We start from the raw sequence: 56,183 nt of genomic DNA on the forward strand, positions 1-56,183 counted from the left end.
CGTCGAGCGGCTCCCGCTCCGCCACCGCCTCGGCGTAGCGCTTGGCGAACTCCGCCACCGGCGCCTCCCACTCGGCGGCCGGGGTGTCCTCCGGCAGGTCCCAGACCGGCGCCAGCCGTCCGTGTGCCCGGAACATGCCAGCGAACTTCGTGTCGTCGCCGAGTGTCAGCGCGCCCGCCGCGGCGAGCCGGGACAGCGCGTCCAGCGCGGCGTCCTCGTCCTCCGGCAGGACCAGGCGCACGTGGGCCTTCTCCGGCACCTGGCACCAGTACGCGGCCCGCGCGGCGGCCAGCTTGACCGTCGGGTAGATCGCCGAGTTGGCCCGCTCCAGGGACGCCTGCACGTTCGGGTCGTCGGCGGCGCCCGGGTCGAGCCAGAAGTCGAACCCGTCGTGCATGGTGATCTCCAGCGGGCCGTCCACCAGGATGTCCTGGAGGCGGGGGCCCGGCCCGGGCAGCGGTGGCACGCTCACCTGGCCGCCCGGCTCGGTACGCAGCGCGGAGATCAGCGCGTCGGCCAGGTCGCGGGAGACGTCGCCGGACTGCTGGTGCCGCTGCAGGCCGATGAAGACCCGCCCGTCCGGCTTGGTCATCGCCGGGGCGGCCATCGGCAGCACGGTGGCCAGCGTGACCGGCCGGTCGCCGTACTCCTCGATCAGTTCCGGGGTCAGCCGCAGCGGCGCGGACGCGGCCGGGACCAGCTCGCGCAGGGCGATCCACTCCGGCTCGTCGGCCAGGCCCTCGAACGGCCGGGGCACGAAGACGTCGCGCACCTTCTCCCGCTTCGGGGTGGCCTCGACGGCCCGCTGGTTCTTCCGACGCTTGCTCATGCGCCCGCTCCGCTCCGCTCGCCCATGGCGAGACAGCCTAGATGCCGGGCCCCGGCGGTGGGGGCCGGACCCGGCTGTCGCGCCGGTCAGCCCGCGGCGACCAGGTCCGTCCGATGCGCCGGGACCGGGTCGAACCGGGCCCACACGCTCTGGCCCAGACCGTCGCGCTCCACCCCCCAGCCGCTGGCGAGCCCGGCGACGATGTGCAGCCCACGCCCGTCGGCCGCGTCCGGCGAGGCGGTACGCATGCACGGGCCGGCACCGGCACCGCCGTCGGTGACCCGCAGCTCGATGCTCGGCCCCTGCTCGGTCGGGCGCAGCCGCCAGGCGACCCGCACCACGCCGCCGGGCAGGGCGTCGGCGTGCCGGACCGCGTTGCCGACCAGTTCGGCGAGGACCGCGACCAGGTCGGCCATCAGGACCGGGGGTACGACGCCGGTCAGCTCGTCGGCGAGGCGGTGCCGGGCCAGGCGCGCGCCGGTGGCGTCGTGGGGCACCACCACGCACCACGACCGTTCGGCCGGACCAGTCGACACGTCGTTCCTTCCCCGCCCGTGAGCGCCCCGGGTCAGCCCCGGGGCAGCCGCACCTCTGCGACCGTACCGCCACCGGCTCTGGGCCGGAGGGATACCCATCCATTCTGCTGTTCAACGATCTGGCGGACGAGATAGAGGCCGAGCCCGGCGCCGGGATAGCGGCGGCGGTCGCCGGACTCCCCCTGCCAGAACCGTTCGAAGGCCCGCTCCACGTGTTCCGGGCGGATGCCGATGCCCCGGTCGGCCACCCGGAACGAGACGGTCCGCTCGTTCGCCTCGGCGGTGATCTCGATCGGCGTGTCCGGCAGCGAGTACTTCCCGGCGTTGGTGCCCAGTTCGGTGAGCACAGTGGCGAGGCTGTGCCGGTCGCCGAGCGCCTTCGGCAGGTCGGCGGGCAGGTCGAGCACGACCCGGTGCCGGACGTCGGCCGGCAGGTCGGTCACCGCCGCGCGCAGCGCGTCGACCAGGTCGAACGGCGCGGCCGGCTCACCGCCGGGACGGTTCTCGGTGGCGGCGGTCAGCAGCCGGTCGACCAGGCGGGCCAGCTCGTTCGCGCGCTGGCCGATGATCCGGGCGGCCTGCCTGCGGTCGCCGTCGCTCAGCGAGTCCCAGTGGTCCGTGAGCGTGTCCGCGTACCCCTTGATGACGGTGACCGGGGTACGCAGCTCGTGGCTGGTCACCGCGACGAACAGGTCCCGGTCGTGGTCGCGCCGCTGCTGGTCGGTGGTGTCGCGGAAGGTGACCACGCGCAGCGCGTTCGGGCCGGGCAGCTCGCCGGAGGTGATCCGCAGCCAGCGGCCGTCCGGCAGCCGGTGGTCGAGCACCTGGCCGGGCGGCGGCAGCGGGAACGGCAGCGGGCGGCTCAGCGCCTCGTCCGCCGGCCGGCCGGTCACCTCGACCGCGGCCGGGTTCCAGAGCCGGACCCGGCCGTCCCGGTCCACCACCGCGAGGCCGTCGGCGAGCGCCGCCACGACCGGGCCGTCCCCGTGTACGGGCAGGCCGGTCTGGTCGCCGTACATGTGGGCGACGCAGGCGGCGATGTAGCCGATGACGGCGCGTTGCGAGGGTTGCAGCGGTTCGCCCAGCGGGTAGAGCGCGTGCAGGCTGCCGACGGTGAGCCCGCCGATCTCGGCGCGCGCCACGATCATCCGGCAGAGGCCCCGGCCGGCGACCTCGTCGGCGAGCGCACCGGGGATCGCGTCGACCCGGACCTCCCGTACCGGCGGGCCGGCGAGCAGGCAGACGGTGGCCGGGTCGGTGGCGGGCAGCGGGCGGCCGAGGACGAACTCGGCGCTGCCGGTCGCGGCGACGACCCGTCCGCCGGCCGGGGTGAACTCCACGAAGACCAGGCCGGCCGCGCCGACCGCCGGCTGGACCTCGCCGAGGAGTCGGGTGAGCACGGCGAGACCGGACTCGCCGGAGTTGATCATATTGATCACTGCGGTGTGGCCGGCGATGAAGGCGGGGTAGTCGGTTCGCTCCGGCATGTCCCGAGTGTGCCGCGCCGTCCGCGTCCGGGACACCCCCGGCCGGTCGACCGTCCCCCGTACCGATCGACGGGACTCACCGGCCCAACCGGGCCAGCGCGCGGGCCGGCCGGTCCGTGATCACCCCGTCCACGCCCGCTTCCAGCACGAGTTCCAGGTCCTCCGGCTCGTTGACGGTCCAGACGTAGACCGAATTGCCGGCGGCGCGCAGCGCGGGGACCAGGCGCGGGCGGGCCCGGACGAGATCCACGCCGGGACCGGCGATCCGGGCGCCGAACGGCAGCCGGCCCAGCGGCAGCAGGCGGGGCAGGACCTCCAGCAGCAGCACCGTGGGCAGCGCCGGCGCGAGTTCCCGGACCCGGCGTACGGCGAGCGGCGAGAACGACATCACGGTCACCTGGACCGGATCGTCCGGGCGGGGCTCGGCCAGCCCGTACCGGCGCAGCATCTCGACCAGGCGCCGCTCCACGTCGCCCCGGTAGCGCGACGGGTGCTTGGTCTCGACCAGCAGCCGGACCGGCCGCCCGGCGGCCAGCACCGCGTCGAGCAGCCGTTCCAGCGTGAGCAGCCGGGTGTGCGACTCGTCCAGCCGCACGTCGTCCTCGGCGAGCGTCGCGGCGCGGTGCCAGGAGCCGAAGTCGAGCGCCTCCAGCTCGGCGAGCGTACGCGCGCTGACCAGCCCACGGCCGTTGCTGGTGCGGTCCAGTCGGCGGTCGTGGACGCAGACCAGGTGCCCGTCGCGGGTCAGCCGGACGTCGCACTCCAGCCCGTCCGCGCCCTCGTCGAGGGCGCGCAGGTAGGCGGCGAGCGTGTGCTCCGGCAGGTCGTACGAGGCGCCGCGATGGGCGAAGACCAGGGGGGCGGTCACGGACGCGTCACCGACTTCAGGCGACCCGGCCCGGCTGCCCGTCGTCGGTTACCACCGGACGGCCGGCGGCGGCCCAGTCGCCCATCCCTCCGTCGACGTTGCGCACCTGGTCCCAGCCGTTGCGCATGAGGTAACCGACCACCTGGGCGGACCGTCCGCCCGAGCGGCAGATCACCGCCACGTCGCGGTCCTGCGGGATCTCGGCGATCCGGGCGGGCAGCTCGGTCATCGGCAGGTGATGGGCGGCCGGCGCGTGGCCGGCGGCCCATTCGTCGTCCTCCCGGACGTCGAGCAGGTAGACGTCGTCGGGCACGGCCGACGCGGGGACGCTGGGTAGTGAGGCTCCGAACACGGTAACCAAGCCTAGTCGCCCGAGCCGCTCACAGCCGGTTGACCCAGCGCGGATTCGCGCCGGCCCACTGCGGCACCCGCGTGTCGCGCAGCGCGGCGAACAGCCCGGCGCCACCGTCGTCGAGCACCACGTACGAGACGCCGTCGATGGTCTGCGGGTAGGAGGGCACCTGGACCCCGCGCAGGGCGTCCGCGGGCAGGCCGCGCAGCGCGAACAGCAGCTCGCCGAGGGGTACGCCGTTGGTGTCCACGGTCAGCGCCCCGCCCGCCGCGCGCAGCACCCGGTCCAGCTTGACCGGGTCGTCGCGCAGCCGCGTCTGGCCGGCCCGGTCGACCATCGCCCGCAGCATCTGCTGCTGGTGCCGCTGCCTGTCGTAGTCGCCGCCGGGCAGGTCGTAGCGCTGCCGTACGTAGTCCAGCGTCCGCGCGCCGTCCATCTGCTGGCAGCCGGCGTCGAACTGGTGCTGGGTGTGGATCGAGCGCACCGGCGTGTCCACACACATCCGGATGCCGCCGAGCTGGTCGATCACCTGCTTGAAGCCGGAGAAGTCGACGAGCGCCGCGCCGTCGAAGCGGATCCCGGTGAGCCGGCTCAGGGTGGTGCTGAGCAGCCGCGCGCCGCCCTCACCGCCGCCGCCGTGCTCGTACGCGGCGTTCACCTTGTCCTGGCCGCCGGGGAATCCGGGCGCGGCGGGGAGCGCCACCAGCAGGTCGCGCGGCACGGAGATCAGGTACGCCTGCCGCATCCCGGCCGGTACGTGCACGATCAGGATGCTGTCGGAGCGCTGGTCCTCCGGGCTCGCGCCGGGCCGGTGGTCCGAGCCGATCAGCAGGTAGTTGAGTGCGCCGTCCAGGTCTGTCCGCTTCTTCCGGGCGGCCGGGTCGAGCAGTTGCTCCTTGGCGACGGTGCGGTCGTAGCGCGAGGTGAGCCAGTGCAGACCGGCGACGCCGAGCGTGGCCAGCAGTACCAGGGCGAGCCCGGCGCCGAGCAGGAACCGGGCCCGGCGGGCGGGTCCACCCCGCCCGCGTCGGTTCCGTGCTGGCCTGGACGTGACGATCCCCCCGTAGCCGCGACATGAGACCCGCTCACGTCAGGCTACGGGGGGATCGGCCGACCGGTATCGCTTTCGCGCAGGTCAGAGCGTCATTTACGGGTGGAGAGGACGTCCGGGTTGTTCACCACGAACTCGGCCAGCTTGTCGTCCTTGACCGCCTGGAACATGTCCATGCTGAGCTGGTTGAGCACCTCGCGGTTGTTGCCGTTGCCGTTGAAGGTGCCGCCGTTGGTCCGCAGGGTGACGAGGTCGTTGCCGGTCACACCCTTCATCGTGAAGATGAAGTCCTCGATCGACACGCCGCCGGTGTCCAGCACGAACGCCTTGCCGGCCGCCTTGATGAGCCCGTTCAGCTTGATCGGGTTGGTCAGCGTGCCGCTCTCGGAGGCCTTCTTGGCCATCGCCTTGATCAGCTGCTGCTGGTTCTGCTGGCGGTCGTAGTCGCCGTTGCGAAGGGTCTTGCGCTGCCGGGAGTAGTCCAGCGCCTGCCAGCCCTCCATCTCCTGGCAACCCTTCTTGTACGTCACCGGCTTGCGCGCCTTGCCGGTCTTCTTGGCGTCCGCGTTCCACATCGGCTTGCCGTCGACGTACGACATGTGCAGGGAGGAGACCTCCTCGGTCACGCAGATCCGCACCGTGCCGAGCTCGTCGATGACGTTCTTGAAGCCGCCGAAGTTGATGATCGCGGCGCCGTCGAAGCTGATCCCGGTCATCCCCTTGATGGTCTTGGCCATCATCTGGGCGCCGCCCTCCCAGCCGCCGCCGTTGCGCGCGCCGATCTGGAAGGCGGCGTTGATCTTGTCGGTGCCGCCCTTGAAGCCGTTGCTGGACGCCGGGATGTGCGCCTCGGTGTCACGCGGAATCGAGATCAGGTACGCCTGGTCGTGGCTGGCCGGGATGTGCAGCACGATGATCGTGTCGGCCCGGACGTCGTCGGCGGCCCAGCGGGCCCGCGCGTCCACGCCGAGCAGCAGCATGTCGATCGGGCCTTCGAGGTTGTTGCCACCCTCGGCCTCGGTCTTGCCCGCCTCGCCGAGCAGGTTGCGCTGGGCGATGTTGTTGGTGGCCTGGCCGATGACCGCCTTGCTGCCGACGATCGCCACGCCGCTCGTCACCATCAGCACGGCGCCGAGCACGAGCGTGAGCTTCGCCCAGAGCGGGTCCTTGCGCTTCGTGCGCTTCTTCTTGCCACCGCCGGGACCGCGACCGCCGGAACCGGGCTGTGTGGGGATGACCGGAGGAACCCGCCCGGATGACCCGGGTGCCGGTGAGTGGGTGCGACGGCTGGTCTGGACCGACATGCGTGCTCCAGCTCGGGGATCGGGGGCGGGACCACTTTACGTACTGGTTCTCGTTTCTGCGACCTCGTCGGGCGGCAATTCCCGTCAATCCCGGCCAACATCCTCGGGGTGTGGCCGAACGGGCAGGAGTAAGGAGCCGGTCGGCGGTTGGCCTCCGTGGTGGCGAGGATCCAGCACGCGACACAGGTCGTGCCGTGCCGGCGTCAGCCGCCCGCGCTGTCGCCCGAACCCTTCTGGTTGGCCTGCATCCACTCGGCCATCCGGTCCGCGGCGATCGCCTTGTACATCGCCAGCGCCTTCTCCCGATCGGACACCACCACCGACTGGCCGTCGATGGTCTGGCCGCCCAGGTGCGGGCTGGTGACGAACGTCAGGTTCTCGCCCCGCAGGCTGCGGAACTGCACTGCCATGTCGGTCAACGAGAATCCCTGGTCGACCGTGACGGCGGCGGTCACCGCCTTGAGGAAGTCGTTCAGCTTCTTCGGGTTGGTGAGCGTCCCGGTGCTCGCCGCCTTGTCCATCAGCGCCTTCAGGAACTCCTGCTGGTGCCGCATCCGGGCGAAGTCGCCGTCCGGGAACTGCTTGCGCTGCCGGACCCAGTCCAGCGCCTCGGCGCCGTTCATGTGGTTCACGCCCTTGGTGAACGTCCGGTACGGCTTGTGGATCGAGGTGATGGTCCGCTCCACCTTGAGGTCGACCCCGCCCAGCGCGTCGGTGACCTCCTTGAAGCCGCCGAAGTCGATGGCCATGACGTGGTCGATGCGTACGTCGGTGAAGCACTCCACGGTCTTCACCGCCAGCGGCAGGCCGCCGAACGCGAACGCCGCGTTGATCTTGTTGCGTGAGCCGGAGTCGCAGGACGCGCCGGCGCTCTCCGGGATCGGCACGTACAGGTCGCGCGGCACCGAGACCAGGTAGGCGCTCTTGTGGTCGGCCGGGATGTGCATGACGATCACGGTGTCCGCGCGCCACTTGCCCGAGCCGTCGACAGGGGCGTCCGGGTCCCGCGAGTCGCTGCCCACGAGCAGGATGTTGAACGCGCCCTCGACCTGCTTGGCCGGCCGTCCCCCGGTGATCCCGGCGAACGGGTCGGTACGCGCCAGGTCGTCGTCCAGGTTGCGGGCGTAGAACCAGGCGCCGAGGCCGCCGAGCAGCGCCAGCACCAGCACCGCCACGCCGGCCACCAGGCCGATGCGCCCCCAGCGCGGCCGGGGACCACGGCGGCCGGACCCACCCGGACCGCCGCCGCCCGGACCACCGGGACCGGCCGGGCCCGCCGGGCCGCCGGGACCGCCGGAGCGGGGCGCCTCGTCGTGCGCGGGGTACCACCTGGTTTCCGAGGGCCGGGCACGCCCGGTGGCGGCCCGGCCGGAGCCGGGAACCGGGGCGCGGCCCGCGCCCCGGTTCAGGTGTCGGGGGAGCGGGGCGCCGGCAGACGAGGTCGCTGACATGTAACCGAGGGTAGGTCGGCCGGGCCACCGACGCCCTCGTACGCGCGCCGATGTCAGCCGCGTCCTCGGCGGGTTCAGTACCCGAGACGCTCGCGGAAGTACTCGATGGTGCGTCGGAGGCCGTCTTCGGGCGTGACGCTCGGCTCGTATCCGAGCAGTTCGCGGGCGAGGGTCAGGTCCGGGCGGCGCATCTCCGGGTCATCGGAAGCACGAGTGATGTAGCTCACCTCGGACGTGCTTCCGGTGAGTGACACGATCGTCTCGGCCAGTTGCCGCATCGACATCTCGTGCTCGGTGCCGCAGTTGATCGGCCCGGTCTCGGTCGAGTCCAGCAGCAGCAGGATGCCGCGCACCAGATCGTCGACGTAGCAGATCGACCGGGTCTGGTTGCCGGTGCCGTGCACCGTGATCGGCTCCCCGCGCAGCGCCTGGGAGACGAACGTCGGGATGGCCCGGCCGTCGTCCGGGCGCATCCGCGGGCCGTACGTGTTGAAGATCCGCACGATCGCCGTGTCGGTGCCCCGGCTGCGGTGGTAGGCCATGGTGGCCGCCTCGGAGAACCGCTTCGCCTCGTCGTAGACGCTCCGGATGCCGATCGGGTTGACGTTGCCCCAGTACGTCTCGCGCTGCGGGTGCTCCTTCGGGTCGCCGTACGCCTCGGAGGTGGAGGCCATCAGGAACCGCGCGCCGTCGTCGGTGGCCCGCTCCAGCAGCGCCAGCGTGGCTACCGAGCCGACCCGGAGGATCTCCACCGGCAGCTTCTCGAAGTCGGTGGGGCTGGCCGGGGACGCCATGTGCAGGATGGCGTCGAACCGCTCGGCCATCGCCGGGTGCTGCGGCAGGCCTTCGGAGATGTCCGCCTCGACGAGGGTGAAGGTCGGCTTGTCCAGCAGGTGGGCCACGTTGTCCTTGGACCCGGTGACGAAGTTGTCCAGCACCACGACGGTGCAGCCGCGCTCGACGAGCCGGTCGACCAGGTGTGACGGGACGAAACCGGCGCCGCCGGTGACGAGGATGCGGTGTCCGGTACCGAAGCGGGGAGCGACCTTCATGGCGGTCAGCCTATACACGCGAGGCGGGGCCCCCGCGTAAGGCAGGGACCCCGCTCGACGGTGGTGATCAGTGCGCGCCGGCTCCGGTGAGCGAGCGCACCTCCAGCTCCGCGTACTTCTCCTCGTCGCTCTCCTTCGACAGGATCGTGCCGAGCCAGCCGCACAGGAAGCCGAACGGGATCGAGATGATGCCCGGGTTCGACAGCGGGAACCAGTGCCAGTCGTGGTCGGGGAACATCGCCGTCGGCACGCCGGAGACGACCGGCGAGAAGAAGACGAGCACCACGGCGGCGAGCAGGCCGCCGTAGATCGCCCAGACCGCGCCCGAGGTGTTGAACCGCTTCCAGAACAGGCTGTAGAGGATCGCCGGCAGGTTGCCCGACGCGGCGACCGCGAACGCCAGCGCGACCAGGAACGCCACGTTCAGGTTCTGCGCGTAGATCGACAGCACGATCGAGACCGCGCCGATCACCAGCGCGGAGACCCGGGCGACAGTCACCTCCTGCCGTTCCGACGCCTGCCCGTTCTTCATCACGTTGGCGTAGAAGTCGTGCGCCAGGCTGGACGACGACGCCAGGGTCAGCCCGGCGACCACCGCGAGGATCGTGGCGAACGCGACCGCCGCGATGATCGCCAGCAGTGTCGCGCCGCCCAGGTCTCCGCCGAGGAACTGCTCGCCCAGCTTCTCGGCGAGCTGTGGCGCCGCGGTGTTGCCCGCCTTGTCCTGCGCGGTGATCTCCGACCCGCCGACGATCGCCGCCGCGCCGAAGCCGAGCGCCAGGGTGAGCAGGTAGAAGGTGCCGATGATGCCGATCGCCCAGAGCACGCTCTTGCGGGCCGCCCGCGCGGTCGGCACGGTGTAGAAGCGGATCAGGATGTGCGGCAGGCCGGCCGTGCCGAGGACCAGCGCGATGCCCAGCGAGAGCAGGTCCATCTTGCTGTAGAACGTCTTCAGCGCGTCGCCGGGTGTCTCCACGCCGTAGCGCAGCCCGGGTTCGAGGAACGCCGCTCCCTTGCCCGAGGCGCTGGCCGCGTCGCCGAGCAGCGAGGACAGGTTGAACTTGTACTTGGCGAGCACCAGCAGCGTCATCGCCAGCGCGCCGCCCATCAGCAGGAACGCCTTGACGATCTGTACGTACGTGGTGCCCTTCATGCCGCCGACCGTCACGTAGATGATCATCAGGGCACCGACCATGATGATGGTGGCGACCTTGGCGGTGTCGGCGTCCATGCCGAGGAACGTGGTGTCCGGCTTGATGCCGAGCAGCAGGGCGACGAGCGCGCCCGCGCCGACCATCTGGGCCAGCAGGTAGAAGATCGACACGGTGATGGTGGAGACCGCCGCCGCCGTCCGCACCGGCCGCTGCCGCATCCGGAACGCGAGTACGTCAGCCATCGTGTACCGGCCGGAGTTGCGCAGCAGTTCGGCCACGAGCAGCAGCGCCACCAGCCAGGCGACCAGGAAGCCGATCGAGTAGAGGAAGCCGTCGTAGCCGTAGAGCGCGATGATGCCGGCGATGCCGAGGAACGACGCGGCCGACATGTAGTCGCCGCCGATCGCCATGCCGTTCTGGAAGCCGGAGAAGGACCGGCCGCCGGCGTAGAAGTCGGTGGCGGTCTTGGTCTGCCGGCTGGCCCAGACGGTGATCGCCAGCGTGATGGCCACGAAGACCAGGAACAGCGTGATGGTGAGGTTCCGGGCGGTGGTGCTGCCCGCCTCAGCCGCGAGGACCGTGTTCATGGGTCACCTCCCCCATCTCGTCGCGGATCCGGTCGGCGACCGGATCGATCCGGCGGTTGGCGAACCGCGAGTAGAACCAGGCGATGAGGAACGTGGAGACGAACTGGAGCAGGCCGAAGACCAGGGCGACGTTGATGTTGCCGATCAGCTTCGTGCCCATGAATCCCCGCGCGTACGCGGAGAGGATGACGTAGAGCGCGTACCACAGGAAGAACGCGACGGTCATCGGGAAGACGAAGCCGCGCAGCGTGCGCCGCAACCCGGCGAACTCGTCCGACCGCTGGACGGCGAGGTACCGTTCCGCCGCCGACTCGGCGGGTGCGGACGCGGGTGTGTCCGTGGACATCTGTGGATCACCACCTTCGCAAGGCGTGGGGAGTTTCGCGCACCGTAGAGAGCGCGCTCCCGGCCCCGGAAGGCTCCGCCGCCCGGCGGCGAACGGTTGCGCCGAACGGCACCCCCACTGCGCCCAGTGACCCACATCACTCCGCTAACCGGTCACCCCCACCCGGCCGATCATGAGGTTGACGGCGACAAATCGGACGCCGAGCGCCGTCAACTTCATGATCGACGGAGCTGGGGGGTCAGCCGGGGAGGTCGTGGTAGCGGCCTCGGTAGTGGAGCAACGGAGGGGTGTCCCGGGGCAGATCCACCGATTCGATGGTCGCCTCGATCAGCAGGCTCCAGCCGTACTCCCGGGCGGTGTCGAGGCGGCAGCCCGCCCACCCGCCGGCGTCGGCCGGCACCGGGCCGTACGGCGTCTCGGTCCAGGCGTCCAGCGCGAACAGGCCGCCGGGGGACGGGAACAGCCCGGCGAAGCGGTCGGCGAGCTGCCGGTGCCGCGGGCCCAGCGCGGCCACCGCGAACCGCCCGGCGTCCTCGACCGCCGCCCACAGGTCCGACTCCGGATCGATCAACCCGAGCAGCCGGTCCGGCTCGCCCTCGGCGACGAGCGTGGACGAGACGGTCAGCCCGGCCGGGCCGGGCGCGGTCCAGAGCGTCACCGGGGCGGCCAGCCGCCCGCGCAGCCGGCGTACCGGTGAACGTTGCGCGGCCGGCGCCGCGAACGGGTCGGTGGAATGGATCTGCGCGCCCGGCTCTGGATTCACGTGAAACATTGTGCCGCCCGGTCCGGCCCGGGCGCGGCTCGACGCCGGCGCCTACCCTGCCGGGCATGTCGCTGATCCCCCCGCACCAGATCGCCCAGGAACGGACGGTCGACGCCGACGCCGTCCTCGGCGGCCAGGTCGATCTCCGGGCCTATCCGTACCGGCACCTGATGATCGTCACCCGGCACAGGTGGGGCAGAAGCGGCTTACCGCTGCTCCTGGCGGCGGTCGAGCACCTGTCGAACTACGGCTGGGATCTGGTGAACGTGCTCGCCCTCTCCGAGGGTCCCGCCGTCTACGCGGTGATGCGCCGCACCGCCTGACGGCGGCCGGGGGCGCGGATCAGTCGTCGGCGAGCAGCCGGCGGGCGGCGGCCAGCACCTCCGGGTCGGCGCAGCCGGCCGCGTACCCGGCGATCCGGCGGCGGATGTCGCGTCCGAGCAACCACTGCCCGATCCGCTCGGCGACCGGGCGCAGGAACGCGGGGCGGCAGCGGAAGTTGTACCGCCACGTCGCGAGCGTGGTGCCGGGCTCCGGGCCGGGCGCGAAGCGCCAGCCGCCGCCGAAGCGCTCGAAGAACCACGGTCCGCGCACCATCTTCATGCCGACGTTCGTCGGTGGTGACCAGGAGACGTACTCGCTGACCATGACCAGTCCGTGCCGGGAGCGGGTGTACGTGCGCACGCCCCGGCCGGGCCGCGTCGCGCCGTCGACGAAGTGCTGCTCGCGGACGAACGGATCCCAGCGGTACCGCACCGGGGCGGTGGTCTGGGAGACGGCGAACGCCAGCTCCGGGGGAACCGGGACCGTGGTGACCGCTTCGACGACAGGCATCAGCGCCTCGGGGTGACAGCGGCCAGCAGCTCCGGCTGCCGGTGATCGAGTGTGTCCCCCGCCAGGTACGCCCCGAGCAGCGCCGCGCCCCCGCCGTACGCCAGGCCGACCGGCAGCGCCAGCCAGAGCCACACGTCGCCGAGCAGCGCGGCGGCCACCACGAACGGCACCGCCGCCACCGCCGAGACGACCATGGAGACCAGGGTGAGCAGGCCCTTGGTGAAACCCGCACCACTGTTCATGGCGAACGGGTTGCTCGACTCGGGCAGCGAGTAGGCGCCGAACACCGAGACGTACGCGTTGATCGCGAGCCCGCAGCCGTACGAGGCGATCAACGCGCCACCCATGACGCCGAGCCATCCGGGCCGGCCGAGGATGACGGCCAGCGCGATCGCGATCGCGACGAGCATCGGCAGCACGTAGATCGAGAACGCGGCCATCCGGGCCCGCAGCTCCACCCGGCCGGGCACCCCGGCGACCAGGTTCGCGGCGTACGCGCTGCCGTCGAAGCCGAACTGGTTGGCCAGCGTCAACGACGCGAGCGCCCCGACGAAGATCATGGAAAGGCTGACCAGCGCCGGGGAGGAATCACCGCCACCGAACTCCGCCCCGCCCTCGGTGGTGAACGACACGCCGCCGAGGTTGACCATCAGCGGCACGAACACGCCGACCACCGCCACGGTGATCAGGTTGGCCCGCCGCCGGGCGTCCCGCCACCAGTAGCGGCACTCGCGGGCGACGAGCGCGCCGAACCGGTCCCGCCGGGCCCAGCCCACCGCGCGGGGGAAGAGTTGCGTGACCGCGCCGCCGGTCACGCCGCGGGGCGTCCGCGCGGGGCCGCTGCTCGCCGTGCCCACCATCGCCGACTCCAGCGACCGCGACCACCAGAACAGGAGTACGCCGAGCGTCGTGCACGCGATCAGCAGCTTCGCCACCGCCGCGACGGCCCGGCCCTCGGCCACGTCCACCCCGACGGTCCACGGTGCGCCGAACGGCGTCCAGCCGACCACCCGGGCCACACCGTCCAGCCGGCCCCAGTCGGTCTGCCGTACCGCCGCGAGCACCAGCAACTGCAGCGGCCCGAGCAGTGCGGCCAGCACGGCCAGCAGCACGGCGGCCAGGTCGCGTACCCGGCGGGAGCGCAGCATGGTGGCGAACGCGCTCGTCAGCGCGCGGGCGCCGGCCAGGCAGACGAGCAGCCCGACGACCACGCCGAGCGCGCCGGCCAGGGCGGCCGCCCAGCCGCCGAGCGCGCCGGCGGTGACCACCAGCCCGGCCGCCGTGATCGCCGTCGCCAGGGCCGGCACGCTGACCAGGGCGGCGGCGAGCAGGCCGGTGACCAGGGTGCGGCGCGGCAGCGGCAGCAGCGCGAACCGGGCCGGGTCGAGCGTCTCGTCAACGCCGAAGAAGACGAGCGGCAGGAGCAGCCAGCCGAGCGTCAGCAGGCCACCACCGAGGGCGGAGACCATCAGCGCGTAGCGGGACTCGTCGGCCAGCCCTGGCGCGGCGAGCAGGAAGAACCCGACGGCGGCGAACCAGAGCCCGAACAGCAGGCCGAGGACGAACAGTGCGATCCGCCAGGTCTGACCCCGGAAGTTGTTGCCGAGCACCCGCAGCTTGAGCCGGACGAAGTGCCAGGGTGACACGCGCCGGGCCGCCCGCTCGGGGACGGTCACCGGGACAGCCACGACAGCTCCTCGCCGGTCGCGGTCCGGCCGCCGACCACCTCCACGAAGACGTCTTCCAGCGAGCGGTCGCCGCGCACCTCGGCCAGCGTGCCCACCTGCTTGATCCGGCCCTCGGCCAGGATCGCGACGTGGGAGCAGAGCCGCTCGACCACCTCCATCACGTGGCTGGAGAAGATCACCGTGCCGCCACCGCTGACGTACCGGTGCAGGATGTCGCGGATCAGCGCCGCCGAGACCGGGTCGACCGCCTCGAACGGCTCGTCCAGCACGAGCAGGCGCGGACCGTGCAGCAGCGCGCAGGCCAGCCCGATCTTCTTCTTCATGCCCGCCGAGTAGTCGACCACGAGCGTGCGGCCGGCGTCGGAGAGCGCCAGCACGTCGAGCAGCTCCGCCGCCCGCTGGTCGACCACCGCCGGGTCCATGCCACGCAGCAGACCGTGGTACGCCAGCAGCTCCGCCCCGCTGAGCCGGTCGAAGAGGCGTACGCCGTCCGGCATCACACCGAGCAGGCTCTTGGCGCGCACCGGGTCGGCCCAGACGTCGTACCCGAGCACCCGCGCCTCACCCGCGTCGGGCCGCAGCAGGCCGACGGCCATGGAGAGGGTGGTGGTCTTGCCAGCGCCGTTCGGGCCGAGCAGGCCGTAGAACGAGCCGGTCGGCACGGCGAGGTCGACGCCCGCCACCGCGACCTTGGTGTCGAAGCGCTTGGCCAGACCGCGAAGGGAGAGCGCCGCGTGCTGATCGGTCATGGTCCGACCGTATCGGGCTCCGGCCAGCGGCTGCTCGGGCGGCAGGATGATCTCGCGTCATCCCTGAGAGGTACGGCGCGGATCACAGGCGCAGCGACTCCGGGGTGTGCAGGCGGAGCATGGTGGCGCCGACGTCGCGGGGAAGACGCCGCCGGCTCGCCATCGACACCACCACCATCACCGTGAACGCCAGCGGCACCGTCCACGCGGCGGGCTGGGTGGTCAGCGTGGCCGGCCACCCGGTCAGCGGCGGGCCGAGCACGGTGAGCAGCACCGCCCCGACCGCCGCGCCGCCGCCGACCAGCACCCCGGCGGCGGCGCCCAGGTCGGTCAGGCCACGCCACCAGATGCCGAGCACCAGCAGCGGGCAGAAACTCGACGCTGCCACCGCGAACGCCAGCCCGACCACCTGCGACACGTCGAGCCCGGAGACGTTCAGGGAGAGCACCGCGGGCACCGCCCCGGCGATCACAGTGGCGAGCCGGAAGCCGCGTACCGAGCCGCGCCCCAGCACGTCCGTGGAGATCACCCCGGCCACGCTGGTGAGCAGGCCGGACGAGGTGGAGAGGAACGCCGCGAACGCGCCGGCCGCGACGAGCGCGGCGAGCAGCCGGCCGGTGGTGCCGTCGCCGAGCGCCGCACCGGGCAGCAGCACCACCACCGCGTCGGTCTGGCCGCTCACCAGCAGTTGCGGGGTGTAGACGCGGCCCAGCACGCCGTAGACGGTGGGCAACAGGTAGAAGACGCCGACGAGCGCCAGCACCACGAGCGTGGTGCGGCGGGCGGCGGCGCCGTCGGGGTTGGTGTAGAAGCGGACCAGTACGTGCGGCAGGCCCATGGTGCCGAGGAACGTGGCCAGGATCAGCGAGTACGTGGCGAACAGCCCGCGGTCGTCCTCGCCGGCCGTGTCCGGCAGCAGCCATTCGGTGGCGCCGTTGGCCGCGCCGGACACCTCCGGCACCGGGTCACCGGCGGCGAATTCGATGCGGTCGCCGGGGCGTACCTCCCGGATGTCGCCGTCGGGCAGGGTGAGGGTCGCGCGGTGCTCGACCACCACTGTGGTCGCGGTCCGGAACGTCGGCCCGTCGGGCGGGGTCACCGCCGGGCGGGCGTCGGCCTGCCACTGCAACGCCAGGAAGATCGCGGGTACGGCGAGGGCGGTGAGCTTCAGCCAGTACTGGAACGCCTGCACGAACGTGATCGCCCGCATGCCGCCCAGCGCCACGTTCGCGGTCACCACGACGGCGACGAGCAGCGCACCGAGCGGGTACGGCGAGCCGGTGAGCGTGGCGAGCGTCAGCCCGGCGCCCTGCAACTGCGGCACCAGGTAGAGCCACCCGATGAAGATCACGAAGACGGTGGCGAGCGTCCGCAGCCGGCGCGAGCCGAGCCGCACCTCGCAGAAGTCGGGCAGCGTGAACGCGCCGGAGCGGCGCAGCGGCGCGGCCACGAACAGCAGCAACGCCAGGTATCCGGCGGCGAAGCCGACGGGGTACCAGAGCACGTCCACGCCGTACTTCAGGATCAGCCCGGCGACGCCGAGGAAGCTCGCCGCCGACAGGTACTCCCCGCCGATCGCGGCGGCGTTCCAGGTGGGGCTCACCGCCCGGGAGGCGACCAGGAAGTCCGAGGTGGTCCGGGCCAGCCGCAGCCCGTAGAAGCCGATGCCGACGGTGACCAGTGTGACGGCGACTATCGCCGGGACCACGTAGTCGTTCGACATCAGCGTTCCGGCCGTCGGATCAGGTCGACGAAGTCCTGCTCGTTGCGTTCGGCCAGCCGCACGTACGCCCAGCCCACCACGATCAGGAACGGGAACGACACGACGCCGAGCAGCAGCCACGGCAGGTTGACCCCGAGCACCGTCACCCGGCCGACGGTGGGCGCGATGGCGAACAGCCAGGGCAGGCCGCCGAGCCCGATCAGCACCAGCAGGCTGAGCCGCAGCGCCAGCGAGAGCTGGGCGCGCATCAGCCCACGTACGAGCGTCTCGCCGACCGGGGTCTGCTGGGTCAGCTCGGAGCGGGCGCGGTCGGCCGGGCTGCCCACCCGGGAGACCTCGGCCAGCACGATCCGGGTCCGCTTCGGCGCGGCGGCCGGCTGTGGCCCGCTTTCCGGCTCGCGATGGCCGGGCGTGCGGGACGTGCGAGGGCCCGGAACCGGGGCGGCCTCGGCGGCCCGGCCCGGAGGGTGCTGTTCCTCGGCTCCGGTCACCCCCGGCAGTCTCGCCCGCTCAGCGGGAATGTCAAGGGCACAATTCCGAGCCCTGTGCACAACCTGTGGATAACGCTTCACGCCTGTGGATAACCCGGTGGATGGCGCGGAGTCGTTGTGGACGACCGGACGGGGTGTCAGGGTGAGCCGGTAGAGAGGAGGTGTGACAGTGACCAGCCCGGCACGGCCCGGCAGCGGCGACGTCTGGACGGTGGACGACCTCCAGGATCTCCCCGAGGACGGTCAGGACTACGAGATCTTCGACGGGAGCCTGCTCGTGTCCCCACACGCCGACGTCCGGCACGGTGCGATCGCCAACCGCCTCCGCCGGCTCCTCGACCGGCAGGCGCCGCCCGGTCTGCTCGTCGGGCAGGACGTCGGCGTCAGCGCGAACCGCTCGTCCTACTTCGTGCCGGACGTCTTCGTCGCCCGCGAGGAGGCGTTGGAGCGTGGAGGCCCGGCGCTCACCCCGGCCGACGTGCTGCTCGTGGTCGAGGTCGTCTCGCCCGGCAACGCCGGCCGTGACCTGGTGCTCAAGCGCCACGAGTACGGCGTGGCCGGCATCGCGAACTACTGGCTCGTGGAGCCGCGCAAGCAGACCGTGACGGTGCTGGAGAACGCCGGTGGCCGTTACCGCGAGTCAGTGGTGCTCTCCACGGCCGACGTGTACCGCGCCGATCGGCCGTTCCCGCTCGTCCTGCCGGTCGGCGAGATCTTCTGAAAGAACCCCGGAACCTTCCCGCCGTCCCGTAAGTGGACAGGTGGGGAGAGGGGGTGACAGTGCCCGACGGTGATCTGATCGCGGAGCTCTACGCGGGGTCCTTCCGCCGGCTGGTGGTCCAGCTCTACGCGGTGACCGGTGACCTGAGCGAGGCCCGGGAGGCGGACCATCTGGTCCTCACGCCTGACGGACAGGTCTGGACGCGGATCCTGCTGGTGTCCTCCTGACCGTGCCGGGGCGGGACGGTGTCGGCCCGCCCCGGCCACCGCTCAGTCCAGCCCCACCCGTACCGGGTTGGCGGTCGCCGAGCCGAGCCAGGTGTGCGGGTTGCCGAACCAGCACCAGCCGAGCTTCGGCGCACCCTGGCTGATCCAGAGCGCCGGCACCCGCCGGTCGCGGCAGCGCGATCCGACGAGCGAGAAGCACCTGTTGCTCGCCAGCGCCGCCGGGTGCAGCGTGACGAACGCCAGTCCCTCGTCGATGGTGATCGGCAGCCGGTCCTTCGTGGTCATGTCCTCCAGCGCCGCGGACGGCGGCACGTTGCGGTACTCCTCGCCCCGGTCCACGTCGAAGAGCAGGTACGCGGGACCGGCCGGCACCTCCAGTTCCTTGATCGGGTGGAAGGTGGGCAGGTCGTCGGCGGGGAAGTTGCGGTCCAGGACACCGGTCTTGCGCTTGCCGGCGAGCGTGGTGAGCGCGATTCGCTCCGGTACCGGCACCAGCTCCCGCGTGGTCACCAGCAGGAACGGCACGCGCGCGTCGGTGGGGGCGGCCAGCCCGGCGGCACCGGTGACGGCCGCGTCGCGCAGTGGGCTGAGCAGCGCGCGGAACTCCTCCTCGGTCTGACCGGCCAGCGCCGGGTAGCCGAGCCGCACGAGGCGGTCGAGCTGGCTGTCGAATTCGGTGGCGGCGTCGAAGCGGGCGTCGGACATGCGGTCCCCCATGCCGTCGTACGGTCTGCCGTACATTGTACGCCAGCGTCGGGCGAGGGCGAGCCGCCGGACGCGAACCCGGCCCTCAGCGGTTCCAGTCCTGCTTCGCGGCGCGGACCAGCTTGTCCTTCAGTTCCCGGGTGTGCCGGCGGCTCACCGGCAGCTCCGACCCGTCGATCACCACCACGTAGCCGGAGTTGACCAGCCGCAGCTCGGCGATCAGCCGCAGCTGCACCAGATAGGAGCGATGGATGCGGACGAACCCGGCATCGGCCCAGCGCTCGGCGAGCGTGGCCAGCGAGACCCGGACCAGGTGCGACCCCTCCGCCGTGTGCAGCCGCGCGTAGTCGCCCTGCGCCTCCACCCACCGCACCGCCGAGCGGGGCAGCATCCGGGTGGTGCCGGCCAGCTCGATCGGGATGGTCGGATCCTCCTCCGCCCGGGCCAGCGCGGCCGGATGCGACGCCACCACCCGGGAACCGATCACCCGGCGCAGCGACTCGGACAGCCGCTCGGCGCGTACCGGCTTGCGCACGTAGTCGGTGGCACCCAGGTCGAACGCGTCCACCGCGCCGTCGTCGTACGCGGTGACGAACACGATCGCGGGCGGGCGGGCGAACCGGCGCAGCACCCGGGCCAGCTCCATGCCGTCCAGCCCCGGCATGCGAATGTCCAGGAACACCACGTCCACGTCGTCGTCGCGCAGCACGCGCAGCGCCTCGGTCGCGTCGCCGGCCGTGTGCAGCCGGGCCACCCGGGGGTCGGCGCGCAGGTGGTACGCCAGCTCGTCCAGCGCGGGCGGCTCGTCGTCCACCGCCAGCACCCGCAGGAACCCGGTGCCGGTGACTGTCATGACGACACCCGTACCCCGGGGTGGAACTTCGGCACACGCATGCTGACCTTCGTACCCGAACCCAGGCCGGTCTCCACGACCAGGCCGAACCCGTCCCCGAAGACCGACCGGAGCCGTTCGTCGACGTTCGACAGGCCGACGTGCTGCCCCGGGTCGTCGGCCGGGTCACCGGCCGCGCCGGACACCTCGGCGATGCCTGCGGTGAGCGTCGTCGGATCCATCCCCACCCCGTCGTCCTCCACCGTGATGTGACACTCGGCGCCCGCGTCCCGGGCCTCGATGCTCACCATGCCGGTGCCCGGCTTGCGGGACAACCCGTGCCGGACGGCGTTCTCCACGAGCGGCTGGAGGCAGAGGAACGGCAGCGTCACCGGCAGCACCTCGGGCGCGATCTGGAGGCGCACCTGGAGCCGCTCGCCGAAGCGTGCCCGCTCGATGGTCAGGTAGCGGTCGATCGAGCGCAGCTCCTCGGCGAGCGTGGTGAACTCGCCGTGTGCCCGGAACGAGTAGCGGGTGAACTCGGCGAACTCCAGGATCAGCTCCCGCGCCCGTTCCGGGTCGGTGCGCACGAACGAGCCGATCGCGGTGAGCGCGTTGTAGATGAAGTGCGGGCTGATCTGGGCGCGCAGCGCGCGTACCTCGGCCCGGGCCAGCCGCTCCCGCGACGACTCCAGCTCGGCCAGCGCGAGCTGGTCACCGGCCCAGTGCGCGGTCTCCAGCGTCGCCTGCACCAGACCCGGCGCCGGCCGCTCGTCGGCCACCGCCACCAACGCGCCGACCACCCGCCCGTCCGCGCGCAGCGGCGCCACCACCGCGCCGCGTACCGGGCAGTCGACCAGGTCGCAGCGCAGCTCCGACTCGCCCAGCACCGTGGAGCGCCCACTGTCGGCCGCCCGCCGGGCCGCCGCGACCAGCTGGTCGCCGTGGTGCGCCCCCTGCCCGTCGATCGCGAGCAACGCGTCCCGGTCCGTCAGCGCCAGCCCGGCCGCACCCACCAGGGCCCGCAGATGGCGTACGGCCTTCGCCGCGTCCGCCGCGGTCAGGCCGGCCCGCAGCGGCTCGGCCGCGAGCCCCGCGGTGTGCAGAACCTCGTACGTGGCCCGTTGCGTGGCGGTGGCGATGCCCCGCCGGCCGCGCAGCCGCAGCACCGCCCAGAGCGCCGCGGCCAGCGCGGTGACCAGCGAGACGACGGCGAAGACGGCGGAGAGGTTGCCACCCACGCAGCGATCCTGCCGGGTGCCGGCCCGATAGCGCTAGTACGCGCCCTTACGGGCCAGCACCACGCCGACGGTCCGCCACAGGATGCTCAGGTCGTACGCCAGCGACCAGTTGTCGACGTAGTAGAGGTCGAGCCGGACCGCCTCGTCCCAGGACAGGTCGGAGCGGCCGGAGACCTGCCACAGACCGGTCATGCCCGGCCGGACCAGCAGGCGGCGCCGGACGTCGCCGAGGAAGTCGCCGTCGTCGGCGGGCAGCGGGCGCGGGCCGACCAGCGACATCTCGCCCCAGAGCACGTTGATCAACTGGGGCAGCTCGTCCAGCGAGGTGGCCCGCAGGAAGCGGCCCACCGGGAAGACACGGGGGTCCTGCTTCATCTTGAACAGCATGCCGTCGGTCTCGTTCCGGTCGACCAGGCCGGCCAGCCGCTCCTCGGCGTCGACGTACATGGTGCGGAACTTCCAGACCCGGAACGTCCGCCCCTCGTGGCCGACCCGGGGCTGACGGAAGAAGACCGGCCCGGGGTCGGAGATGCGGATGGCGAGGCCGATGGCGAGGAAGAGCGGGACCAGCAGCAACAGGCCCAGCCCGGCGGCGACCCGGTCCATCAGGTTCTTGGCCAGCAGCGCCGGCCCGGACAGGGTCGGCTCCTCGACGTGCAGCAGCGGCAGGCCCTCGATCGGGCGGATGTGCACCCGGGGACCGGCGATGTCGGTGAGCTGGGGTGCGACCACAAGGTCGACACCGGAGCCCTCCAGCTGCCAGGCCAGCCGGCGCAGCTCGCCCGGCTCGGCGCTGGCCGAACCGCAGACCGCGATGGTGTCGCCGCCGACCTCCCGCACCAGGGCCAGCACGTCGCGGCCCGCGTACACCGGCACCGGGGTCTCCAGGCCGCGCGCGGCGGCGTACCCGTCGGTGAGGTGGATGGCCACCGGCACCAGGCCGACCGACGGGTTCCGGGTGACAGTGGTGTAGACCTCCAGGCACTCCGGGAGCGTGCCGACGAGCACCATCCGGTGCCCGGCGTGGCCGGCGCGGCGGCGCAGCGCGTGCAGGCAGGCCCGGGCGATCATGCGGCCGAGCAGGATCAGCAGCATCGCGCCGAGCAGCGCGAAGCCGACAGTCCACCGGGACAGGGAGTAGGTCTTCGTGGCGAAGGCGATGAACGAGACCGCCGCCGCCACCGCGACGCCGGCCCGGGTCACCCGCTTGAACTCGTCCGGGCCGAGACCCAGGTAGCGCCGGTCGTAGGCCCGGTTGCCCCAGAGGAAGAGCAGCCACCCGAGCGGCAGGAGCACGAACGCCACGGTGTAGAACCAGGCCTGCGGCGAGTTGCGGAAGCCGGAGTCGGCCTGCTCGAAGATCTGCACGGCCAGGAAGCTGGCCAGCGCGGCCGCGCCGAAGTCGAGCAGCAGCAAGAAGAAGATGTAGGGCCGGTGCCACCGGGACACCCGGCGCCGGGCGCGGGCCCACGCCGACCGGGGCACGCCGTTGTGCGACGGCGGAGTCGGCGGCTGGATCTCAAAGCTGTCGACGTGCCGCACGCTCTTGCTCCGGCCTCTTTCGGTTACCGGGCGCTGGAGGCTTGTCGTCACCTCAACCCATGTCCTCCCGCATGACCCGCGTCCTCACTCGGCGTGAGGGCCCGGGTCGCTCACCGTCCCAGTCTCCCACGCGGGCCCGGCCCGGACCGGCCCCCGCGAGGAAGCCGTTCCGCTGGTGCTCGGTGAGATCTGGCCGGCTCCGAATCAGTTGTGAAGCCGGGGACCGAGCCACTATACCGATGGATGACGGCTCGGGTAGAGGGGCGGACCGGACCTTCGGTGATCGCGGGCCGATTCCGCTCGGTAACCGGCGAATGCCATTACTCACCGTACGAGGCGGGACAACCTTCGGTCAGCCAGCGGCTTGCCGCCGGTCTGACAGGTGGGGCAGTACTGGAGGCTCGAATCGGCGAACGAGACCTCCCGCACGGTGTCGCCACAGACCGGACACGGCAGTCCCTTGCGGGCGTGCACCTTCAGGCCCGAGCGCTTCTCACCCTTCAGCTCGGCGGCCCGCTGCCCCATCGACCGGCGCACCGCGTCACCCAGGACCGCGCGCGTCGCCGCGTGCAGACCGGCGAGCTGATCGTCGGTGAGCCGGTCGGTGATCGCGAACGGCGAGAGCCGCGCCGCGTGCAGGATCTCGTCCGAGTACGCGTTCCCGACGCCGGCCAGCACCGACTGGTCGGTCAGCACACCCTTCACCTGACCCCGTCGGCTGCGCAGCCGTTCGGCGAAGGTCGGCAGGTCCGCCTCCAGCGCGTCCGGCCCGAGCTTGGACACACCCGGCACCTGCGCCGGCTCGGTGACCAGGTAGGCGGCCAGCTTCTTCTGGGTGCCCGCCTCGGTCAGGTCGAAGCCGGAGCCGTCGTCGAGGCGTACCCGCACCGCGATCGGGCCCTTGCCCGGTCGCAGCGGGGCCGCCGACGGGAACGCCTCCCGGTAGTGCAGCCAGCCCGCCCGGGCCAGGTGGACCACCAGGTGCAGTCCCTCGTCGAACCGGACGTCCAGGAACTTGCCGTACCGGCCCGCGCCGGTGACCGCCCGGCCGGTGACCGCGCTCGGCGGCGGGTCGTACGTCTTCAGCGCGCTGATCGCGGCGACCTCGAACCGCTCGACGCGGCGGCCCACCGCACGCTCGCGCAGGTAACCGGCGAGCGCTTCCACCTCCGGTAGTTCGGGCATCGTCCAACGGTAGCCTTCTTTCCCGTGAGAATCGTGGTGGCGCACAACCGGTACCGGGAAGCCCAGCCCTCCGGCGAGAACACCATCGTCGACGCGGAGATCGCCCAGCTCACCGCCGCCGGCGTGGAGGTGCTGCCGTTCCTGCGCAGCTCCGACGAGATCCCGTCGATGTCCAAGCCGGCCAAGGCGCTGCTGCCGATCTCGCCGATCTGGGCCCCGAAGGCCCAGCACGACCTCGACCGCCTGCTCACCGAGCACCGGCCGGACGTGTTGCACCTGCACAACCCGTACCCTCTGCTCTCGCCCTGGGTGGTGCGGACCGCGCACAAGCGCGGGGTGCCGGTGGTGCAGACGGTGCACAACTACCGGCAGGTCTGCTCCTCCGGCCTCTACTTCCGCGACGGCGTGATCTGCCAGGACTGCCGGGGCCGGACGCTGGGCGTGCCGGCGATCGTGCACCGCTGCTACCGCAACTCGCGGGTGCAGAGCGCGCTGATGGCGACCACGCTCGCCGTGCACCGCCCCACCTGGAAGTCGGTGGACCGGTACATCGCGCTCACCACGGCGGTCGCCGACCACCTGCGCGACTACGGCATCCCGGACGACCGGATCGTGGTCAAGCCGAACGCCGTGCCCGACCTGGGCACCCCGGCGCCGGTCGGCAACGGCTTCCTCTTCATGGGGCGGCTCAGCCCGGAGAAGGGCCTGGACCTGCTGCTCGCGGCATGGCGGCGGCATCCGGTGGGCGCGCTCGGCCCGCTGCGCATCGCCGGTGACGGCGAGCTGCGTCCGCTCGCCGAGGCGGCCGCCGCCGAACGGCCCGACGTGCTCTACCTGGGCCAGCTCGACCGTTCCGGGGTACGCGCGGCGCTTGCCGACAGCTCCGTGGTGCTGGCCACCTCCACCTGGCACGACGTGCTGCCCACCGTGATCATCGAGGCGCTGGCGGCCGGTCGTCCGGTGCTCGGCACCGCGCTCGGCGGGATCCCGTACCTGGTGGGCGCGGACGGGCCGCGCGAGCCCGCCGGGACCGGACCGGCCGAGGTGGCCACCGCGGCGCCGGGCGACGGTCGGGTCGCGTTGCCGTCCGGGGTGCGGCGCGGCGAGGCCGGCTGGGTGGTGGCGCCCGAGGCCGACGCGCTGGCGGCGGCACTGCCCCTGGCCGCCGCCGAGGCGACCGCGCTGGCCCCGGCGGCTCGCGGCCGCTACGAGCGCACGTTCCACCCCGACGTGATCACCAAGCGCCTGATCGACGTGTACGCCGGCCTGGCCGCTCCCGGAGGCCGTCCCGCGCGCTGAGCCCAGGTGTTAGGAAGGGCCCCTTTTTATGCACGAGGCGTTAATAGGGGGCCCTTCCTTACCGCAGGGAGGCGCGGGCGGAGAAGGCGATGCTGGCCAGGAGGAAGCCGCCGTTCACCACGGTGAACGCGATCATCAGCCAGAACGCCAGCGCGGGCGCGAAGGCCAGCACCAGACCGGCCACGAAGATCACCGCGCCGTAGTCGCGGACCAGCTTCACCAGGCGCACCGGGAGCGACGTCGAGGTGACCATGCTCGCCGCGTTCGGCCCGGACTGCATCACCGACGTCACCAGGTTGACCATCCAGGTGCCGGCGAACACCGCCACCAGCCAGGCGGGCGTGGACGGGCGCTGCGCCACCGCTGTCGCGCCGATCGCGGCGACAAGCGCGATCTGGGCGGCCACGTCGCAGAGCACGTCGATCCGGGCACCGGCCGCGCTGCCCTGACCGGTGACCCGGGCGAGCTGCCCGTCGGCGCAGTCCAGCGCGTACGCGATCTGCCACGCGACAAGCGCGACCAGCCCGACCACCCAGGCCGGTACGGTGCCGGCGGCCACGTCGTCGGCGAGCGCCACCACTGTGATCGAGGCGGCCAGTCCCAGCACCAGGTTGGTGAGCGTCAGCGCGGTCGGGCGCAACCCGAGCCGCTGCGCGGCGAGCGCGAAGGCCGCCCCGATCCACTGGCTGATCGACTCGCTGAACAGGCCGCCTCCCCGGTTGACCCGGTGGAAGTCGGCGACGGTGGGGCGGGGCTCAGCCAATGTGGTCGCGGAGGGCACCGGCGTAGTCTGCCAGCCGCTCCCGCGTCTCGGAAGCGGACATCGCGAGGTGTTCGAGGATGGTGTAGCGGTCCGGCCGGGTGGCCGGCGCGAACTGCACCGCCTCGACGAACTGGTCGTCGGTCAGCTCGACCTCGGCGGGCAGCCGGGGCAGCCCGTGCCGGGTCAGGCAGGCAGCCATCTCGGCGAACCGGCGCTCGTCGCCGCGCAGGAACGTGCAGAACAACGCACCGAGCCCGGCCAGCTCGCCGTGCGAGGCGGTGCCGGGGAACAGCGCGTCGATCGCGTGCATGATCTCGTGGCAGCCGCCGCTGCACGGGCGGCTGGTGCCCTCGATCGCCATCGCCAGGCCACTGGAGATCAGCGCGTCGGCGAGTACGGTGACGAAGCCGTCGTCGTTCATGTCGCCCGGGTGGTTGAGCACCGCCTCGGCGCCGGCCCGCGACAGCGAGGCGGCCAGCCCGTCGACCCGCTCCCCACGCACCCGCCGGGCCAGTTCCCAGTCCGCCAGCGCACTGATGTTGCTGACCACGTCGCCGACGCCGGCCCGGTTGTGCCGCTCCGGCCCGGCCTCCACGAAGTCCAGGTCGACGATCACGGCGATCGGGATGTGCACGCCGTAGGAGCCCTTCAGGCCCTCGGTGATGAGGCTGGCCACCGGGGAGGCGATGCCGTCGTTGGCGAGGCTTGTCGCCACCGACACCATCGGCAGCCCGCGCCGGGTCGCCGCGTACTTCGCCACGTCGATCGTCTTGCCGCCGCCGATGCCGACGACAGCGTCGTACGACCGGGTGCGCAGCTTCGCCCCCAGGTCGTCGGCGGCGTCGAGCGTGCCCCCGGCGACAGTGAACACGTCCGCCGAACGCAGCGACGGCCGGATCAGCTCGGCGATCCGCTCGCCCTGCCCCGGGCCGACCACCACGGCGACGTCGCCACCGGCCGAGATCCGCCCGTCGGAGAGGATCGCCGCCAGATCGGCCACCGCGCCCCGCCGCACGTCGATGTGCAGCGGGGTGAGGACGCTGCGGGCTAGTAGCGGCACGCGATCTCCCGCGCCCGGGCCAGGTCGGCGTGGTTGTCGACCTCGACCCAGGAGACGTCACCGATCGGGGCCGCCCGCACCTCGCCACCGCGCTCGGCGAACTCCTGGTAGCCGTCCTCGTAGTAGAGGTTCGGGTCACGCCGCCAGGTGGCCTCCAGCGCGTCGGCGAGCGCGTCGGCCACCTGCGGCTCGATCAGCGTCGCGCCGATGTACTCGCCGTACGCCTCGCCCGGGTCCATCAGCTTGGTGATCCGGGTGAGCTGGCCGGCCGCGTCGAAGGTGGTCTTCATCTCCTCCTCGGCCAGCGGCTTGAGCGTGTCCACGGCGAGCAGGATGCCGGGACCACGCTCGGCCAGCAGCGTCTTCTCCACGCTCACCGGGTGCACGGTGTCGCCGTTGACGAGCAGCACGCCCCGGGAGAAGTGCTCCCGCGCCAGCCAGAGCGAGTACGCGTTGTTCCACTCCTCGGCCTTGTCGTTGTGGACAAGGGTGAGCGTGACGCCGTACTTCTCCTCCAGGGCCGCCTGCCGCTGCCGCACCGCGTCGGCCGCGTAGCCGACCACGATCACGACCTCGTTCAGCCCCACCTCGGCGAGGTTGCGCAGCGAGATGTCGAGGATGGTGGTCTCCCCGTCGACCGGCACCAGGGCCTTGGGCAGGGTGTCCGTGTACGGCCGCAGCCGGCGCCCCGCACCCGCGGCGAGCACCATCCCGATCATGCCGACACGCTCCTCTTCTCGACCCGATTCCACCCGGCGAGGATATCGTCGGCCACCGACCCGCAGTGGTTCAGCCCGTCAGCCCGATCGAACGCAGCGCGGCGAAGCCGTCCTCAGCGATCCGCCGGATGAGCCCGTCGTTGACGTCCCGGTGCTCGTCGAGCAGGGCGATGTCGCGTTCGGCCAGCCAGCGGAACTCGGTGTGCTTGCCCTCCTCCAGCCGGGGCCGGCTCAGGTCGCCGTCCACCCGGATCAGGAAGTCGGTCTCCACCCGTGTCAGCCCGTCGTCGGCGGTGTACCGGTATTCGCCGACCAGGCCGAGCACGTGCGACACGGCCCAGCCGGTCTCCTCGGTGACCTCCCGGCGCAGCGCGTCGTCGATCTCCTCGCCCGGCTCCAGATGGCCGCCGACGATGTCCCAGCAGTTCGGGAAGAGGCGCCGCTCGGGGGACCGGCGTTGGATGAAGATGCGGCCGTCGTCGTCGACGATCAGCGCGCCGGCGCAGCGGAGGGGCTCGGTGGGCACCCTCCGACAGTAGCCATCCGCGCCGTCTCCGGCGATGCCCGTCCTTGTCCCGGTACGCATCGAGAGCCCACCATGTCCGTACTCAGTCGCCGTCCCACAGGGGTGATGTGTGATGCAGGTACGGGAAGCGATGTCCAGCGAGGTACTCGTGGTCGGGCCGGAGCACACGCTCCGGCAGGCGGCCCGGATGATGTCGGCCCGCGGTGTCGGGTCGGCGGTCGTGATCGACCCGGACTCCGAGGGCGTCGGGATCATGACCGAACGCGATGTGCTGAAGGCGATCGGAGCCGGGCTCGACCCGGATGCCGAGCGCACCGGAGCACACCTGACCTGGGACGTCGTCTACGCCGGCCCGGACTGGACGATCGAGGAGGCAGCCGCCGCGATGGCCCGGGGCGGGTTCCGTCACCTGGTCGTGCTTGACGGCCGGGAGGTGGCGGGAGTGATCTCGGTACGGGACCTGATGCGGGTCTGGGCGGGGCAGCACGCGCCGACCCGCACCTGACCGGCCCCGGCGCTACCGGCGCCGGGAAAGGGCGATGGCCCGGCCGATATCGGCCGGGCCATCGTCGTCATGCGTTCCGTTTCGGTCGTGCCCGCCCGTCAGGGGCCGACGAAGACCGAGGTGCCGCGCCAGTCCACGTCGTCGACGCCCGGACCGCTGCGCACCGTGGCGGAGCCGGTCGGCACGCCGTCCGACCACGCCATCGAGGACAGGTTGCCGGTGCTCCGGGAGACGACGTAGAGCTTGTCGCCGTCCAGGAACAGGCCGCCCGCGTCGGCGAAGGCGGTGGTGCCGGTGACCGTGTTGCGCTCGGCGCCGACGGTGCCGGTGTCCGGCGCGAACCCGCGCCAGAACAGCGTGCTCTGACCGGCCAGCGAGTAGTAGATCCGGCCGCTCTTGTAGAACATCGCGGTCACGTTCGGCAGCTCCGCGGCGAAGTTGCCGGTCATGCCGGCGTACGTGGAGCCCTCCGGCGCGGAGCCGGTGACGACCGTGTCCCACTTGGCGTCGTGGTACGGGTCGAGCTTCTTGGCGGTGCCGAACTCGCTGCCGTCGAACGAGCGCTTGTAGAGGTCGCCGCCGACGCCGTAGAACAGGTCACCACCGACCCAGAACGCGCCCTTGATCTTCGACCAGCCGGTGTTGTCGCCGTTCGGCACCGACATCGCGTTGCCGACCGAGGTAGCACCGTCGTACGTGCGCTTGGTGATGCTGTCGACGGTGGTGGCCGGCGGCACCGGGGGCAGCTTGACGATCTCGATGCCCTGCACCAGCGGGTTCTCCAGGACGCGACCGAAGTCGATGTCGATGTTGCCGTCACTGGTGATCGGGAACGCGCGCATGGTGCCCCGGTTGGTGGCGCCGATCGCGGCGATCGGGTCGAAGTTGCTCAGCTTGACCACGCCGTCGATGGTCACGTTGAACTTGCGCTTGCCGGCGGTGGCGGTGCCGGACCAGCGGTTCGCCAGGTAGAGACGCACCTGCACCGGCGTGCCGGCCGGGACCGGGAAGTCCCACTGCATGTCCGGCGCGGGCGACTCGTCCCACCGCTCCGCGTTGAACAGCTCGACCGGCGTGCCCGACGGCACCGTGCCGTCGAGCGAGGCGTTCGTGGTGTAGCTGGTCACCTGGTTGCCGGCGTTGTGGTAGGTGCTCGGCGCGGCGGCGGTGTCCGCGGCCCAGGCCGGGCCGCTCGGTGCCGCCAACTGGTCGCCACCCGCGTTGACCCGGTAGAGCACGTCCGAGGCGTCCGGCGTGGGCGCGGTCTTGACGATCTCGATGCCGTGCAGCAGCGGGTTCTGGAGCACCCGGCCGAAGTCGATGTCGACCACGCCGTCGCTGACCACCGAGATGGACTGCATGGTGCCGCGGTCGGTCCCGCCGGCCGCGACGACCGGGTCGAAGTCGTTCAGCTTGAGCACACCGTCGACGCTGACGTCGAACTTGCGGGCGCCCGGCTTGCTCGTGCCGGACCAGCGGTTGCCCATGTAGATCCGGACGTCGACCCGGGTGCCGGCCGCGACCGGGATGTCCCACTGCATGTCCGGCGCGGTCGCCTCGTCCCACCGCTCCGTGTTGAACAGCGTGGCCGGCGTGCTCGCCGGCACGGTGGCGTCGAACGTCGCGTTCGTGGTGTAGCTGGTGACCTGGTTGCCGGTGTTGTGGTACGGGCTGGGCTCGGTGGCACTGTCGGCCGCCCAGTCCGGTCCGCCGTCGGTGGCCGGGATGGCCGGACCACCGGCGTTGACCCGGTAGAGCACCTCGGTCTGCGCCGCCCGACCGGCCTGGTAGACGTTGCCCGGCAGGCCCTTCGTGCTGGTCGAGTGCGGGGCGTTGCCGCCGTCCAGCGGGAAGAAGGCGAGCCGCTTGCGCTGGTAGTCGAAGTTGCCGATGTACTCCTGGTCGCTGCCGAGCCAGAGGCCCTCCTGGGTCACCAGCATCTCGGTGACGCCGTAGCCGCGCGGGTGGCGGCCCGGGTTCCAGGACAGCGGCAGGCCGCTCACCGGGTCGAGCGCGGCGATGCTGGCCCGCGGCACCGCGCCCGGTCCGGCCTTGTCGCGGGCGAGCGGGTTGTTCGACCAGCGGAAGTGACCGCCTACGTAGATGGCCTTCTCGCTGATGCCGACGGAGAGGAAGGTGTCGCCGCCGCTGAAGTTCGTCCAGGTCGGCTTCTGGCCGTCGCCGGTGGCCGCGGTCTCCCAGCGCGCCGCGGAGTCACAGAGCGTGCCCGGGTACGACGCGCCGGTGGTGACCACCACGAAGTACTTGCTGTCCGGGGAGAACTGGACGTCGCGCACCCACGAGTCGAACGCGGTGTACTTGCAGGCCGCGGAGTAGCCGTCGGTGTTCCAGTCGGCGACGGTCGCGGAGTTCGCGCCCAGGTTGATCCGCACGATCTGGTCGTGCACGACCCCGTCGGCCTTCTTGAAGTTGCCGATCACCACGAGGTGCTTGCCGTCCGGGGAGACGGTGAGCTTCTCCGTACCGACACCGGCCGAGGCGCCGTTGTTGGTCGGGGTCCAGTTGTGGTTCTCGGTGAGCGACACGGTGAGGTAGTCGTCCACCGCGCCGGTGGTCGGGTTCAGCGACGCCAGCCCGTTGCGGTTGATCGTCGCGGTCGCCGTGGTGAAGATGCCGCCGACCAGCAGGTGATCGTCGACGAGCGCGATGTCGTTGACGGTGCCGTTGAAGGCCGGACCCTTGAACCCGTCGACGGGGGTGCCGTCGGCGACGTTCAGCAGCGCCAGCTTGCGGAAGTTCTTGTCACCGACCTTGTTGAACTTGCCGGCCACGTAGACGGTGCCCGGCGTCGGGCCGGCGATGATGGCGGTGACGTCGTTGTCCAGCACCGGCGCGAACGCGTTGTCGATCTTGCCGGTCGCCTTGTCGAAGGCGAGCAGCCCGCGGCGGTCGACCGGAGTGGGCGAGGAACCACGGTTCTGCGCGTTCGTGAACGAGCCGCCGACGATCACCTTGCTGCCGGCGTCGTAGATGGCCACGACGTTGCCGTCGTTGATGTTCGGCGTCTTGTCCGAGGGCACCTCGCCGACCATCGTGCTGTGGTCGGGCGCGGGTGCCGAGGCCGGCGCGGCCAGCGCCGGCACCGGTGTGAACAAGGTGGCGATGCCGAGCACGGCAGCGCCGAAGGCGGACACCGAGCGGTGTCTCAGGATCGAGGAAGCCACAGGCTACTCCGGGGGGAAACGTCGGAGGCGCTGCGATCGTGGTCGGTGCCGACATGAGGCGGGGCGTCACTCGACCGACCGCAGACGTGAGAGCAATACCTTCTCGCATTCGGGCATCGCCCGTCCACCCGGGTTCGGCCTTTTTGGCCGAGGAAACGGCCCGGGTCACACGAAAAGACGAGCGACGATCACCTGGTGGACACGGAGGGTTGCCCTGAGGGAACACTCAGGTCTGGCAGGGGCGCCTGGAAGTACGGATCGGTCGCCATCTCCCGGAAGACCTTCTCGCTCTCCGGGTCGTCGCCGAACGTGCTGTCGTAGATCGGCTTCTCCGTCTGCCGGGCCGCGAAATAGACCGCCGCCTTGATCTGCGGGTGCTTCTTCAGGTACGGCCCGACCTCGCGCATCCAGTCGGCGCGCTGGCCCGGCCGCCCGTCCTGGGTCAGGCCGTACTCGCCGATGATGACCGGCCGCGGGTGCTTCTTGGCGAACGCCATGAAGTGGTCCATCCGGTTGGAGAAGCTGTTCCACTCCGGACTGGGGTAGACGTCCGCGCAGAGCCAGTCGACCTGGTCGTCGCCGGGGTAGTAGTCGGCGGCCCGGCGCTGCGGCTCGGCGAACCCGTCCGCGTGCGGGCACCACACCCACCCGGCGTTGGTGACGCCCATCTCGGTGAAGATGCCGCGGACGTGCTTCCAGGCGGCGACGTAGTCCTCCGGTGAGTGCATGCTCGCGGCCAGGTTCGGCCGGTCCATCTCCCACCGGTAGCGCAGCAGCACCGGAACGCCGAACTCCTTGACGTCCTTCGCGCGTTCCCGGATCAGCGCGTCGTAGACGCCGCTGACCGTGGACCGGGTGTCGGTGCCCTGCCACGAGATCATCTGGAGCCTGCCCCGGGACTGGAACATCTTCTCGGTGTTGGTCGGGAACGGCTCGTTCCACTCGTGGAACATGTGCGCGATGGCGAGCTTGCCGCCGGCCGCCTGGTTGAACGCGTCGAACGCCGCGGCCCGCCCGGCGGCGTTGTGGTTCTGCGGCTTGACCCAGGTGCCGAGCCAGGCGCCCTCCGCCGGCGGCTCCGGCCCACGCCCGGTGGTGCGGACCGGAGCGGTCCGCGGTGTCACTGTCGGCGGGGGCGGCGCCGCCGTCGTCGCCGTCCCGTCGGACCGCTCGGAACCGGAGTCACAGGCCGCCACCGCCGGAGCCAGAAGGGCCAGGCCCAGCACGGCAGCCATCGTCAGTCGTAACCGTCGTACCACCGCAACCTCTCCCCAGGACGGTCGCCGGCCACGGCATGAGGCCCTGACGATCCGCGGGGGCGGAGAGGCACGCCGGGCCTGGCGGGCGACCCCTGGCACTCTACCCGTGACGCGGCGTTCAGGCGGGGTAGCCGAGTTGCGCCAGCAGCGGTCCGGCCTGAGCCATCACGTCGGCAAGGTCCTTTTCGGTCAGTCGCTGCCGCCAGCGGCCCACCGAGCCGGGCCGCGCCTTGGCGAAGCGGGCGTGCAGCGCCTCCCGCCCGGCCGGGTCTCCGACCTCCAGGAAGTCGGCCACGGTCTCGGCCGCCTCCGCCGGGCGGGTGACGACGTCCTCGTACCGCAGGTGCCGCACCCGGTCCGCCGGCAGTTCGGCGAGCTGGGTGAGCGCGCTGCCGGTGAACCGCCGCCACATCCAGGCCGACCGGCCCAGGTCGGAGACCCGCGTGAACTCCTCGCGCCGCTCCGGCTCCACCCAGAACCGGGGCGCGGCCCCCCACGGCGTGCCGCCCCGGCCGCTGCGGCCGCTCCCGGTGGACGCCGCGTTCAGCCAGGGCTGCTCGGCGTGCGACACGGCCACGTCCCGCCCGTCCCGGTAGACGTGCAGGAACACCGCGTCCGGGAACACCTCGGTCAGGAACGGCACGATGAAGCAGTTCTCCGGGTCCTTCTCGGCGAAACGCAGTCCACCGTGTCCGGACGCGGCGAGCAACGCGCCGTAGTAGCCGCGGAAGTAGCGGGCGGCCCGCTGCGGCGTCCAGCTTCCCTCGTAGACACAGCGGGCGACCGCCTTGGTCAGCCGCGGTTCGAAGTGGTACGACACGTCCGGCAGCGCGCCGACGCAACTGCCGAGGAACGTGGTGCCGGAACGCGGGGCGCCCAGGATGAAGATCGGCCGCTCCACCTTCAGGGTGAGCCGGCGGCCACCCGCCTCGACCGGCCGTTCCAGCTCGCGGCGTTCCTTGCGGTCCGCCAGCAGCCCGACCGCGGCGAGCTTCGCGGCCTTCACGGCGGACAGGCCGGAGTGCGGGGCGAGGGGGGAGTCGCTTGTCATCGAAGATCCCATCGGTGCGCAGAATCGGTCAGGACTGGGCGGCCGGGTCCGCCCCGGCCCGGTTGCGGCCACGGCGCAGGGCGCGCAGCGCGTCGAGGTGCAGGGTGCGCCGCCAGCGCCAGGCGCCCGCCAGGTACGCGGCCAGACCGGCGGCGGTCACCAGCGCGAGCACCGGCGGACCGGCGCCGAGCAGGCTCGCCGCGCCCAGCGGCAGGCCCAGCGTGACCACCGCCAGCGCCATCGCGGCCCGGGTGCCGGCGCCGAACGGGTGCAGCCGCATCGACCACCAGAGCTGGGTCAGCGGCACCAGGTTGGTGACCAGGATGGAGACGATCCAGGCCAGGGCCGCGCCGAGGATGCCGTAACGCGGGATGAGCACCAGGTTTCCGACCACGTTGAGCACGGTGCCGGTCATCGCGTTGTAGAACGTCCACGCGGTGCGCCCGGCCATGTTGAGCACCATGTCGACCATGCCGCAGCCGGTGGCCAGCAGCATCGTCAGCGCCAGCAGCACCACGACCCGGCGGCCGTCGCCGTAGTCGGATCCGAACAGCGCCAGCATCGGCGTGGCGAACGCCGCGAAGATCAGGTACGCGGGCCAGGAGAGCAGCACCAGCCAGCCGGTGGCGGTCTGGTAGAGCTGGCGAGCCTCGGCCCGGTCGTCGCGGGCGAACGCGGCGGCCAGCCGGTGCTGCACCGAGCTGGACAGCGCGACGCTGGAGAGCTGACCCAGCGCCAGGAACCGGGTCGCGGCCGTGTAGATCGCCGCGTCCGCCGGCCCGCGCAGCGCGCTGAGCAGCACGATGTCCAGCCGCTGCACCACGATCGCGGCCAGGCTGCTGATCGCGCGAGGGCCGGTGAACCGCCAGAACGGCCCGACGAGTTCGCGCGCCGGCACCGGCCGGGTCACCTGCCGTCCGGCCCGGCCGACCAGCCGGCTCAGCCAGAGCAGCGCGACCACCGCGGCGAACAGGTACGGCACCACCCAGGCCAGCGGCAGCGCGACGGTGGCGGACAGGCCGAGCCAGGCCGCCACGGCCACGGCCAGGAACTGCACGAGCGTGCGGCCGAGCCGCTCGACTGTCAGCAGCGGGCGCATCTGCCCGAAGCCACGGCAGGCGGCGAGCGCGTAGTCGTTGAGCGCGGCCAGCGGCACGAACGCCAGCAGGATGCGCAGCGCGGTCACCGCCTCCGGACCGGCCTCCGGCATGGTGGCCCGCGCCAGCGCCGGTGCGGCCAGCCAGCCGGCCAGCCCGAGCACCGCGCCGACCACGAGCACCGGCAGCAACCCGGCCAGGATCGTGCCCCGGATCTGGTCGCGGCGGTCGAGCGTGCGCTGGCGGCTGACGAAGTAGACGGTGCCGACGTCGGTGCCGAGCCGGGCCGCCGAGGCGGCGATCATGAACGCGCTGGTGGCCGCGAAGAACATGCCCGCCTCGCCGACCGACCAGCCCCGGGCGATGACGATGTTCAGGCCGAAACCGGCCACCGCGGCCAGCCCGACCCCGACCAGGTTGGCGAAGCCCTGCCGGGCCGCGCCGCCCAGTCCCGCGCCCGGCCCGGGGGCCGGTGCGGTGAGCGTCGGGGTGCCGCCGGCGTCCGCCCGGGTCACCGCCGCCACGACGGTACGCGTCCCCACCACGTCGCCAGCCGCTCGTCGTACGGCGCGAAGTGGTCCTCCAGCCGGGTCCGCAGCTCCGCCGACATGGGCGAACGCGAGCGCGAGTTGTGCTTGCCGAACGCGATGTCCGCCCAGCGGGGCAGCCCGAGGAAGTCGCAGACCGCGTCGAAGGAGGGACGCGGGTCGGCGAAGAAGTCGTCGCTGTCGATGACGTGCATCCGGTCCCGGCCGACGAGCGCCTCCAGGCGCTCCAACTGCTCGATGTAGCGGCCCCGCGCCAGGTACGCGTTGTGCTGCAGGTGCTCGCTGGCGTACGACGCGGAGCTGATCATCCGCTCCCGCTCGCCCGCCGTACGCGACTCCTCGAGCGCCAGCGCCCGCTCGAAGTCCGCCTCGGTCTCGTAGCCCCGGGCCAGTTCGTGCGAGTGCGCGGAGTAGGCCCGCTCCACCGGGTCGCGCAGCAGCACCAGCAGCTTCACCGAGGGCAGGTCCCGGGCGATGCGCTGCCCGGCCAGCGGGTGGAACATGTAGTACGGGCTCGATTCGCCGGTGATCCCGCGTACCCCGATCTGGGCCTTCACCGCCTCGGCCTTGCCGGTGGTGGGGAAGTGCCCGAGGTACCAGCTCATGCCCCGGTGGTAGTCCATGTCGAAGTAGTGCACGCCCTTGTGGTACGCGGGCGGCAGCACACCGGGATGCTGCGAGAGAGTCTTGAACAGCGAGGTGGTGCCGCAGCGCTGCGCCCCCACGATCAGGAATCCCGGCACCATCCGTGAGCCGGCGGTCAATCGACCGACCGTCCGGCTCACCGACTTCACCGCGCGGAGCGCCTGCTCCCTGGCCACCGTCACGTCCCCACTCCTCACTCTCACCGGGCCCGGCGGGCCAGGTGTTCCTCCACGGCGGGCAGCAGCCAGGTGTCGACGTGCCCCAGCCGCGCACCCGCCTCCGCCTGCCGGTCGCGCAGATAGCGCGTAGCCAGCTCCACCAGGTAGAGCACAGCGACCAGATCGGCGCCCCCACCGGTCTGGTCGAACGGCGCCAGGGTCGCGCCGGCGCCGGCGACAAGCGCCCGGGCCGCCTCGACCGGCTCCACCCCGTCGTGGCTCATCGCGCCCTGCACCGCCAGGTGCAGCGCGTCGTATCCGGCCGGCACGTCCGCCTCGAACCGTTCCCAGTCCCAGACCAGCACCCGGCCGTCGGCGAGCACCGCGCTGTTGCCGCCGTTCCAGTCGCCGTGCCAGGCGCCGAAGGCCACCACCGGGTCGGCGTCCGCTACCGACTTCAGCGCCGCGCGCAGCCGCCCGGCCTCCGGCCGGGGCCCGAGCGCGTCCACCGCGGCGGTGAGCCGGGCCGCGTGCCCGCTGCCCGCCCACGACTGCTTGCGTACGCCGAGACAGCCGGCGACCGCCACCATGGCGGCGCGTTCGGCCGCCTCCGCGGCGGCCGGGGTCGCCCGGGGCAGCCGTACCGGCAGCGCCTCCTGCACCAGCAGCGCGTGGCCGTGCCAGTCGCCGTGATGGCGTACCCCGGCCACTACCACCGGCCCGAGCGGCACCTCGGCGAGGCGGCGCAGCGCGTCGGCCTCCGCGTGCACGAGGGCACGGGTCAGCGGGTCGACGCCGAGCTTGGCGTAACCGAGGGCCCGGCCGTCCGGGGCGAGCAGTTGCAGCACCGGCTTGCGGTTCGCCCGCGCCGGCCCGATGTGCAGGCTCACCAGCGCCGGCTCGCCGAGCACCTCGGTCAGGTAGGCGTCCAGCCCGCCGCCGTCGACCACCAGCCGGTCGCGGAACACGAGCGGGCCCAGCCCGAGCCGGAACGCGGTGGCCAGCCCCTGCCGGACCAGCTTGGCCTTGCGGCCGACCGCCTCGGTGGAGTGCCGGACCGCGCTCGCCGCAGCCCGGCCCGAGCCGGTCGGCACCAGCAGCCGGGGGCGGGCCGCCGAGGGCACCACCACCCAGCCGGCGCCGCCGCGCCGCAGGCTGGGCTCGGCCGGCGCGGGCCAGATCAGCCCGGCCAGGTCACCGAGGTACGCGGCGCGGCCGTCGCCGTCCGGGGGTACGCGGAACACCATCAGCGGTCACCGGTCTTTTCCAGTCGGGCCCGTAGCCCGGCGATCGTGCCCTGCGGTGCCGCCGGTGCGAGCGACCGGCGTATCCGGTCGTTACGGGCCAGCAGGGCGACAGTGATCAGGGCGTAGGCGAGCGTCGCTTCCATCACCCCGTAGGTGAACTGGAAGAACAGCATGAGGATGAGGACGAGCGTGCCGGCGATCCCGATCGCGCTGTGGTCGCGCCGGTAGCGCCAGATCGCGTAGACGAAGAAGGCGTTGTAGCAGATCGCGCCGACCCAGCCCTGCCCGACGAGCAGCGCCCAGAGCTGGCCGTTGCTGCCCAGCTCCCGGTTGCCGCACTGCTTGCAGTCCTCGGACTTGCCGATCGCGATGGACCGGTTGCTGCCGATCAGTGCCCGGTTGCCGCCGTACCCGAGGATCGGCGAGTGGTTCGCCGCGGCGACCGCACCCTGGGACAGCGTGGTGCGGATGTCGTCGCTGTGCCCGTTCTGGAGGCGCTCGTCGAAGGTGCGGCCGAGTGGCGTGGCGACGATCAGCACCCCGATCAGCCCGACCGCGAGGGCGAGCCCACCGAGCACCACCATCCGGCCGCGCAGCGCGAGCCGCAGCGCGACGTAGGCGGCGGCGATGCCCAGACCGATCCACAGGCCGCGGTTCAGCGAGTAGACGATCGGGAAGATCGCCGCCAGGGCGATGGCCACCCCGGCGGTACGGCGCAGCGGCTTGCCCAGCACGACCCAGCCGACGATCAGCCAGATCAGCAGGATCGCGGTGTTCTCGCCCCACGAGTTCGTGTAGGTGAACGGCGCGGACGGGCGGGGTGAACTGGCCTCCCCCTCGATCACCTGCTGGACCTGCGCGAACTTGATCTCCATCAGCGAGGAGACGTACGGGTGGCCGGCGATCGACTGGGGCAGGACGAAGCGCAGCGGCGCGACGAACGTGAGGTTCGGGAAGAGCGAGCCGATCCAGCCGCCGAGCACCACGACCACGCCCATGAACCCGAACAGCCGGACCATCCGGCGCTGGGACAGCTCCCGTTCCCGCAGGTTGTAGACGTAGAGCATGGTCACTGTCATCGCGATGTAGTTGGCGAGCCGGATGCCCCAGCCGATGTACTTGCCGCTGCCGCCCGGGGGCAGCGTGTTCGGCGCGGTGAGGTCGAGCGTGAGCACGGACAGGAACACCCAGAGCAGCAGGACCATCCAGATCCCGAAGCCGGGCGGCACCCGGACCGGGCCGCGCCGGCGCATCTGCACCACCATCGGCACGGCGAAGATGACGAAGACGAAGCTCGACACGCCGAGCACCCACCACAGCGGGTACAGCAGGAAGAGCGAGATCAGCGGCCATGCCGTCGGCAGCCGCCACGACCAGCTCTCCGGCCGTACCGTCACCGACCGGAGGCGGTTCCCGCCGGGCGGCGAGACCGCCCCGACCGGGACCGTCCCGCGCGCGGTGCGGGGCGGGGTGGCGGTGCTCATTTCACGGAAACCTTGGCGGTGGTCGGCGCGTAGATCACCCACGCGTTGCCGGGCTGCGGACGCAGGAGGTCGCCGCCGGTGTCGGCGAACGTGCAGACCATGCCCAGGCCAGGCTTGCGCCACCGGCCCTTCACGCTGTTCGGCCCGGACACGGCGAGCACGGCGCCCTCACCGAAGACGTTCGCCGAGGGCAGCGAGCGCGGGGATGGCTTGCGTACGTCGAGCGTGCGGTATTCCATCGTCAGCACGATGACGGAGGCGGCGGTCACGGTGACCTTGCCGACCTTGCCGGCCCAGACGGACTTCGCCTGGTCGTACCGCCAGACCATCGGCGGGCCACCGGCGACGGTGACGGTCAGCTCGGTGGCCGGCGCGACGTCGCGGACGGCGAGCGCGTCGCCCTCACCGGCGTGGTCGATCGGCGGGGTGGGCGGCTGGCCGCCCTTCGGGGCGGCCTTCAGCAGCGCCGCCGTCGACGTGTAGTCGCCGGAGAAGACCTTGCTGTCGTCGTCGGGTGTGACGCCGTCGAGGTCGGAGTTCTCGAACTGGGTGAGGAAGCCGGTGGGGCCGCCGTCGTAGCCGACGAACGGGCGCAGCACGGACAGCGAGCGGATGTCGACCGGCCGGATCTCGGTGACCGGGCCGATCTTGGCGGCGTCCCTGGAGTGGAACACGGCGGTCAGGTGCAGCGTGTCGGACTCGGCGAACTCGGCGTACACCAGGTCGGCGGCCTCCAGGCCGGCCGGGGTGGTGGCGGGGCTCACCCGCAGCGGCACCGCGACCGCCTGGCGGGCCGCCGCGGCCGGGGTGCTCACCGGCTTACCGGTCAGCGGGCCGGTGGGCAGGCTCGGCGAGGCGCTGGCCGCCGACGGCGAGGCGGTGACGTCGCCCGGGTCCACCACCTGGATCTTGCCCGGCTTGGGCTCGGGCTCGCTGCATCCCGTGCCGACGCCGAGGACGACGGCCGGGGCGAGGGCTGCGCGGAGCATCTGCCGGCGGTTCACCCCAGGTCCTCGCCGGAGTCGAGGGCGTAGCTGCGACCGTCGCCGTCGCCCCGGGAGCGGTACGTGCCGCCGGTGCCGTTCAGCGGGGCCGGCTTACCCGGCCGGCCCTGGCTGCCCTGGGCGGGTGGGGCAGGCGGCGGCGGGGCGGCCTTGCCGGGAGCCGGCTTCGCCGGGGCGGGGCGGGAGGACTGCATGCGCGGCAGGACCATCGTCGACTCGGCGGACGGGCCGGGGCTCGGCCGGGGCTTGGGCCGGTTCGCCGGTGCCGCCGGGGTCGCCGGCGCGCTCGACCCGCCCGAGGGCGCCGGCCGGGCGGCGTCGCCCGCCGGGGCGGGCAGGCGCGGGGCCAGCACGGCGCCGATCACCGGCGCGTTCACCTGCTCGAACTGCTGCAGGGCGGCGGTGATCTCGCCGCTCCGGGTCTTGCCCGCCTCGGCCACCATGATCACCGCGTCGACGTACCGGCCCAGGGCCTGGGCCTCCACCGCGTACGTGGGCTGCGCGGTCTCGATGATCACGTGGTCGAAGCGCGCCGACAGCTCGTGCAGGATCTCCAGCAGACCGGCGACCGGCAGCTCGACCTCCGCGTCCAGGTCGCCCGGCACCAGCACGCGGAGCTGGCCCAGCCCCGGCACCGGCGCCAGCGCCTTGAGCGGGGGGACGTCGCGGCGGAGCACCGAGGCCAGGTTGTGCCGCCCCTCGGCCACGCCGGTGATGGCGGCCACCGTCGAGTCGGGCTTGGTGGTGATCAGCGCGACCTGCTGGCCGGTGCGCGCGTACGCGGCGGCGAGGTTGGCGGCGACGAACCCGGCGGCCGTGCCGGCCGAGGCGTCGCAGAGCAGCAGTTGGCGGCCGCGTCCGCCCTGCGCCGGCTCGGGCACGGCGGACAGCAGCACGTTGCGCAGCCGGCCCAGCTCGCGGGAGACCCGGTGCGTGGGCGGCAGGACGGCCAGCGAAGGCGTCCGCGACGGCAGCTCGACGAGCAGCGGCAGGCCGACCCGGTCGGAGATGTCGCGGCCACGCCGGATCCGGGTGTCCAGCCGGTCCAGCACCAGTGCCAGCACGATGCCGAGCAGCAGACCCGCGCCCATGCCGCTGGCGAGGTTGAGCGTGCGGTTCGGCGAGCTGGGCGAATCGGGCAGCCGGGCGTCAGAGATGATCTCGCCCGGGTCGGAGCCGGCCGAGACCAGCGGGCTGAGCCGGTTGTTCAGGCCGGTGATCTGGTTGGTCAGGACGCTCCGCTCGGCCTCGGCCCGCTCCCGCTCCGGCGAGTTGGACGGCGCCGCCGCGATCCGCCCGGCGACGGCGCTGAGCTCCTTGTTCAACGCGGCGATCTGCTGCTTGAGCGCGTTCGTCTCGTTCTCCAGCGTCTTCTGCGCGGTGGCCTTGCGCAGGTCCAGATACGCCTGCGCGAACGCGTGCGAGCCCGACTGGGCGCCCTCGGGGCTGTTCGTCTCGTACACCACCTGGAGGATCTGGCTGTTCGGCGGCACCTTGACGGTGACCGACTTGACCAGCTGATCCGCGCCGGTGTCGACCTTCATCAGCGTCTTGGCCCGCTCGGCCACCACGAGCGAGCGGACCACCTGGGCCTCGGTGTCGAGGTTGACCTTGGCGTTGGGGTTGCTCTCCGCGCCCGAGCCGAGCGGGCGCACCAGCAGCGAGGTGGTCGAGGTGTAGCGCGCTTCCTGGATCTGGCTCAGCGCCAGCCCACCACCAAGACCGAGGGCCGCGGCGAGCAGCAGGATCCACCAGCGGCGGCGCAGCCAGCCCAGGTAGGCCATCAGGGCAAGACCGTCAGCGTCGCTCTCGGCCAAATGGGGTGAGGGCATCAGAGTCTGTCGCTCCCTTTCGACCGAGCCGGGCAGTCCACGGCGCAGCTGGACCTGACCGTGGCCTTGAGTGTCCCCGATCCGAACGGCGAGGGAAAGTCTGCTCACGTTCCGGTAAGCCTGCCCGGGTGTGGGCAGCCCGCGTAGAAATGGTCGATCGGCGCTGACCATTCGGCGGGTTTCCCGGTGTCGGGCCCGACCTGCCCCCGGACAGCCGGCGTCACCGACGGCTCTCGTGCGGAGCGGTGACGGAATCCTGACACATCTCACTTTCTCCCGGTGGCCCGGCCCGGCGTCCCGGGCGAACCGGGCTGACCTGGACAGTGGCCAATCGGTGCATGTCCCAGTGACGGGAATCGAGGAGTGAGCCGACCGGCGCGTCAGTATCCGTCCAATGGCCCCTTCAGTTGCCCATGGCCGCGCCAGTAGGTTGTCAGGACGCGTCCGAGGGGCATTCACAAAATTCCGGACGCGGTCGTCCGCGTACGGGAGGAAGTCTGTGGTGAGCGGGTCAACCGAGGACTCGGGCCAGGTCCTGCTGGTGGGTTCCAGTGGCGGGCACCTGGCCCAGCTCCTGGCCCTGGAACCGTGGTACCGGGATCGGCGCCGCGCGTGGGTAACGTTCGACACCCCCGACGCCCGCTCGCTGCTCGCCGGTGAGGACGTGGTCTGGGCGCATCACCCCACCACACGCAACGTCAAGAACCTGGTACGCAACGCGTTCCTCGCGTTGAAGGTGATCCGCCGGCGTCAGGTCGACGCGGTGGTCACCACCGGCGCCGGGGTCGCCCTGCCGTTCGTGGTGGCGGCCCGGATGCGCCGGATCCCCACGGTCTACATCGAGGTGTACGACCGGATCGACAGCGCGACCCTCACCGCCCGGCTCTGCCGCCCCTTCCTCTCCGCGATGCTCGTGCAGTGGGACGAGCAGCGCCGGATGTACCCGGAGGCGACTGTCGTGGGGAACCTCCTGTGATCCCCCGGCAGCGGGACCGGCGCTCCGCGACGCCGTACGTGCTCGTCGTTGTCGGCACCGACGTGCACCGCTTCGACCGGCTGGTGGGCTGGCTGGAGCGCTGGCACGCGAACCGGCCGGAGGTCCGGCTGGTCCTCCAGTACGGCCACAGCCGCACCCCGGCCCTGCCCGAGGCCACCCCGTTCCTCGGCCACGAGGAACTCCAGCGGGCGATGGCGGAGTCGACGCTCGTGGTCAGCCACGGTGGCCCGGCCACCATCACCGAGGCCCGGCGCAACGGCCACCTGCCGATCGTGGTGCCCCGCGACCCGACGCACGACGAGCACGTCGACAACCACCAGCAGCTGTTCTCCCGCCGGCTGGGCGCGGCGGGCATGGTGCGGCTGTGCGAGTCCGAGGCCGAGCTGGTCGCCGCGCTGGACGAGGGGCTGGCCGACCCGAGCCGCTTCGTGCTGGCCGCCGACCCGAACCGCCCGGACCCGCGCGCCGAGGCGGTCGCCCGGGTCGGCGCCGTGATCGACGAGCTGGTGGCCCGCCGGGTACGGCAGCGAGCCGTCGGACGTCGCGGATGAGCGCCCCGGATCCGGCGCCGCCGCGGGTCCTCTTCGTCGGCGGTCTCGGCCGCAGCGGCTCCACGCTGCTGGAGCTGCTGCTGGCGCAGAGTGCCGACGTGTGCGCCGTCGGTGAGGTCGTGCACCTGTGGGAACGGGCGCTCGGCGCGGACGAGCGGTGCGGTTGCGGTGAGCGGTTCACCGCCTGCCCGTTCTGGCGGCAGGTCGGCGACCAGGCGTTCGGCGGCTGGGCCGCCGTCGACCGGGACGACGTGCTGGCCCTCAAGGACCGGGTCGACCGGACCCGGCACATCCCCCGGCTCGCGAAGGACGCGCTCCCGCCGGACCAGCTGGCCGACGTGCGCCGATACGCCGACCTGTACACCCGGATCTACCGGGCCGCGCTGTCGGCGACCGGCGCGCGGGTGGTGGTCGACTCCAGCAAGCACGCCTCGCTCGCCTTCGCGCTGCGCTGGGCCGAAGGGCTCGACCTGCGGGTGCTGCACCTGGTCCGGGACAGCCGGGCGGTGGCTTACTCGTGGGGCAAGCAGGTGCGCCGCCCCGAGGTGGTCGACGGCGAGGACTTCATGCCGACCTTCTCGCCGTTCGAGGTGAGCAAGCTGTGGACCGCGCAGAACGCCGCGTTCCACCTGCTCGCCTCCCGGGCGAAGGTGCTGCGGCTGCGGTACGAGGACTTCACCGCCGACCCGGCCGGCACCGTACGCCGGGTACGGGACTTCGCCGGCCTGCCGGACGACCCGGCGGCGCTGCGCATCCTGTCCGGGGCCGACGGGACCGGCGCGGCGCCCGAGCCCGCCGCGCCGTTCCGCGCGCACAGCGTCGCCGGCAACCCGCTGCGGTTCAGCGGCGGACCGCTGACCGTGCGGCGGGACGAGGCGTGGCGGGACCGCCTGCCGCGCCGCAGCCGTGCCGTGGTCAGCCTGGCCACGCTTCCCCTGCGGGTCCGCTACGGCTATCTGGGCCAGCGGGGATCCGACGAGTCCGTGGAGAGAGCATGAGTGGGCCGAGCATCTCGGTCGTCGTACCGACGCGGGACCGTCCGGAGTTGCTGCGTGCGGCGCTCGACGCGATCCTCAGCCAGGCGCACCCGGGCCTGATCGAGGCGATCGTGGTCTACGACCAGTCCGAGCCGGACCGGTCGCTGGAGACCGACCGGGGTGACCGGCGGGTCCGGGTGATCACGAACACCCGTACCGCCGGGCTGGCCGGTGCGCGTAACACCGGCATCGAGGCGGCCGTCGGCGACTGGGTGGCGTTCTGCGACGACGACGACGAGTGGCTGCCCGGCAAGCTGGCCGCCCAGTTCGGCGCGCTCGACGCGCACCCGGACGGCGCGCTGGTGAGCTGCGGCATCCGGGTCAGCTACGACGACCGTACGGTGGACCGTTCGCTGGACCGGGCCCGGATCTCGCTGGAGGCGCTGCTGCGCGACCGGCTCACCGAGCTGCACCCGTCCACGTTCCTGATCCGCCGGGCCGCGTTGCTCGACGCGATCGGCCTGGTCGACGAGCAGATCCCGGGCAGCTACGCGGAGGACTACGAGTTCCTGCTCCGCGCCGCCCGGTACGCCCCGCTGGTGAACGTGGAGAGCCCGTACGTGCTGGTCCGCTGGCACAAGCGGTCCTACTTCGCGCAGCGCTGGGAGACCATCTCGACCGCGTTGCAGTGGCTGCTGCGCCGCTACCCGGAGTTCGCCACGGTGCCGCACGGCGAGGCGCGGGTGGCCGGTCAGATCGCGTTCGCGCAGGCCGCCATGGGCAACCGGCGGGACGCGGTCCGCTGGGCCCGGCGCACGCTGGCCCGCAACCCGAAGGAGCCGCGCGCCTACCTGGCGCTGGCCGTGGCTAGCCGGGCGGTGCAGGCCGACCGGGTGCTGCGCACGCTGCACAAGCGCGGCCGGGGCATCTGAGCCGTACGCGAGACGGGCGGGCGACCTCGGTCGCCCGCCCGTCGTCGTTCCGCTGTGATCAGGCCGTGCAGAAGGACTTCCACGCCTGGATGCTCGGCTGGTCGAGCAGCCGGAAGTCACCCTGACTGACTGTCTGGTTGTAGTACGCCACGAACTCCGGCCGCTGGCCGTTGAGGAAGTTCGTCATCGACCGGATCCAGGCCGCCCGGCCGGTGCCCGCGTCACCGGGCACCAGGTCGCTGCCGGTCTCGGCGACGCCCCACGGCTTGCCCAGCGCCTTCGACTTGCTGATCATCGGGCCGTAGATCTCCTGGGGCGAGGCGTACCGCTTCCACTTCTTGCCCCAGTTGTAGCAGTCCCAGCCGAGCGCCTCGATCACGTCGCCACCCGGGTAGAACGCGTCGAAGCTGCGCCCGGACTTCGAGTCGAGCGTCCAGCACATCAGGATCAGCGTGTTGATCAGCTTGGGATTGCCCGTCCGGTCGGCCAGGCCGGCGATCCGCTTCCACGCCGTCCGGTACGCCGCCGTGGTGAACGCGCCGCGCTCGACGTCGTCCTCCGGCTCGTGGAAGTACGACCAGTAGACGTTGTGCTCACGCGGGATCGAGGCGAACCAGGAGGCCAGGCGGGAGTCGAACTTGCCGGTGTTCACCTCCTGCGGCGACGCCTTGAAGGACACCACGACGGTTCGGTCCACCACGTCGGCGCGGCTGCCGGACCAGGCCGGCGGCAGGCCGGGGAAGAAGATCCGGGCCATCCGCAGCTTGCCGAAGGTCCGGTCGGAACGGGCCAGCGCCTGGCCGAAGGTCTCCCCGTTCTGCACACCGATCGAGGCGCCCGGGAGCGTCAGTCGCGTACCGGTGAAGCCCGGCCCGGCGTTCGCGGAGGCCGACGGACGTGCCGAGGGCTTGCCGCCGAGACCCTGGTCGGCGCCGGGAGAGGCGCCGGGTGTCCCGGGCTTGCCCGGGCCCATCGAGGTCGCCGGCCCGACCGCGCCCGGTGCCTCGCCGGCCTGCGGGTTCGCGGCGTCGGGCCGCAGCGCGGCCACCGCGACCCCGCTGCCGGCCACGGCCAGCGCCAGGGCCGCCGCCAGGGCGACGCGCCAGCGCCGCCGGGAGCCGCCGGACGACGGCGGCGGTGCCGGGACGAGCGGTGGTGCGGGCGGCTGGCCCGGCCCACCGGCGGCCGGTCCGTGCGGAACGTCCACCGGGGGCGGCCCGGTCAGGGTGGCGGTCGCCGCGGTGCCCGCGGCCCAGCCCGCCTCGCCAGCCCGGCCGGGCTCGTCGTGCGGCGCCCAGCCGGCGTGGCCGGCCTGCGCCGGCCAGGCGTCGTCGTGCGCGTCACGCTGCGGCGCCCAGCCGTTCGCCGTGGCGGGCACGGGCTCCCAGCTCGTCGTGTCGTGTACCGGCCCGTCCGGGTGACCGGCGTCGGGCCGGTCCCGCTCGGGCCAGGGCAGGTCACCGTCGGAACGGGCCGGCGGCGGCGTGCTCTCGGCTTCCGGCCAGGGAAGCGAAGGACCGCCTCCCTGGCGCGGAATGTCCTGACCCGGCCACAGGCCGGTCGGCTGCCCGAAGGCATTGTGCGGCTCTCGGTCGACCGGCATGACCCTCCCTGGCTGTCGGCGGCCCGTGTCGAGGGCTCAGATCGTCATGCGTCCCTGCCCGACGATAACCCTCATCCACCCGGCCGTATGTACCGTGACACTCAGCCGAACGCTTCACCCTGCCTGCCGGTGACGGTCGAAGCGGGCATCTCGACCCCGGTCCGGGCGATCGCGTCGAGCAACTGGTCGGCCAGTTCGGGCCGGCAGACCAGCAGATCGGGCAGGCGCGGATCGGCGCGGTTGTAGCGCAGCGGCGAGCCGTCGATCCGGGACGCGTGCATGCCCGCACCGAGCGCCACGGCGACCGGGGCGGCACTGTCCCACTCGTACTGACCGCCCGCGTGGACGTACGCGTCGACCTCGCCGGTCACCACCGCGCAGACCTTCACACCGGCCGAGCCCATAGGGACGGCGGTGGCGCCGAGCATCTCGACCAGCTCGCCGACGAACGCCGGCGGGCGGCTGCGGCTCACCGCGATCCGGATCGGGCCGTCGGACGGCTTCGGCTGCGGGCAGTCGGTGCCGAGCACGAGCTGCGTTCCGTCCCCTGTGGTCCGGGCCGGCATGCCGACCGCACCGGCGATCAGCGCGCCGTCGGGCGCGGCGGAGCGCTGCCAGAGCGCCACGTGCACCGCCCAGTCGTCGCGTCCGGCCTCGGAGAACTCGCGCGTGCCGTCCAGCGGGTCGATGATCCAGACCCGGTCCGCCTCGTGCCGGGGCGCGCGCTCGCCGTCGGCCCACGCGCGGCGCGCGTCGGCCTCCTCCTCGGAGAGCACCGCGTCGTCCGGCCGAAGCCTGGCCAGCGCCGCCGTCATCACCTCGTGCGACGCGCGGTCGCCGGCGTCCTTGAGCGCCTTCGGGTCGGCGAAGCCCTGCCGGTCCCGCAGCGCGGTGAGCGCCGTACCGGCCTCGGCCGCCAGCCACTGCGCGAACCGCTGGTCGTCGAGCCGTCCCGCCTCGTCCTCGGTCACGAGCCCCATCCCTTGTTCTCCCGGGTCTGCCGTGACCCGTCATCCTTCGGCGTCCGGTCGGACCGGCGCCAGCGTCCGTCGGATCGTAGACAGGTGCGAGCTGTTCTCGGATCCTCCGGACGCACCGGTGACCCGGCCGGCCGCCCGCATGTTGAACTTCGCGTGTATCGCGGTCGGACCCGCCGAGCCAGGCCCTAGGCTCTGCGCATGACCGCCGAGCAGCTGATCTCGTTCGCCCGTGGCGCGCCTTCGCTGGACATCGTCGATGTCGAAGGGCTCAAGGCCGCCGCCGTCCGCGCCTTCGACGCCGACCCCGCCGGGGTCACCGCGTACGGCACCTCCGTCGGCTACCCGCCGTTGCGGAAGTGGATCGCCGAGAAGCACGGTGTCGAGGCCGACCAGGTGCTGATCACGAACGGCTCGTTGCAGGCCGACGCGTTCCTCTTCGACCACCTGGTGCGCCGGGGTGACGCGGTGGTGGTCGAGCGCCCGACGTACGACCGCACGCTGCTCAACCTCAAGCAGATGGGCGGCGAGGTGCACGGCGTGACGATCCAGCCGGACGGCCTGGACACCGCCGAGCTGCGCAAGCTGCTGGAGTCCGGGGTACGCCCGCGGCTGGCGCACGTGATCCCCAACTACCAGAACCCGGCCGGCGTGACCCTCTCCCTGGAGAAGCGTCGTGAGCTGCTGGATCTCGCCGCCGAGTACGACTTCACGATCTTCGAGGACGACCCGTACGCGGACATCCGCTTCCGGGGCGAGCCGCTGCCCTCGATGCTGTCGATGGACACCCGCGGCGTGGTGGTGCACGCCTCCAGCTTCACCAAGACGGTCTGCCCGGGCGTGCGGGTCGGCTACCTGGTGGGCCCGGCCGAGCTGATCGCGGCGATCGCCAAGCGGGCCACCAACCTCTACATCTCGCCCGGCATGGTGGCCCAGGCGATCGTGCACCAGTTCTGCGTCTCCGGCGCCATCGAGGAGTCGATCCGGACGGTCCGCTCGGCGCTCGGCGAGCGGTCGGCGGTGCTGGCCGAGTCGCTGCGCCGGCACATCCCGGAGGCCCGGTTCGTGGAGCCGGACGGCGGCTACTTCCTCTGGGTCGAGCTGCCGGAGGACGTCGACGTCGACCGGCTCGCGCCGGCCGCCGCCGAGCGCGGGGTGGCGGTGGTGAAGGGCAGCGACTTCATGATCGACGGCGGCCGGCACGCGCTGCGGCTGGCGTACTCGGCGGTGACCGCCGACCGGATCGACGAGGGTGTGCGGCGTCTCGCCGAGGCGATGGCCGCCGTGCGCGGCTGATTTCTGTCGGGTTTCTGACAAAAGGGCCCCGCTGGCCGGTTCGGCTCTCCCGCCGGACCGGCCGGCACCCCCACAATGCTGCGAGTGCCGCTCACCTTTTGCCGGTGACCGGTCCGTGCGCCGGCACGACCCGGCCGGGCCCGGCGGCACGCCCAGCATCACTCCCGCCCCCAAGGGGTGCCGGGTGGGCCGTGTCGCCCCTCACCCCCCTGACGCGGCCCGGCCCGCCCGGCGCCGCCGCGTGAGGCCGGTCGCAACCGGCCCTTCCCGCGCCCGCGCTGCGCTTCCCGCCGGTCGGCGTAACCTGCAAGCCGCAGCTTCAGGGAAAGGGGGCGAGAGATGACGGACCGGGTGGCACGCGACCGAACCGCCGGCGCCGAGAGCAGCCGGCCACTACGCCCCCGCGCCTGGTCGGCCCCGGTGCGCGCGATGTCCCGCATCCTCAACGCGGACGGCTCCCCGCGTACGACCGAGCCGGCCGGCCCGGAGCGCAGCGGGATCGTCGACTGCGGGCTGTACGTCGACGGCGAGCGCCGCCCCGGCCGCCCTCAGTACGCCGACGCCCTGGCCGCCGCCCGGCAGGAGCGGGACGGCTTCGTCTGGCTCGGCCTGCACGAACCGGACCTCGTCGAGATGACCGAGATCGCCGCCACCTTCGGCCTGCACGAACTCGCGGTGGAGGACGCGGTCAAGGCCCAGCAGCGCCCGAAGCTGGAACACTTCGGTGAGATCGCCTTCCTGGCGCTGCGTACCGCCCGCTACTGCGAGCACGCGGAGCTGACCGAGAACTCCGAGGTGGTGGAGACCGGTCAGGTGATGCTCTTCATCGGGCCGCACTTCGTGATCAGCGTGCGGCACGGTGACGCCTGCCGGCTGGCTCCGGTCCGCGCCGACCTGGAGGCAAAGCGGGATCTGCTGGGGCACGGCCCGTGGGCGGTCGCGTACGCGATCACCGACCGGGTGGTGGACCTCTACCTGGAGGTGGCCGACCGGCTGGAGGACGACCTCGACGTGCTGGAGGCCGACGTCTTCGACCGGCAGAGCAGCGGCCGGATCCAGCGGATCTACCAGATGAAGCGGGAACTGGTCGAGTTCAAGCGGGCGGTGGTGCCGTTGCAGCGCCCGCTGATGACGCTGACCTCGCAGGTCAACCGCGCGGTGCCGCAGGAGGTGCGGCGCTACTTCCGGGACGTGCAGGACCACCTCAGCCGCACCGTCGAGCAGGTGAACTCCTACGACGACCTGCTCAACTCGATCCTCCAGGCCCGGCTTGCCCAGGTCACAGTCGACCAGAACAACGACATGCGCAAGATCGCCGCCTGGGCCGCGATCGGTGCGGTGTGGACGGCGATCGCCGGCATCTACGGCATGAACTTCGACAACATGCCCGAGCTGAAGTGGACGTACGGCTATCCGGGCGTCTGGGCGCTGATGCTCGCGGCGTCCTTCACGCTCTACCGCCTGTTCCGCCGCAACGGCTGGCTGTAGCCATCGTCACTCCGCGCCGGCCCGGCCGCCGTATACGCGGAAGCGCCGGCCACGCGGGGTGTCCCGCGTGCCGGCGCTGATCCGACGGTACGAGGTCAGCGGCGACCGCCGGCCTTCGCGGCGTTCTTGCCGGCCTGCACGGCCTTGGTGATGTCGTCGGCCGGACGGCCGGTGACGTCCCGGGCACCCTCGGCGACGGAGGGGACCTGGTCGTTGGGGTGGATCACCGGCTGGCTGCCGGAGGTGGCGGTCGACGCGCTGCTGCCCTTGGCCACCGCCGAGGAACCGGCACCGGTCGGGCCGGCCTGCGTCACCTTCGCGCTCGCGTCCGGGGTCTCCACCACGATCGTGTCCACGTCCTCCCGCATCGGCTCCAGCTTGTCCCGCCCGCTCGCGCCGAGCGTGCCGGTCGTGTCGAGCGTGCCGGTCGGGTCGTACTCGGCCCACTCCTGCTGCTCGCGGCGGCGGCGCATGGCCATCGCGCCGGCCAGACCGGCGACGGTGCCGGCCACCAGCAGGCCCGCGGTCATGCCCCGCGACCTGCGCTGCTTCTTCTTTCCGGCCTTCATGTTCTTCGCCTTCTTCGTCACCGAGGCCTGCTTCGCGGCCATCACCTTGCGGCCGCTCGACGCCTTGCCGGCGGCCTCGACCCGGGCGTTGCGCACGGCCAGCATCACCGGGGCGAGCGCCGCGGCGGTCGACGCGAAGCCGCTGGACGCCCGGTCCCGGACCATGACCGCGGTCGGCGCGACGGCGACCCGGGCTGCCTGGACCCGCGGGCCGACAGTGGCGCCGGCACCCTTCGCCGCGTGCGTCGCGGCCTGCCGCAGGTGACCGATGCCCTGGTTCAACTCGACCTTGGCGAGCTGGCCCTGGGTCTTTCGCCGCCCGATTCCAAACACGGTCCCACCTCCTGGGAGTTGTTCCTTCGTCATCCTCCACCTTCGAATGCCTCCGCATGGCCAGATCGGGCACATGGGAGGATCCGCAAGGAACTGAACTACGAGTGAGGAGTACCCGTGGCCGAGGCTGTCTACGCCACCTTGCACACCAACGCCGGCCCGATCCGGCTGGAGCTCTTCCCGAACCACGCGCCGAAGACCGTCCGCAACTTCGTGGAGCTGGCCGAGGGCACCCGGGAGTACACCGATCCGCGCACCGGCCAGCCGGGCAGCGGTCCGTACTACGACGGCACCGTCTCGCACCGTGTGATCAGCGGTTTCATGATTCAGATGGGCGACCCGACCGGCACCGGTCGCGGTGGTCCGGGCTACAAGTTCGCCGACGAGTTCCACCCCGAGCTGCGCTTCGACCGGCCGTACCTGCTGGCCATGGCGAACGCCGGGCCGGGCACCAACGGCTCGCAGTTCTTCATCACGGTGTCGCCCACGCCACACCTGAACAACCGGCACACCATCTTCGGCCAGGTGGCCGACGAGCAGTCCGCGAAGGTGGTCGACTCGATCGCCAACACCCCGACCGGCCCGAGCGACCGGCCGGTCCAGGACGTGGTGATCGAGCGGGTCGAGATCGAGCGCAAGCAGTCCTGAGCGGCACACCTGTACCTTTGCTCGCATGACTGAGCGCTCCGGCCAGCCAGGCGACGCCACCGGGGGCCCGGTGCCGACCACTCCGGTCTGCTACCGGCACCCCGGTCGGGAGACGTACATCCGGTGCAGCCGGTGCGACCGGCCCATCTGCACCGAGTGCATGCGGGACGCCTCCGTCGGCCACCAGTGCCCGGAGTGCGTCGCCGAGGGACGCCGCAGCGTGCGGCCGGCGCGTACCGCCTTCGGTGGCGGTGCCGCCGGCCGCCAGGGCAACGTCACGAAGGCGCTGATCGCGCTGAACGTGCTGACGATGCTGCTGTCCATCCTCTCGGCCCGCAGCGGGACCGCGGTGGCCGGCGGCGGTCTGGGCGGCCTGATGGGCAGCGGGACCCCGCTCACCGAGTGGGGGGCGGTGCTCGGCCTGGCGCGCTTCCCCGACGGGCACGTCGGCGGGGTGGCCGACGGTGAGTGGTACCGGCTGGTCACCGCCATGTTCCTGCACTACGGCGTGCTGCACCTGCTGCTGAACATGTGGGCGCTCTGGGTGCTCGGCCGGACGCTTGAGGCGGTGCTCGGGCCGCTGCGCTTCCTGGCGCTCTATCTGCTCGCCGGGCTGGGCGGCAACGTCGCGGCCTACGTCTTCGCCGAGCCGAACCGGTTCACGGCCGGTGCCTCGACGGCCGTGTTCGGCCTGTTCGCCGCCATCTTCGTGATCATGCGGCGGCTCGGCCGGGACACCTCGGCGATCGTGCCGATCCTGGTGATCAACCTGATCTTCACGTTCACCGTGCCGAGCATCTCGGTAGCCGGGCACCTCGGCGGGCTGGTGGCCGGCGCGCTGGTGGCGCTGGTCCTCGCGTACGCGCCACGGTCGCGGCGGACCGTCTTCCAGGTGGCAGGCTGCGCGATCGTGCTGGTCGCGCTGATCGGCCTGACCCTCGTCCGCACCGCCGCGCTGCTCGGCTGAGCGTCAGCCCGCCGTCGGGCGGGCCTCGGTCAGCGCCGCCGCCACCTCGTCCAGCGGCGCGTCCAGGTCGCGGCGGCCGAACAGGTGCAGCGACTCCCCGGCGTCGATCTCCAGCGTCTCGGCGGTGATCCCACGCCGGCTGCGCCGGTCCAGCCGGATCGTCTCCACCGCGTCCCACGGCAGCCGGCGTCGCCCCGCGAACCCCCGCAGCACGGTGAGCCCGTCCGGGTCGACGGCGAGGCGGACCGGAGCGACCACGTCGCGCAGCGCCCAGCCGAGCAGACCGGCGGCGGCCAGCCCGGCCAGCCCCGGACGGACCGGGTCACCGCCGGCGAAGACCAGCCCCAGAGCGACGAGCCCGAGCGCGCCGAGCGCCTTGAGCACCGGCACCTCGCGCGGCACCCGCCACTGCCGGGCCGGCGGTGACTGTGGATCCATCCGCCCAGCATGCCAGCCGTCCCGGCCGCACGCCGGGGGAGGACGGCGGTCGGGTCAGCACGTACTATCGGGGCAAGCGAGGTTACCGGGGAGTAGACATGAGTGACGCGGTCATCGTCGGCGCGGTACGGACCCCGGTCGGGCGGCGCAAGGGCAGCCTCGCCGGAGTGCACCCGGTCGACCTCTCGGCGCACGTGCTGCGCGCCCTCGCCGAGCGCACCGGCATCGATCCCGGCCAGGTCGACGACGTGGTGTGGGGCTGCGTGTCGCAGGTCGGCGAGCAGTCCTGGAACGTGGCCCGCAACGCCGTGCTCGCGGCCGGCTGGCCGGAGTCGGTCCCCGGCACCACGCTCGACCGCCAGTGCGGGTCGAGCCAGCAGGCGCTGCACTTCGCCGCCGCGACGGTCCTCTCCGGCCAGGCCGACCTGGTCGTCGCGGGTGGCGTCGAGTCGATGACCCGGGTGCCGATGGGTTCCAGCGTCGCCGGTGGCATGCCGTTCAGCCCGGCGATCCTGGAGCGCTACCGCGGTGTCGAGGGCGTCGCCGAGGACTCGCCACTGCCGTTCAACCAGGGCGTCGGGGCCGAGCTGATCGCCCAGCGGTGGCGTCTGTCCCGTACCCAACTCGACGAGTTCGCGCTGGCCAGCCACGAGAAGGCGGCAGCCGCGCAGGACGCGGGCGCGTTCGAGGCCGAGCTGGCGCCGGTGGCGCTCGCCGACGGCGGCAAGTTCTCCGCCGACGAGGGCATCCGCCGCGACACCTCGCTGGCGAAGCTGGGCGAGCTGCCCACCCCGTTCCGCGCCGACGGCGTGGTCACCGCCGGGTCCGCGTCGCAGATCTCCGACGGCGCCGCCGCGCTCGCGGTCACCACGGCCGAGTGGGCCAGCCGGCACGGCCTGCGCCCGCTGGCCCGGGTGCACACCGCCGTGGTCGCCGCCGACGACCCGGTCACCATGCTCACCGCGCCGATCCCGGCCACCGCGAAGGCGCTGCGCCGCGCGGGGCTGGGCATCGAGGAGATCGGGGTGTACGAGGTGAACGAGGCGTTCGCCCCGGTGCCGCTGGCCTGGCTGGCCGAGACCGAGGCGGACCCGGAGCGGCTCAACCCCCGGGGCGGTGCGATCGCGCTCGGTCACCCGCTCGGCGGGTCCGGTGCCCGGATCATGACCACGATGCTCCAGCACATGCGGGACAACGGCATCCGCTACGGCCTCCAGACCATGTGCGAGGGCGGTGGCATGGCCAACGCCACGATCGTCGAGCTGCTCTGATCCGACCGGCGGCGGAGTCGCACCGCTGGTGCGACTTGCAGGTGTGGAAGTTCCAGAAATCGGCCGTGACCCATATCACCCCAGGTCATCGGCTCGTTGCACCTCACATGGACGTGTTCTCGCGAACGTTCCTTCCGGCCGCCGCCGACACCGGCCTGGCGACCCAGACCGTCACCCGGCACATGCCGGTGTTCCGCCGGTGCGTCGGTTCCGGCGACGCGACCATCCTGGTCACCCGATGCAGCCGCCCGGACGACCCGGTCGGCGGCGACTACCTGATGCTGCTCACCCACCGCCGCCTGGTGGTCACCCGGCAGACCCGGGTGCTGCACCGGCTGCGCCTGCACCTCAACACCGAACTGCGCGAGCTGAGCAACGTGACGTGGAGCCCGGATGCCCGCGCGCACCGCGTGGAGCTGGCGGCCACCGCGATCGACGGGGTACGCGAGCGCTTCGTCCTGCGTACCCACCACCCGAAGCAGGTGTGGCAGCTCGACGCCCTGCTCAACCACGCCTTCCGGACCCGCCTGCGTACCCCGGCCGAGCGGGTGGTGGCGACCATCGGCGACCAGCCGGCGGGCACCCGGCCCTCGGTGTTGCGTCCGGCACCGGCCCGCTGACGTCCTTACCGGATCCGAACATTCGGTGACCGGCCGGGCGGCCACCGGTCGGTCATCATGGGCCGGTGACCATCGCCGCCCCGCCCGGGCTCGTCCTCGTGGTGGAGGACGAGCCGGCCATCGCCGACCTGGTCCGGCTCTACCTGACCCGGGACGGGTTCGGCGTACACCTGGAACGTGACGGCGAGGCCGGGCTGGCCGCCGCGCGGCGCCTGCGCCCGGTGGCCTGCGTGCTCGACATCGCGCTGCCCGGCCTGGCCGGCACCGAGATCTGCCGCAGGCTGCGCGCGGACGGCGACTGGACACCTGTCATCTTCCTCACCGCCCGCGACGACGAGGTGGACCGTGTCGTCGGCCTGGAACTGGGCGCCGACGACTACGTCACAAAGCCGTTCAGCCCCCGTGAACTGCTCGCC

Annotated in this window: 55 protein-coding genes (2 of these 55 running past the window's edge); 16 read left to right on the plus strand and 39 right to left on the minus strand. The window is 72.4% G+C overall.

Annotation, left to right across the window (positions count from 1 at the left end):
* The 12 genes from ACGFIA_RS25495 to ACGFIA_RS25550 all read right to left on the minus strand — a co-directional run.
* Positions 1-829 carry the 5' portion of a DUF5926 family protein gene (locus tag ACGFIA_RS25495; protein WP_357470749.1) on the minus strand. It extends 56 nt beyond the left edge of the window, so only the first 829 of its 885 coding nucleotides appear in the window; its start codon is at positions 827-829; the stop codon falls past the left edge of the window.
* Positions 830-915: 86 nt separating this feature from the next.
* Positions 916-1,332: an ATP-binding protein gene (locus tag ACGFIA_RS25500; protein ID WP_357382299.1), complete on the minus strand. Its 417-nt coding sequence runs from the start codon at positions 1,330-1,332 to the stop codon at positions 916-918.
* 65 nt (positions 1,333-1,397) lie between these two features.
* Entirely contained in the window at positions 1,398-2,852 is a 1,455-nt protein-coding gene (locus ACGFIA_RS25505; protein WP_357479702.1) for an ATP-binding protein, read from the minus strand.
* A 76-nt stretch (positions 2,853-2,928) separates the two neighbouring features.
* The gene (locus tag ACGFIA_RS25510) at positions 2,929-3,720 is read right to left on the minus strand and encodes a glycerophosphodiester phosphodiesterase family protein (RefSeq protein ID WP_357479705.1); all 792 of its coding nucleotides are present in this window, start codon (positions 3,718-3,720) and stop codon (positions 2,929-2,931) included.
* Between the two features lie 16 nt (positions 3,721-3,736).
* Complete coding sequence (locus ACGFIA_RS25515; protein WP_013289303.1) at positions 3,737-4,072, minus strand: rhodanese-like domain-containing protein; 336 nt, start codon at positions 4,070-4,072, stop codon at positions 3,737-3,739.
* Between the two features lie 28 nt (positions 4,073-4,100).
* Positions 4,101-5,036: an LCP family protein gene (locus ACGFIA_RS25520; protein WP_357479809.1), complete on the minus strand. Its 936-nt coding sequence runs from the start codon at positions 5,034-5,036 to the stop codon at positions 4,101-4,103.
* Positions 5,037-5,215: 179 nt separating this feature from the next.
* Positions 5,216-6,427: an LCP family protein gene (locus ACGFIA_RS25525; protein WP_357500457.1), complete on the minus strand. Its 1,212-nt coding sequence runs from the start codon at positions 6,425-6,427 to the stop codon at positions 5,216-5,218.
* 203 nt (positions 6,428-6,630) lie between these two features.
* The gene (locus ACGFIA_RS25530) at positions 6,631-7,878 is read right to left on the minus strand and encodes an LCP family protein (RefSeq protein WP_357382010.1); all 1,248 of its coding nucleotides are present in this window, start codon (positions 7,876-7,878) and stop codon (positions 6,631-6,633) included.
* Positions 7,879-7,952: 74 nt separating this feature from the next.
* Positions 7,953-8,930 carry an NAD-dependent epimerase/dehydratase family protein gene (locus ACGFIA_RS25535; RefSeq protein WP_393262480.1) on the minus strand — a complete coding sequence of 326 codons (978 nt, stop codon included), beginning with the start codon at positions 8,928-8,930 and terminating at the stop codon, positions 7,953-7,955.
* A gap of 67 nt (positions 8,931-8,997) precedes the next feature.
* A complete protein-coding gene (locus ACGFIA_RS25540) occupies positions 8,998-10,671 on the minus strand; it encodes a cation acetate symporter (protein WP_357382006.1) in 1,674 nt (557 codons plus the stop codon).
* Positions 10,649-11,017, minus strand: coding sequence for a DUF485 domain-containing protein (locus ACGFIA_RS25545; protein ID WP_357382004.1), 369 nt, complete (start codon positions 11,015-11,017; stop codon positions 10,649-10,651). The genes ACGFIA_RS25540 and ACGFIA_RS25545 overlap by 23 nt, the downstream gene beginning before the upstream one ends.
* 238 nt (positions 11,018-11,255) lie before the next feature.
* Positions 11,256-11,789, minus strand: a complete 534-nt coding sequence (locus tag ACGFIA_RS25550; protein ID WP_357382002.1) for a flavin reductase family protein — start codon at positions 11,787-11,789, stop codon at positions 11,256-11,258.
* 56 nt (positions 11,790-11,845) lie between these two features.
* Here ACGFIA_RS25550 and ACGFIA_RS25555 point away from each other — a divergent pair, with 56 nt between their 5' ends.
* Complete coding sequence (locus ACGFIA_RS25555; RefSeq protein ID WP_393262484.1) at positions 11,846-12,103, plus strand: hypothetical protein; 258 nt, start codon at positions 11,846-11,848, stop codon at positions 12,101-12,103.
* 19 nt (positions 12,104-12,122) lie between these two features.
* Here ACGFIA_RS25555 and ACGFIA_RS25560 read toward each other — a convergent pair whose 3' ends face one another.
* The 5 genes from ACGFIA_RS25560 to ACGFIA_RS25580 form a co-directional block, all read right to left on the minus strand.
* Complete coding sequence (locus tag ACGFIA_RS25560; protein WP_393262487.1) at positions 12,123-12,614, minus strand: SRPBCC family protein; 492 nt, start codon at positions 12,612-12,614, stop codon at positions 12,123-12,125.
* Complete coding sequence (locus ACGFIA_RS25565; protein ID WP_393262489.1) at positions 12,614-14,302, minus strand: ABC transporter permease; 1,689 nt, start codon at positions 14,300-14,302, stop codon at positions 12,614-12,616. The genes ACGFIA_RS25560 and ACGFIA_RS25565 overlap by 1 nt, the downstream gene beginning before the upstream one ends.
* Positions 14,287-15,051, minus strand: a complete 765-nt coding sequence (locus ACGFIA_RS25570) for an ABC transporter ATP-binding protein (protein ID WP_357381994.1) — start codon at positions 15,049-15,051, stop codon at positions 14,287-14,289. Before ACGFIA_RS25570 ends, ACGFIA_RS25565 begins: the two co-directional genes overlap by 16 nt.
* An 82-nt stretch (positions 15,052-15,133) precedes the next feature.
* The gene (locus tag ACGFIA_RS25575; protein WP_357381992.1) at positions 15,134-16,774 is read right to left on the minus strand and encodes a cation acetate symporter; all 1,641 of its coding nucleotides are present in this window, start codon (positions 16,772-16,774) and stop codon (positions 15,134-15,136) included.
* Positions 16,774-17,124 carry a hypothetical protein gene (locus ACGFIA_RS25580; RefSeq protein WP_354866788.1) on the minus strand — a complete coding sequence of 117 codons (351 nt, stop codon included), beginning with the start codon at positions 17,122-17,124 and terminating at the stop codon, positions 16,774-16,776. Before ACGFIA_RS25580 ends, ACGFIA_RS25575 begins: the two co-directional genes overlap by 1 nt.
* Before the next feature lie 310 nt (positions 17,125-17,434).
* Between ACGFIA_RS25580 and ACGFIA_RS25585 the strand changes: the two genes are divergently transcribed.
* Positions 17,435-17,986: a Uma2 family endonuclease gene (locus ACGFIA_RS25585; protein ID WP_357381990.1), complete on the plus strand. Its 552-nt coding sequence runs from the start codon at positions 17,435-17,437 to the stop codon at positions 17,984-17,986.
* A gap of 53 nt (positions 17,987-18,039) precedes the next feature.
* Entirely contained in the window at positions 18,040-18,213 is a 174-nt protein-coding gene (locus ACGFIA_RS25590; protein WP_357381988.1) for a hypothetical protein, read from the plus strand.
* 42 nt (positions 18,214-18,255) lie between these two features.
* Here the strand turns inward: ACGFIA_RS25590 and ACGFIA_RS25595 are convergent, their stop codons facing one another.
* The 5 genes from ACGFIA_RS25595 to ACGFIA_RS25615 all read right to left on the minus strand — a co-directional run bounded on the left by ACGFIA_RS25595 (position 18,256) and on the right by ACGFIA_RS25615 (position 23,718).
* Positions 18,256-18,954 (minus strand): DUF5701 family protein, encoded by a 699-nt coding sequence (locus tag ACGFIA_RS25595; protein ID WP_393262493.1) that lies wholly within the window; start codon positions 18,952-18,954, stop codon positions 18,256-18,258.
* A 49-nt stretch (positions 18,955-19,003) separates the two neighbouring features.
* Complete coding sequence (locus ACGFIA_RS25600; protein WP_357381984.1) at positions 19,004-19,771, minus strand: LytTR family DNA-binding domain-containing protein; 768 nt, start codon at positions 19,769-19,771, stop codon at positions 19,004-19,006.
* Complete coding sequence (locus ACGFIA_RS25605) at positions 19,768-20,991, minus strand: histidine kinase (protein WP_357381982.1); 1,224 nt, start codon at positions 20,989-20,991, stop codon at positions 19,768-19,770. The genes ACGFIA_RS25600 and ACGFIA_RS25605 overlap by 4 nt, the downstream gene beginning before the upstream one ends.
* A gap of 33 nt (positions 20,992-21,024) precedes the next feature.
* The gene (locus tag ACGFIA_RS25610; protein WP_357381980.1) at positions 21,025-22,533 is read right to left on the minus strand and encodes a sugar transferase; all 1,509 of its coding nucleotides are present in this window, start codon (positions 22,531-22,533) and stop codon (positions 21,025-21,027) included.
* 324 nt (positions 22,534-22,857) lie between these two features.
* Entirely contained in the window at positions 22,858-23,718 is an 861-nt protein-coding gene (locus ACGFIA_RS25615; RefSeq protein ID WP_357381978.1) for a DNA-formamidopyrimidine glycosylase family protein, read from the minus strand.
* Between the two features lie 24 nt (positions 23,719-23,742).
* Here ACGFIA_RS25615 and ACGFIA_RS25620 point away from each other — a divergent pair, with 24 nt between their 5' ends.
* Positions 23,743-25,017, plus strand: a complete 1,275-nt coding sequence (locus tag ACGFIA_RS25620; protein WP_393262498.1) for a glycosyltransferase — start codon at positions 23,743-23,745, stop codon at positions 25,015-25,017.
* A 58-nt stretch (positions 25,018-25,075) separates the two neighbouring features.
* Here ACGFIA_RS25620 and ACGFIA_RS25625 read toward each other — a convergent pair whose 3' ends face one another.
* From ACGFIA_RS25625 to ACGFIA_RS25640, 4 genes are all read right to left on the minus strand, one after another.
* Positions 25,076-25,798, minus strand: coding sequence for a CDP-alcohol phosphatidyltransferase family protein (locus tag ACGFIA_RS25625; protein ID WP_357381974.1), 723 nt, complete (start codon positions 25,796-25,798; stop codon positions 25,076-25,078).
* Positions 25,773-26,840 (minus strand): iron-containing alcohol dehydrogenase family protein, encoded by a 1,068-nt coding sequence (locus ACGFIA_RS25630; protein ID WP_357381972.1) that lies wholly within the window; start codon positions 26,838-26,840, stop codon positions 25,773-25,775. The genes ACGFIA_RS25625 and ACGFIA_RS25630 overlap by 26 nt, the downstream gene beginning before the upstream one ends.
* The gene (locus ACGFIA_RS25635; RefSeq protein WP_393262532.1) at positions 26,828-27,559 is read right to left on the minus strand and encodes a sugar phosphate nucleotidyltransferase; all 732 of its coding nucleotides are present in this window, start codon (positions 27,557-27,559) and stop codon (positions 26,828-26,830) included. Before ACGFIA_RS25635 ends, ACGFIA_RS25630 begins: the two co-directional genes overlap by 13 nt.
* Positions 27,560-27,629: 70 nt before the next feature.
* A complete protein-coding gene (locus ACGFIA_RS25640) occupies positions 27,630-28,085 on the minus strand; it encodes an NUDIX domain-containing protein (protein ID WP_225853087.1) in 456 nt (151 codons plus the stop codon).
* Positions 28,086-28,197: 112 nt separating this feature from the next.
* Here ACGFIA_RS25640 and ACGFIA_RS25645 point away from each other — a divergent pair, with 112 nt between their 5' ends.
* Positions 28,198-28,590 (plus strand): CBS domain-containing protein, encoded by a 393-nt coding sequence (locus tag ACGFIA_RS25645; protein WP_357902104.1) that lies wholly within the window; start codon positions 28,198-28,200, stop codon positions 28,588-28,590.
* 98 nt (positions 28,591-28,688) lie between these two features.
* Here ACGFIA_RS25645 and ACGFIA_RS25650 read toward each other — a convergent pair whose 3' ends face one another.
* The 9 genes from ACGFIA_RS25650 to ACGFIA_RS25690 form a co-directional block, all read right to left on the minus strand.
* Positions 28,689-31,775: a malectin domain-containing carbohydrate-binding protein gene (locus tag ACGFIA_RS25650; RefSeq protein ID WP_393262503.1), complete on the minus strand. Its 3,087-nt coding sequence runs from the start codon at positions 31,773-31,775 to the stop codon at positions 28,689-28,691.
* A gap of 188 nt (positions 31,776-31,963) precedes the next feature.
* The gene (locus tag ACGFIA_RS25655; RefSeq protein ID WP_357381964.1) at positions 31,964-33,010 is read right to left on the minus strand and encodes a glycosyl hydrolase; all 1,047 of its coding nucleotides are present in this window, start codon (positions 33,008-33,010) and stop codon (positions 31,964-31,966) included.
* Positions 33,011-33,152: 142 nt separating this feature from the next.
* The gene (locus ACGFIA_RS25660) at positions 33,153-34,085 is read right to left on the minus strand and encodes a sulfotransferase (protein WP_357470775.1); all 933 of its coding nucleotides are present in this window, start codon (positions 34,083-34,085) and stop codon (positions 33,153-33,155) included.
* A 28-nt stretch (positions 34,086-34,113) separates the two neighbouring features.
* Positions 34,114-35,697, minus strand: coding sequence for a polysaccharide biosynthesis C-terminal domain-containing protein (locus ACGFIA_RS25665; protein ID WP_393262507.1), 1,584 nt, complete (start codon positions 35,695-35,697; stop codon positions 34,114-34,116).
* Positions 35,694-36,557: a sulfotransferase gene (locus ACGFIA_RS25670; RefSeq protein ID WP_357381958.1), complete on the minus strand. Its 864-nt coding sequence runs from the start codon at positions 36,555-36,557 to the stop codon at positions 35,694-35,696. Before ACGFIA_RS25670 ends, ACGFIA_RS25665 begins: the two co-directional genes overlap by 4 nt.
* Before the next feature lie 17 nt (positions 36,558-36,574).
* Positions 36,575-37,780: a hypothetical protein gene (locus tag ACGFIA_RS25675; RefSeq protein WP_357381956.1), complete on the minus strand. Its 1,206-nt coding sequence runs from the start codon at positions 37,778-37,780 to the stop codon at positions 36,575-36,577.
* Positions 37,780-39,264, minus strand: a complete 1,485-nt coding sequence (locus ACGFIA_RS25680; RefSeq protein WP_357381954.1) for an O-antigen ligase family protein — start codon at positions 39,262-39,264, stop codon at positions 37,780-37,782. Before ACGFIA_RS25680 ends, ACGFIA_RS25675 begins: the two co-directional genes overlap by 1 nt.
* On the minus strand, positions 39,261-40,268 hold the full coding sequence (locus tag ACGFIA_RS25685; protein WP_357381952.1) for a DUF3048 domain-containing protein: 1,008 nt from the start codon (positions 40,266-40,268) through the stop codon (positions 39,261-39,263). The genes ACGFIA_RS25680 and ACGFIA_RS25685 overlap by 4 nt, the downstream gene beginning before the upstream one ends.
* The gene (locus ACGFIA_RS25690; protein WP_357479734.1) at positions 40,265-42,085 is read right to left on the minus strand and encodes a Wzz/FepE/Etk N-terminal domain-containing protein; all 1,821 of its coding nucleotides are present in this window, start codon (positions 42,083-42,085) and stop codon (positions 40,265-40,267) included. The genes ACGFIA_RS25685 and ACGFIA_RS25690 overlap by 4 nt, the downstream gene beginning before the upstream one ends.
* A 514-nt stretch (positions 42,086-42,599) precedes the next feature.
* Between ACGFIA_RS25690 and ACGFIA_RS25695 the strand changes: the two genes are divergently transcribed.
* From ACGFIA_RS25695 to ACGFIA_RS25710, 4 genes are read left to right on the plus strand one after another with little or no spacing between them, the layout of a single operon-like run.
* Entirely contained in the window at positions 42,600-43,076 is a 477-nt protein-coding gene (locus tag ACGFIA_RS25695) for a UDP-N-acetylglucosamine--LPS N-acetylglucosamine transferase (protein WP_357381948.1), read from the plus strand.
* Positions 43,073-43,648: a glycosyltransferase gene (locus ACGFIA_RS25700; protein WP_357470786.1), complete on the plus strand. Its 576-nt coding sequence runs from the start codon at positions 43,073-43,075 to the stop codon at positions 43,646-43,648. The genes ACGFIA_RS25695 and ACGFIA_RS25700 overlap by 4 nt, the downstream gene beginning before the upstream one ends.
* Positions 43,645-44,646: a sulfotransferase gene (locus ACGFIA_RS25705; protein ID WP_357381944.1), complete on the plus strand. Its 1,002-nt coding sequence runs from the start codon at positions 43,645-43,647 to the stop codon at positions 44,644-44,646. The genes ACGFIA_RS25700 and ACGFIA_RS25705 overlap by 4 nt, the downstream gene beginning before the upstream one ends.
* Complete coding sequence (locus ACGFIA_RS25710; protein WP_357381942.1) at positions 44,643-45,557, plus strand: glycosyltransferase family 2 protein; 915 nt, start codon at positions 44,643-44,645, stop codon at positions 45,555-45,557. The genes ACGFIA_RS25705 and ACGFIA_RS25710 overlap by 4 nt, the downstream gene beginning before the upstream one ends.
* 58 nt (positions 45,558-45,615) lie before the next feature.
* On the opposite strand, the gene ACGFIA_RS25715 is transcribed toward ACGFIA_RS25710, so the two are convergent.
* Positions 45,616-47,160: a hypothetical protein gene (locus tag ACGFIA_RS25715; RefSeq protein ID WP_357381940.1), complete on the minus strand. Its 1,545-nt coding sequence runs from the start codon at positions 47,158-47,160 to the stop codon at positions 45,616-45,618.
* A 101-nt stretch (positions 47,161-47,261) separates the two neighbouring features.
* Positions 47,262-48,140 (minus strand): 3'(2'),5'-bisphosphate nucleotidase CysQ, encoded by an 879-nt coding sequence (locus tag ACGFIA_RS25720; RefSeq protein ID WP_357381938.1) that lies wholly within the window; start codon positions 48,138-48,140, stop codon positions 47,262-47,264.
* A 198-nt stretch (positions 48,141-48,338) separates the two neighbouring features.
* On the opposite strand from ACGFIA_RS25720, the gene ACGFIA_RS25725 reads away from it, so the two are divergent.
* Positions 48,339-49,433, plus strand: a complete 1,095-nt coding sequence (locus ACGFIA_RS25725; protein ID WP_357381936.1) for a PLP-dependent aminotransferase family protein — start codon at positions 48,339-48,341, stop codon at positions 49,431-49,433.
* Between the two features lie 339 nt (positions 49,434-49,772).
* The gene (corA, locus tag ACGFIA_RS25730; protein ID WP_357381935.1) at positions 49,773-50,921 is read left to right on the plus strand and encodes a magnesium/cobalt transporter CorA; all 1,149 of its coding nucleotides are present in this window, start codon (positions 49,773-49,775) and stop codon (positions 50,919-50,921) included.
* A gap of 95 nt (positions 50,922-51,016) precedes the next feature.
* On the opposite strand, the gene ACGFIA_RS25735 is transcribed toward corA, so the two are convergent.
* Entirely contained in the window at positions 51,017-51,856 is an 840-nt protein-coding gene (locus tag ACGFIA_RS25735; RefSeq protein ID WP_357381933.1) for a hypothetical protein, read from the minus strand.
* Between the two features lie 84 nt (positions 51,857-51,940).
* On the opposite strand from ACGFIA_RS25735, the gene ACGFIA_RS25740 reads away from it, so the two are divergent.
* Together ACGFIA_RS25740 and ACGFIA_RS25745 are read left to right on the plus strand one after the other, a co-directional pair.
* Positions 51,941-52,471, plus strand: a complete 531-nt coding sequence (locus ACGFIA_RS25740) for a peptidylprolyl isomerase (RefSeq protein WP_357381931.1) — start codon at positions 51,941-51,943, stop codon at positions 52,469-52,471.
* Positions 52,472-52,496: 25 nt separating this feature from the next.
* Positions 52,497-53,438 carry a rhomboid family intramembrane serine protease gene (locus ACGFIA_RS25745; protein ID WP_357381929.1) on the plus strand — a complete coding sequence of 314 codons (942 nt, stop codon included), beginning with the start codon at positions 52,497-52,499 and terminating at the stop codon, positions 53,436-53,438.
* Between the two features lie 3 nt (positions 53,439-53,441).
* On the opposite strand, the gene ACGFIA_RS25750 is transcribed toward ACGFIA_RS25745, so the two are convergent.
* Positions 53,442-53,876 (minus strand): PH domain-containing protein, encoded by a 435-nt coding sequence (locus ACGFIA_RS25750; protein WP_357381927.1) that lies wholly within the window; start codon positions 53,874-53,876, stop codon positions 53,442-53,444.
* A gap of 98 nt (positions 53,877-53,974) precedes the next feature.
* Between ACGFIA_RS25750 and ACGFIA_RS25755 the strand changes: the two genes are divergently transcribed.
* The 3 genes from ACGFIA_RS25755 to ACGFIA_RS25765 form a co-directional block, all read left to right on the plus strand.
* Entirely contained in the window at positions 53,975-55,147 is a 1,173-nt protein-coding gene (locus ACGFIA_RS25755; RefSeq protein ID WP_357381925.1) for an acetyl-CoA C-acyltransferase, read from the plus strand.
* Between the two features lie 107 nt (positions 55,148-55,254).
* Complete coding sequence (locus ACGFIA_RS25760) at positions 55,255-55,767, plus strand: hypothetical protein (protein WP_357381923.1); 513 nt, start codon at positions 55,255-55,257, stop codon at positions 55,765-55,767.
* A 65-nt stretch (positions 55,768-55,832) separates the two neighbouring features.
* A protein-coding gene (locus ACGFIA_RS25765) for a response regulator transcription factor (protein WP_357381921.1) crosses the window boundary here: on the plus strand, positions 55,833-56,183 show its 5' portion. It continues 333 nt past the right edge of the window; the window shows 351 of its 684 coding nt (coding positions 1-351); the start codon lies at positions 55,833-55,835; its stop codon lies beyond the right edge, outside the window.

Source organism: Micromonospora sp. NPDC049203 (assembly GCF_043197215.1).
Classification (GTDB): Bacteria; Actinomycetota; Actinomycetes; order Mycobacteriales; family Micromonosporaceae; genus Micromonospora.

Bases quoted from the DNA above. Each gene is read 5' to 3' on its own strand.
- ACGFIA_RS25735 (WP_357381933.1), bottom strand. From the start codon at position 51,856: ATGACGAAGGAACAACTCCCAGGAGGTGGGACCGTGTTTGGAATCGGG.
- ACGFIA_RS25525 (WP_357500457.1), bottom strand. From the start codon at position 6,427: ATGTCGGTCCAGACCAGCCGTCGCACCCACTCACCGGCACCCGGGTCA.
- ACGFIA_RS25570 (WP_357381994.1), bottom strand. From the start codon at position 15,051: ATGACCGATCAGCACGCGGCGCTCTCCCTTCGCGGTCTGGCCAAGCGC.
- ACGFIA_RS25760 (WP_357381923.1), top strand. From the start codon at position 55,255: ATGGACGTGTTCTCGCGAACGTTCCTTCCGGCCGCCGCCGACACCGGC.
- ACGFIA_RS25750 (WP_357381927.1), bottom strand. From the start codon at position 53,876: ATGGATCCACAGTCACCGCCGGCCCGGCAGTGGCGGGTGCCGCGCGAG.
- ACGFIA_RS25530 (WP_357382010.1), bottom strand. From the start codon at position 7,878: ATGTCAGCGACCTCGTCTGCCGGCGCCCCGCTCCCCCGACACCTGAAC.
- ACGFIA_RS25545 (WP_357382004.1), bottom strand. From the start codon at position 11,017: ATGTCCACGGACACACCCGCGTCCGCACCCGCCGAGTCGGCGGCGGAA.
- ACGFIA_RS25675 (WP_357381956.1), bottom strand. From the start codon at position 37,780: ATGGTGTTCCGCGTACCCCCGGACGGCGACGGCCGCGCCGCGTACCTC.
- ACGFIA_RS25535 (WP_393262480.1), bottom strand. From the start codon at position 8,930: ATGAAGGTCGCTCCCCGCTTCGGTACCGGACACCGCATCCTCGTCACC.
- ACGFIA_RS25600 (WP_357381984.1), bottom strand. From the start codon at position 19,771: ATGACAGTCACCGGCACCGGGTTCCTGCGGGTGCTGGCGGTGGACGAC.
- ACGFIA_RS25680 (WP_357381954.1), bottom strand. From the start codon at position 39,264: ATGAGCACCGCCACCCCGCCCCGCACCGCGCGCGGGACGGTCCCGGTC.
- ACGFIA_RS25635 (WP_393262532.1), bottom strand. From the start codon at position 27,559: ATGATCGGGATGGTGCTCGCCGCGGGTGCGGGGCGCCGGCTGCGGCCG.
- ACGFIA_RS25595 (WP_393262493.1), bottom strand. From the start codon at position 18,954: ATGTACGGCAGACCGTACGACGGCATGGGGGACCGCATGTCCGACGCC.
- ACGFIA_RS25555 (WP_393262484.1), top strand. From the start codon at position 11,846: ATGTCGCTGATCCCCCCGCACCAGATCGCCCAGGAACGGACGGTCGAC.
- ACGFIA_RS25575 (WP_357381992.1), bottom strand. From the start codon at position 16,774: ATGTCGAACGACTACGTGGTCCCGGCGATAGTCGCCGTCACACTGGTC.
- ACGFIA_RS25755 (WP_357381925.1), top strand. From the start codon at position 53,975: ATGAGTGACGCGGTCATCGTCGGCGCGGTACGGACCCCGGTCGGGCGG.
- ACGFIA_RS25550 (WP_357382002.1), bottom strand. From the start codon at position 11,789: ATGTTTCACGTGAATCCAGAGCCGGGCGCGCAGATCCATTCCACCGAC.
- ACGFIA_RS25725 (WP_357381936.1), top strand. From the start codon at position 48,339: ATGACCGCCGAGCAGCTGATCTCGTTCGCCCGTGGCGCGCCTTCGCTG.
- ACGFIA_RS25660 (WP_357470775.1), bottom strand. From the start codon at position 34,085: ATGACAAGCGACTCCCCCCTCGCCCCGCACTCCGGCCTGTCCGCCGTG.
- ACGFIA_RS25645 (WP_357902104.1), top strand. From the start codon at position 28,198: ATGCAGGTACGGGAAGCGATGTCCAGCGAGGTACTCGTGGTCGGGCCG.
- ACGFIA_RS25715 (WP_357381940.1), bottom strand. From the start codon at position 47,160: ATGCCGGTCGACCGAGAGCCGCACAATGCCTTCGGGCAGCCGACCGGC.
- ACGFIA_RS25540 (WP_357382006.1), bottom strand. From the start codon at position 10,671: ATGAACACGGTCCTCGCGGCTGAGGCGGGCAGCACCACCGCCCGGAAC.
- ACGFIA_RS25720 (WP_357381938.1), bottom strand. From the start codon at position 48,140: ATGGGGCTCGTGACCGAGGACGAGGCGGGACGGCTCGACGACCAGCGG.
- ACGFIA_RS25655 (WP_357381964.1), bottom strand. From the start codon at position 33,010: ATGGCTGCCGTGCTGGGCCTGGCCCTTCTGGCTCCGGCGGTGGCGGCC.
- ACGFIA_RS25705 (WP_357381944.1), top strand. From the start codon at position 43,645: ATGAGCGCCCCGGATCCGGCGCCGCCGCGGGTCCTCTTCGTCGGCGGT.
- ACGFIA_RS25710 (WP_357381942.1), top strand. From the start codon at position 44,643: ATGAGTGGGCCGAGCATCTCGGTCGTCGTACCGACGCGGGACCGTCCG.
- ACGFIA_RS25505 (WP_357479702.1), bottom strand. From the start codon at position 2,852: ATGCCGGAGCGAACCGACTACCCCGCCTTCATCGCCGGCCACACCGCA.
- ACGFIA_RS25615 (WP_357381978.1), bottom strand. From the start codon at position 23,718: ATGCCCGAACTACCGGAGGTGGAAGCGCTCGCCGGTTACCTGCGCGAG.
- ACGFIA_RS25745 (WP_357381929.1), top strand. From the start codon at position 52,497: ATGACTGAGCGCTCCGGCCAGCCAGGCGACGCCACCGGGGGCCCGGTG.
- ACGFIA_RS25560 (WP_393262487.1), bottom strand. From the start codon at position 12,614: ATGCCTGTCGTCGAAGCGGTCACCACGGTCCCGGTTCCCCCGGAGCTG.
- corA (WP_357381935.1), top strand. From the start codon at position 49,773: ATGACGGACCGGGTGGCACGCGACCGAACCGCCGGCGCCGAGAGCAGC.